The organism is Sphingobium sp. (genome assembly GCF_041987595.1).
Lineage (GTDB): Bacteria > Pseudomonadota > Alphaproteobacteria > Sphingomonadales > Sphingomonadaceae > Sphingobium.
In genome coordinates this window covers 1-43,560 of record NZ_JBHIWJ010000033.1, presented here as the reverse complement: position 1 = coordinate 43,560, position 43,560 = coordinate 1, and the positions used below count along the sequence as shown (strand labels likewise).

Below are 43,560 nucleotides of genomic sequence, written 5' to 3'. Positions count from 1 at the left end.
CAGGTCTCCATCGTTCAGACGGGTGAAGGCGCCGGGATAGGGATGACCCACCGCCCGGATCAGGCGCAACACATCCTCCGCCGGTTGGCGCCAGTCGATCAGCCCGTCGCCGGGCGTCCGCCGGGCCGCCCATGTGGCGCAGCTTTCATCCTGCGCCGATCGCGGCATGTCTCCGGCCGCGAGCCGGTCGAGCGTGCGATCCAGCATCACGGCCAGCGCATGCATATGTTTGGCGTAGAGGGAGGCCGCCGTCTCCGTGGGCGCGACATGGAAATATTGCTGGTCGACGATGTCGCCAGTGTCCGTGCCCGCATCGATCCAGAACAACGATCCGGCGGTGATCGGCTCGCCTTGAAGGATGGTCCAGGGAATGGCGGCCCGTCCGCGCAGGCGGGGGAGGGCGGCTGGGTGATAGCCGATGACCCGGTCGGAGAAGAGGTCGCGAAAGGCGGCCCCGCAAATCTGCGACCAGCCCATGACGAACGCCATGTCGGCTGCTGCCTGCGCCATGGCGGTCAGGGCTTCGTCCCGGTTGATGTTGTCGACATGGATGACCGGACAGCCCTGCGCCCGCGCGGCCGGTTCCAGATCGACAAAGTCGGAATGACGTCCCGCAAAGGCGGGGTCGAGCGTGACGACCGCCGCCAACTCCCAGCCCGGATGCCGCATGATCGCGTCGAAGGCGACCCCGGCGGTTTCAACGGCCCCAATGAGGAGGGCGCGCTTCGTCGACATGCCAGTTGATCCTTTTTTCGCCCGCTATCACCACCAGCAGCGTGCGGGCCATGATCTGCGCGTCGAGCCATGCCGAGCGGTTGCGCACATACCAGAGGTCGAAGCGCAGCTTTTCCTCGACGGTCAGCAGCGTATTGCCGCTGACCTGGGCGAGGCCGGTTAGGCCGGGCCGAACCCGTCCGCGCTCCGCGCCATCTTCGCGCATGGCGGCAATGGTCTGCGGCAGCAGGGGGCGTGGGCCAACAAAATCCATGTCCCCCCGCGCAATGTTCACCAGTTCGGGCAATTCATCCAGCCGCGAGCGGCGCAGGAACTGGCCGAGAGCCGTCACCCGCAACGCGTCCGGAAGGGGCATGCCCTTTGCGTCGTGCAGGTCCCGCATGCTGCGGAACTTGATCATGGGAAAGACGTGCCCGCCCTGTCCGCTGCGCTGCTGACGGAACAGCACCGGCCGTCCCATGCTCAACAGGACGAGGCCCGACAGCAGGAGCAACAGGGGCGCCAGCAGGATAAGGAGCGCCAACGCTGCCAGCGCCGCCGGTCGAAGGCGCGCCTTCATATGCGCTCCGGCCTCAATGGCGAGGGTTGGGGCGCCGGGACCGGCGCCGTCGCGAGGCTGTTCCTGTGCAACTGCATGACGTCGAGCAGCAGCCTGTTCACCTTATCCACATCATAGATATCGGTTGCCGTCCGCCGCGCAGCCTGCGCCATCGTCCCGAGCTGCACGGGATCGGCTATCATCCGCTCCATCGCGGCGGCCAGCGCCGGGGCATTGCGGGGCGGCACCAACAGGCCGTTCACGCCTTCCCGGATCGGCTCGCGGCAGCCGGGCATATCGGTGGTGATTACAGGCCGCCCGGTCGCCAGCGCTTCCAATATCGTGCGCGGCAGCCCCTCGCGATAGAAGGAGGGAAGCACGAAGACATGCGCCGATGCCAGGAACGACCGAACATCGCGCGTTTCTGGCAGGAACTCGATCGGCCCGGCCGTCCGCCATTGCTCCAGGTCGGCGTTGCTGTAGCCGGTCGGGTTTTCGTTTTCCGGCCGGGTCAGCAGCAGGAAGCGCACATCCTTGCGCGTTTCCCGGATGATCCGCGCCGCCTCCACATATTCGCCGACGCCCTTGTCGCGCATCAGGCGGCCGATCATCAGAAAGGTGAAGGGACCTTCAGGCAGGGGGCGTTCGGCAAAATACCGGATGTCGATGCCGGACCCCGGCACCTGCAGGACCGGCTGGTCCGGCGCTACGATGCCGCTTTCCAGCATCACGCGGTGATCGTCGCCGTTGAAGACGAAGATGCAACCCGCCTTGCGGACCGCCGCGCGGTAGAGCCGTGAAACGGTTGCCCGCAGCCAGCGGCGCCCGTCAGCTTCCTCGCTGAACACATAGCCGAGGCCGCTCATGATAGCGAACAGGCGCATGCCGCCAAGCAGTCGCGTCGCCAGCCCGCCATAGATAATCGGCTTTTGCGTATAGGCGATCACGACATCGGGCCGTTCCGCCCGCAGCAACCGGATATAATGGAACAGCGTGCGGGCATCTTGCAGCGGGTTGGTGCCGGTGCGCGCCATCGGCGTCCGGCGGAAACCCACGCCCATTGCGGCGAGCCGGGCCAGTATTTCGGGTTCTTCATCGGGCGCGGCTGCGATGACTTCATGCCCCTCCGCAACCATCCGGGCAATCAGCGCGCCGCGGAAATTGATCAAGGACCATGCGAGACTGGAGAGGATCACGACTTTCACTGGCCCATTATCCTCCCGTTTGCATTGCATGGCAGGGGGTATCACAGCCTGGGCCGCGCCCGCCGGGTGCATCGGTAGATTACCCCTTTGAGGCAGAAGCGGCCCTTCCGCTCCCGCCTGTCACCAGTGTCCGCCTCTCCCGGAACGGCGATATAGCCCTAATGGGATGTCACCGGCTTCGCTGGGGTGCGGCATGGGATAAAGGATGATAGCTGATCGACCGATTACGGCGAACCACCTGTTTCTATAGCTTTATGACCACCGGCGATTGTGTGGTCGGGCTGTAGACGGTTGGTCACGGCCGTTTCCCCCCAATCCGATTCATGCAGTCGCCGGACCATGTATCGGAGACATCGGAATGCCGAACATCGCGCCGGCCAGGCAGGACGCAACAATATTGGACGGGGCAACGCCGCCCGTGACCATGTGGCCGCGTCTGGAGGCTGCGATCCGCGCCTTCGCCGCGCAAAATCCGACCCGCTTCTGGGCGTTGCGTCTGGCGACCATCCTGATGCTCGACGCGCTGATCATGCTCGGCAGCTTTTCGCTGTCGCGTCTGATCCTGTCCGACCTGACCATGCCGCAAACGCTGCACGAACCATGGTTCACTGCGCTGTTCATCGGCGCCAATCTGGCGGCGCTGTTCGTCATCGGGACCTATCGGCATAGCTGGCGTTTCGTATCGATCGGCGATGCCCTGCCGCTGGCGATCAGCCTGCTGATCAGCAGCTGGCTCATCTGGATGATCACGGCGGGTCTGCTGGTCCCCCAGAAAATGTATCGCGGGCCGATGACGGTGTTCCTGACGGTCGACGTGCCGCTTACCGTCGTTGCCCTGCTGGCTGCGCGGGTTGTCCGGCGCGCCTTTTTCCGGCGGGTCCGGTCTGCCCGGCTGCGCCGTTCGGCGCAGGCGCGGCGGCGGATATTGCTGCTGGGGGAGCTGGACTGGGCGCGAGTGATGGCGGATCTTGTCCCCACCGACGCCAACAGCGGGCTGGAGATTGTCGGCGTCATCTCCTTTGACGGGCATGAGCGGCGGCTGCATGTCGGCGGGCTGCCGATCCTGGGGTCGCCCGACATGCTGCCGCAGATCGTGGCCGATCTCGATCGGGCAGGGAGGCGGCCGGTCAGCCTGGTGGTGCAGGAAAGCAGCGAACGGCTCGACCGGCAGCAGATATTGCGGATCGCGTCTCTGGCCGAGCAGGAAAATCTGGTCGTTTCGCGTTTCCGCAATCCCTGGACCAGCGCGGCCCCCCTGAACGGCGATCGCATGGCGATCGAGAAGATGCCGCTCGCCGAGCTGCTTGGGCGGCCGGAAATCACCGTGCAGCACAGCTATCTGGAGCGGGTCGTCACCGGCGCGCGAATCATGGTGACGGGGGCAGGCGGCACGATCGGCGGCGAACTGGTGCGTCAGCTTGCCCATTACGCGCCGGTGGAGATCGTACTGCTCGATCACAGCGAATATAATCTCTACGCCATAGAAATGGAGGCGCGGGAGAAATTCCCCCATGTCCGCTTCCACGCCGAGCTTTGCTCGATCCGTCAGCGTCCGGCGCTCTGGCAGGTGTTTGAGCGGCGGCGGCCCGAAATCGTCTTCCATGCCGCGGCGCTCAAACATGTGCCGATGGTGGAGGCCAATCCCTGCGCCGGGGTGCACACCAACGTGCTGGGCACGCGCAACGTTGCCGATGCGGTGTGCGAATTCGAGGCGCGGGCGATGATTCAGGTGTCGACCGACAAGGCGGTCAATCCTGTCGGCCTGATGGGCGCGACCAAGCGGCTGGGCGAACTTTATTGTCAGGCGCTTGACCTGATCGGCAGTTGCGATCCCGACAGCCCGCGTTTCCTGACCGTGCGTTTCGGCAACGTGCTGGGGTCCAGCGGATCGCTGATCCCGTTGTTCCAGCATCAGCTCGCCAGCGGCAAACCGCTGACCGTTACCCACCCGGATATCGAGCGCTTCTTCATGACGGTGCAGGAGGCCGTGCTGCTGATCCTGCAAAGCAGCGCCCGTGCACTGGAGACGGATTCGGAACGCGGCACCATCTTCGTTCTCGACATGGGCGAGCCGGTCAAGATCGTCGAGATCGCCCGGCGCGTCATCCGCATGGCGGGACTGCGGCCGGAGATCGACGTGCCGATCAAGTTCATCGGCCTGCGCCCAGGCGAAAAATTGTTCGAGGAACTGTTCGACACCAGTGAGGACAAGATCGAAAGCGCCATTCCCGGCATTTTCGAAGCGATGCCTTCGCCCATCCCGCTCGAAATGCTGGTGGAAGGTTTCGGCCAGCTCGCCCGGCTGATCGCGGCAGGGGATGCGGAAGAGCTGGTCAGGCTGACCCATGAGATGGTCGCGGCTTCCGCCAGTTCGCGCTGGGCGGAGATTTTGCGGCGGCTGGCGGCGGAAAGCAGCGACACGCTGTTCATGATGCCGCGCCCGGCGGAACCGTCCGCCGCGCTGCCTTCCTCGCCGCCCCACTTCCCTCGCGATGTCGCCTGATCCCGCTGGAGTGACCTCATGATGCAAGCCGCCCCTGCCCAAGCCCCGATCCAGCTTCGTCTCAGTCCGCTCGATCATCCCCAACTGCGCTGGCCGCAGCATGAGCCGGATGAAGTCGCCGCGGTCGCCCACATTCTGGAAAGCGGCCGGGTCAATTCCATGGTCCATGGCGAACAGACCCGTGCATTCGAACAGGAATTTGCTGCCTTTTGCGGGGTGCCCCACGCCATCGCGGTCAGCAACGGCACGGTTGCGCTGGAACTCGCGCTGCGGGCGCTGGGCGTGGGACCGGGCGACGAGGTGATCCTGCCATCGCGAAGTTTTTTCGCCAGCGCCGCCTGCATCGTCGCTGTCGGTGCAACGCCTGTCTTCGCCGATATCGATCCGGTCAGCAACGCCATCGATCCAGCCTCGGTCCGCCGCATGCTCAGTCCGCGCAGCCGGGCGATCCTGTGCGTCCATCTGGCGGGCTGGCCATGCGACATGGCCGTGCTGCGGGCGCTGGCCGACGAAAAGGGGTTGTGGCTGGTGGAGGATTGCGCACAGGCGCATGGCGCGACGCTGCATGGCCGTCCGGTCGGCAGCTTCGGGGATGCCGCTGCCTTCTCCTTCTGCACCGACAAGATCATGTCGACCGGCGGGGAAGGGGGGATGGTCCTGTTGCGCGACGACGCTCATTGGAAGCGCGCCTGGGCCTATAAGGACCATGGCAAGAATCCGGACAAATTCTTTGCCGTCGCGACGGGCAACGGCTTTCGCTATCTGCATGACAGTTTCGGCAGCAACTGGCGCATGACTGAAATGCAGGCGGCCATCGGCCGTCTGCAACTTGCGAAATTGCCAGCCTGGCTCGACCGGCGGCGGCGCAATGCGCAGGTGCTGATGCGGCTGCTCGGCGACGATCCCGCGGTGGAGGTGCCGCATGTTCCGGCGCCGGTGGGTCATGCCTTTTACCGGCTTTACGTGACCATCGCCGCCGACCGGCTGGGTGAAACGGGGACGGCGCCAATCGTCGACCGGATGGCGCGCATGGGCATGCCGGTGGGCAGCGGTTCGTGCGCCGACATGACGCGCGAAGCCGCCTTTGCCGGGATGGACGTGCGCCGCGACGGGGGGCTGCCGGTCGCGCAGGATCTGGGGCGCCGCAGCATCGCTTTCCCGGTCGATCATCTGCTGGACGAAAATGACATGCATCGCCTCGCCAATTGCCTCGAAATCGCAATGGCCGAGCTGCAAGGCTGACTGAAAAGGGAAATCATGACGATGACCAACGACCGGCTGCCGCATTTCATCATCATCGGCGCCGTCAAGGGCGCGACCACCTGGCTTCACGACCAGTTGCGGGACAATCCGGCGGTCTATCTGCCCGCGCCCGAACCGCATTTTTTCAGTCAGGACCATCATCTGGGCCTTGACCATTATCGCCGCTTTTTCGATGGCGCGCGGCCGGAGCAGATACTGGGGGAAAAATCCGCCGATTATCTCGCCCATCCCGAAGCGGCCGCCCGTCTGGCCGCCGCCTTGCCCAAGGCGCGGCTCGTGGTGCAGCTGCGCAATCCGGTTGATCGCGCCTATTCGGATTACAAGATGCTGTTCCGGCGGGGCACCGTGACGCAGGGGCCGGAGGCCTATCTGGATGGCCGCCCCAGCGATCAGCCCCGCTTTCTGGAGGACGGGCTTTACGCCAGGCATCTGCGCCGTTGGCTGGAGCATTTCGACTCCGGGCAGATCAAAGTGATCCTGTTCGAGGATGTGAAGGCCGCACCTGAAGCCACAGTGGCTATCGTCAACGACCATATCGGCGTGCCCTGCCATTATTCGCAGGCGGTCGGCTCCGATCCGCGCAACGACAGCAGCGAGCGTTTTCTGCCCCTGCCGGTGCGCACGGCGCTGGCGCCGCTCAAGGAAGCCGCCCGCCCGCTGCGCGGCCATCCGATGTTCGAAAAGGTTCGCGGCCTGTTTGCGCGCCAGATCGCTTATCCACCGCTCTCCCCGGCGCTCCGCCAGCGCATGGCAGACTATTATGCGCGCGATATCGAAGAGCTGGAAAATCTCATCGGCCGCGATCTCAGCCACTGGAAGCAGGACCGGCGACTGGCTGCCTGAAGGGCGGCCGCTCTCCTTTGAATCATCCCGAAAGCGGTGTCGCCTCGCTCCTTTTTGCCCGGCTCCGACCCGTTATTGCCCGCCCCGGAATCGGCCAAAGGGCTTAAACTTTCGTCAGTAATTCAAGAGGGGAAGCAGATGCGCAACCGTCTTTATCATGGTGTTTGCCTTGGCCTTTTCGCCTTGTCGACGGCCTGTTCGAGCGGTCTTTCGGGCCTTTCCAGCCTGCCCGCAGCGCCGACCGTCGCCTATCGGCTGGGGGCAGGAGACGAGGTCAGGGTAACGATCCCCGGTCTCAATGCCGCTGAACCGGGCAACGACAGCTATGTCATCAACGATCGGGGGCAGATTTCGCTGCCCGTGCTGGGCGATGTCGATGCGGGCGGCAAGACGGTGCCCGAATTGCAGGCCAGCATCGCCCAGCAACTGGTGCAGCGGCAGTTGCTGAACGCGCCGACCGTCAGCGTCCAGCCGGTCAAGCTGCGCCCCTTCTATGTGCTGGGTGAGGTGAAAAGTCCGGGTGAATATCAATATCGCGCAGGCATGTCGGTGCTGGCGGCGGTTTCGGTGGCGGGCGGCTACACCTTCCGGGCCGAGCAGGGCAGCGTTGCCATCACCCGCATGGTGGATGGCAGGCAGGTGGTCGGGCGCGCTGGCGAGCGTGACATGATCCAGCCGGGCGACACCGTCCGCATCTACGAAAAGTGGTTCTGATGCCCAGGACCGCTTCGGGCAGCGCGGCTGCAGCTCTGATGCTCGGTCTGGGCGTCCTGCCAGCCTCTCTGGCGCGCGCGCAGGATCTGCAATCGCCTACGACCGCGCTCGACGCGCCGGAGGCACTGTTCGTGCCGACCCCACTGACGCTGGGCAGCGCAACCGTCGAGATTGGCGGGGCGGCGCGCCTTGAATATGACAGCAATATTTACGCGCAGGCCTTTGGCGAGAAGGACGACTTCCGGATGCTCTTCCGCCCCTATGTCGAATTGAACCGCAAGGGCAGCGCGGTCGCGATCAACGCGCGGGCCGAGGGGGATTTCCGCAAATATTTCAAATATGACAGCGAAGACGCCATCGGCGGCAAGGTCGCTGCCGGGCTGAACTGGACCCCGTCGGAATCCGACAGGCTGGCGGCAGCGGCGAGCTGGCAACATATCATCGAGGATCGCGGCGAGCCGGAAGGCAATACGCTGCCCTCCATAGGGCCGCGTGAACTGAACGCGCTGGATGGGGACATTGCCTATACCCATCAGGGCGCGAAAATCGGCTTCATGCTGCGCGGGTCGGCATCGCATTTCCGCTACAGCAAGGCGATCGACTCCAATCGCGACCTCGACAATGTGGGCGCGCTGGCCCGCGTGATGCTGCGCGTTTCTCCGCTGATGAGCGGTTTTGTGGAAGGGTTCGCATCCAAACGGGATTTTCGCGTGACGCCGCTGTCCGGCGATTTCAACCGGGATTCGCGCACCTATGGCGGGCGGGCGGGCATCGCCATCGATCCGGGCGGAACCCTGCGCGGCGAAGCGGCGGTCGGCGTCTATCGTTTCGACCCGAAGGACAGCCGCATCGCGCCGCGAACCCGCATGTCGGCGCAGATCGGCCTGACCTACGCCCCCCAGCCCCGCACGGCGATCACATTGGACGGCTTTGTCGGCAACGTCGCGACCTATCGGGTGGGCGTGCAATCGCGCGAGGACATGCGCTTCCGGCTGGGCGTCCAACAGGAAATCCGTCACAATCTGCGCGGTGAGGTGGGACTGGTCTATCGCCGCAGCAAATATTTCGGGACCAGCCTGACCGAGAAAATCTATGGCATCACCGGCGAGCTGGAATATGCGCTTAACCGCCGCGTCGCCCTGGCGGCCAATGCGCGCTGGTCGAAGCGCAACAGCACCGGTTCGCTGGACGATTATGACCGCACCCGCGTCGGGGTGGAACTGCGGGTGCATTATTGATGCCCTGCGGCCTGCCCCAAACTGAAACGGCACTGCCCAAAGAGGCAGATCCTACCCCCTTCGCGCAATGGACTTGGACCTGAGCGGCGGGGACACTGAATGCCGTAACTGCGTGTTTATACAGGACCCTGCCGCCATGCTGGTAAGAGCATCCAGGCCCCCATCCATCGCGTTCGTCCTGCCGGGGCTGGGCGCGGGCGGGTCGGAACATATCGTCAGCCTGCTGTGCAACCATTTCGCGGTGCAGGGCTGGTCGGTTGCGCTGATCGCGTTCGAAGACCCGTCGGTCCCACCCTATTATCCCCATCATCCCGATGTGCGGATCATCCGGCTGGGCATGAAATCGCGGCGCCGGGCCGCTGCGTCGGGCGCCTTCGCCATGCTGCGGCGGCACAGTCTGCTCAAAGGCGTGCTGAAGCGACTGCGGCCCGAACTGGTCGTCAGCTTCCTTACGCGTACAAACGTGCTGGCGGTCTTGGCTTGCCGGTCGCTTCACATTCCGGTCATCGTCTCGGAACGCAACAATCCCGCCCTGCAAAGCGTGGGGCCGGTGTGGAGCCGGCTGCGGCGGATGACCTATCCCCGCGCCGTCGGGCTGATCACCATGACGCAGGGGGCGATGGACTGGTTCGCCGCCACCATGAAGGTGAGGGGGTGGGTGATCCCCAATCCCGTGCCACCCGCCATCTCTGCGGCAGAGCGACGGCCTGAGGGGCGGACCATCGGCGCCGTCGGGCGGCTGGTGCCGCAAAAGGGCTTCGACCTGCTGCTGGCCGCCTTCGCCCGCGTGGCGCCGCTGATTCCCGACTGGAAGCTGGTGATCTGGGGCGAGGGACCGGAGCGCGAAGCGCTGGAGCGCCAGCGCGACCGGCTGCACCTGACCGATCGGGTCAGCCTGCCCGGCGTCACGGAAAAGCCGGGGGAGTGGATCGCGCAATCCGACCTGTTCGTGCTGTCGTCCCGCTTCGAAGGCTGGGGGATCGTCGTGGGCGAGGCGATGGGCGCGGGGCTGCCGGTGATTTCCTTCGACTGCCAATGGGGGCCGGCGGAAATGATCGAGCAGGATCGCAGCGGCCTGTTGGTGCCCAACGGCGATGTCGATGCTCTGGGGCAGGCGATCGCCGCCCTCTGCGCCGACGACCCGCGCCGGGCGATGCTGGGAGCTGAGGCACGGGAACGCATGGCGCAATTCGGTCATGACCAAGTGCTGGCCCGCTGGCAGTCGGTCATCACCAACGTTCTGGACCATCATCGGGTGAAGGCAGGATCATGAACATGATGTCGCTGAAGGGCTTTGCGCGGGCGATGCGCCGCCGTTTGCGGGACGAACCGCATCTGCGCCTGGCGGCTGCGCGGGCCGACGCCTTTCTGGTCTCCTATCCCAAGAGCGGGCGGACATGGCTGCGCTATCTGCTCTCCTGCTATTTCGCGGAAAGCGCGGGGCTGGGCTTCGAGCCGGACCTTACCAGCACCTTCAGCATCCTGCCCAATTTCGACCGTGACCCCGTGCGCGGCATCGATGCCTTTGTAGGACGCGATAAAGCCGATCTGCCGCTGATCCTGGTCAGCCATCTGCCCTATCGCGACCGGCTGTTCCTTGATCGGCCGGCGCTGTTCCTGGTTCGCGATCCACGCGATGTGATCGTATCCGCCTTTTTTCATGCGACCCGCCACAAGAAGAGTTTTGCAGGCGACATGGCGGCCTTTCTCGATGAACCGAAATATGGGCTGGCGGCGCTGACCCGCTATCTGAACGGCTGGGCAGAGGGACTGGCCGGGCGGCCGCATCATCTGATCAGCTATGAACATATGCTGGCGGAGCCGGGCATTACCGTGGCGGGCATCCTCTGCTTCCTTGGCGTGCAGCCGCAGCCGGACATTCTTGTCCGTGCCATCGCTGCCGCGCAATTCGACCGGATGCAGAACGGGACGGCGGCATTCCGGGTCATGACTATGACCGCAATGACGATCAGAGCATGCGGATGCGCAGCGGCAGGGCGGGTGGCTTCGCTGACTGGTTGAGCGCCGATCAGGCCGATCTGGTGCTGACCCGGTGCCGTGCCGAATTGTCGCCCCGCGCGCTCAGGCTGCTGGCCGCGACCGGCGTTGATCTATAGCCGTGCGCATCTGTTCGATCATCACCAGCTTCACCTCGGGCGGGGCGGAAATGCTGGCGTGCAATCTGGCGGAGGCCTTCGCCGCTGACGGCCATGATGCGGCGATCCTAACATTGAGCGATGCGGTGCAGGTCGGCAACGCGGCCGATACGGAAAGAAAGATGATGGAGCGCGTCGGGCGAAGTGGCGCAACGGCGCTGTCTCTGGCTCTGGCCAATCGCAATAACTGGCTGGGGGGGGCGCTGGCGCTGCGCCGGGCGCTGCGTTCGATACGGCCGGACGTGATCCACACGCACACGGCCCGCGCCTTGCCGCTGATCGCGCTTGCCATGCCTGGGGTGCCGGTGGTGCTGACCCATCATAACAGCCGCCTGTCCTTCCCGCCCGCCGCCTTTCGCTTCTTCAACCGGGTCGTCGACGCCTATGTGGCGATCAGCGACCAGTGCGAGGCGATTCTGAAGATCCATGGCCGCAAGCCTGTCCGCATGATCCTGAACGCGGCCAATCCGCGCTTTCGGGCGGATAGGCCGCGTTTGAAGCCCGCCCATGACCCGATGATCCTCGCGGTCGGCACGGTGTCGGACCAGAAGGATTATCCTACCCTGATTCAGGCCGCACGGCCTCTGGCGGATGCGCTCGCGGCGCAGGGCCGGAAGGCGCGCCTCTGCATCGCGGGCGGCGGCCCTGATTTCGCGCCGCTTCAGGCCCTCGCGGCGGGGGAGCCGGTCGAATTGCTGGGCGCCCGAAGCGATGTCGATTCGCTGATGCGGCAGGCTGACCTGTTCGTGAACTGTTCGTTATGGGAGGGATTTCCCATTTCGCTGATCGAAGCCTCGATGAGCGGCCTGCCCATCGTCGCGACGCAGGTGGCGGGCAATCGGGAAATGATCGTCCCCGGCCTAAACGGTCAGCTCGTCCCGCCGTCCGATTCCACCGCGCTCGCTCAGGTCATCGTCGGCATTCTGAGCGACGAGACGCGCTATGCCGCCCTGTCGCGGGGTGCGCTGGAAACGGCCCGGCGCTTTTCGATCGAAAGCTGCGCTGCCGCCCATCTCGCCCTTTACGATGAGTTGCGCTCCCGGCGCTTTCGCCATGGCCTGCCCCGCGGAATGGCGCCAGCCGAATGATCCCCCGCGGCGATTAGGGATATATCCGCCTTGCACCCGCGCTCCGGTGGATCTTCATGATAATATTGGACGCGGACCCGGATTGGAAACATGCCATGCGCATAGCGGCCCTGACGGATATTCATGCGGCAAGCGACCCGCTGCAACTGGCGCTCACCGCGGCTCGGCGGGAAGGCTTCGACGCAATGCTGATCATGGGTGACCTGCTGACCTATGGGGTGCAGCCGCTGGAGACGCTGGAACTGGTGCAGGGTGCGGCGGCCCGCGACGGAGCGATCCTGATCAAGGGCAATCATGATCTGCTCTACCAATCTTCGCCCATGGCTTCGGCCTATCGCGCCGACCTGCCCGACTGGCTGCGCGAGAGCGTGGACTGGACCGCGGCGCATATTCCGGCTGGAAGCATGAGCACGTTCGACTGGCGGGAAAGCTGGTCGACCGGCACGCTGTTCGCGGCTCATGCCAATCCCTTCGCCTTCGGCGACTGGCGCTACATCCGTTCAGCCCCAGAGGCGGAAGAGGCGGCTGAAACTCTGGCGGCGCGAGGGTTTCTCTACGGCCTGTTCGGTCATGTCCACCGGCAGCGCCGCTATGATTGTGCCGCTGCCACCATTTTCACCCTCGCCTCGCTTGGTCAGCCTCGCGATGATCAGGACCGGACGCCAAAGTGGGCGATGATTGAAATCAGGGGAGATTTTGTGAACGTCGAGACCCGCGATATCGATTTCGATCCGGAGGATCAGATGCACGCCATCCGCGCCACCACCCTTTCCGCCACCACGCAGGAGCGGCTCTGCCGGTTTTTCGCATGAAGATATTCGTCACCGGCGCCGGCGCCCTGCTGGGGCAGGGCATCATCAAATCCTTGAGACAATCGACGCTGGAATGCACCCTGATCGCGGCGGACCCCAATCCGCTCTCAGCCGGTCTTTACTGGGCGGACAGGGCCTACCGTCTGCCTCTTGCCGATGACCCCGGCTTTGGCGACCGCATCCATCAACTGCTGGACGGCGAGCGGCCCGATCTCGTGCTGGTCGGAACGGATGTCGAACTGCCCTGGTTCGCCGCACAGCGCCTGCGGTTGGAGGCGCTGTTCCACACCCATATCCTCGTCAGCGACCCGCGCGTGGTCGCCATCGCCGACGACAAGCTGGAAACAGCGCGTTTCTTTGAGAGCGTGGGCCTGCCGCATCCAGCCTCGGCCGCGTCGGAAGACGCTGCGGCGGTCGCGGCGCTGGTAGAAGCGGTCGGCTTCCCGCTGATCGTGAAGCCGCGCATCGGTGCGCGGTCGGTAGGCGTGTCGCTGGTGCGTGACACCCGCCAACTGGCGCAGGCGCTGGAGGGGCGGCAAGGACTCGTCGTCCAGCAATGCGCGGGTGAGGCCGATCAGGAATATACCGCCAGCGTCCTCTATTTCGACGGCGCTGTGCGGGCGTCCATCGTGATGCGCCGGGACCTGCGCGACGGCAATACCTACCGCGCCTATACCGGAGACTATCCGGAACTGAACGCGCAGGTCCGCCTGCTGGGCGAGGCGCTCAAGCCCCACGGTCCAGCCAATTTCCAGTTCCGAACCGCTGCCGATGGCACGCCCCGCGTCTTCGAGATCAATGCCCGCTTTTCCGGCACTACGCCGCTGCGCGCCATGGCCGGATTCAACGAGGTCGAGATGTGCGTGCGCAAACTGCTCGACGGCACACCCATCTTCCAGCCGCCGATCCGATCCGGAGTCATTCTGCGCCATCTCGACGAGATGTTCGTGTCGCAGGACCGGATCGATGCCGTGCAATGATCGCCGGATCGTCGTTGCTGGCCCTGACGGGCGGGTCCGGCTTCATCGGCCGCCACTTTGCCGATGCCCTGCGGCGTCGGGGCCATCGCATCCGCCATCTCGCCCGGAGCCGTCCCCCGGCAAGCGAGCCGCAGGACGAGTGGCGGCCCTTTGACCTGGGCGCGCCCGATGATGCGCGCCTGAGTCTGTCGGGCTGCGCCGCGTTGATCCATGTGGCGGCCCACATCCCCGCCAGCCATGATGATCCCGAAGAGGCCGCCCATTGCCTGCGCGTGAACGCGCTGGGTACACTGCATCTGGTCGATGCGGCGGTGCGCGCTGGCGTGGGCCGGATCGTCCAGACCTGCAGCGCCAATGCCTATGCCCCTTCAACGGACCCGCCGGACGAGGAAGCCGCCCTGTTTCCGCGCAGCAGGGGCTATTATCTCGGCTCAAAGATCGCGCAGGAAATCTATGCCGTGGAACGCTGCCGGGGCAGCGGCGTGACGCTCCAGACCATGCGGATCGCCTCGTCCTACGGACCGGGCCAGCGGGCAGGGGCGCTGGCCGCCATGGCAGGAGCGGCGATGCAGGTCGAGCCGATCCGGATCAGCGGTCAGGGTCTGTTCGGGGCCGACTTCGTCCATGTCGAAGATGTCGTGCAGGCGCTGCTCCTGCTGCTGGAGAGCGGGCGACAGGGCGCCTTCAATGTGGGCAGCGGCGTCCGGACCACGATTGCCCAACTGGCGCAGCGGCTCTCCGCCCTCACCGGCGCGCCGGTCATCCATGAACCCTCGGACGGACAGGATCGGGGCTTTTCGGCGCTTGATATCACCCGTTTGGGAACTTTGGGCTATCGACCAATATCCCTGGAAGACGGTCTGCGATCGCTGCTGGCCTAGCTGCCGTTGGGACCGCCACCGGTGTTGCTGCCGCCACCGCCGCCGCCCATGCCGCCAGCGCCGACCGCGCCGATGTTGCCGAAAATCTCCTGGAACAGGCTGCGATGGCGGCCCAGCGTCGGCGTCTTGTCGCCCGTAGGCGAGATGCGCGCAACCTGCTCCAGCCCCATGCGGTCGACGGCGACGACGTTGCCCGCCGCATCGAATTTCACGTGCAGGATCGTCTGCGATACCGGCTTGGGATTGGAAAAGGCGAGCGAGCGCATGTCGCGCGAGACATAATACCAGTCCTGATCGCCGAACTGCGCCACGAAGCTCGGGCGGCCCAGCGTGCCTTCCACCGATGCGCGGTTGTCGATGCCCGGCTGGACCGAATCGACCAGAAGCTTGTCGACCTGATAGCCCTGATGGGTGCGGATGCGGGTGCAGCCCGACGCACCCAGAAGCAGTGCGCACAGGCCTGCCGCAAGCAAGATCCGCCCGCTGCGGGATTGGCGGCTGAACTGGCGCATGAACTTCTCCTGCGGGGCGACCCCGGACCTTGGCCGAAAAACAAAGCCGCCATTGCATCGGGCGGCTGGGCGATCAATATGGAAATGCGGGGGTCTCGGCAAGGGGCCGCCGCTCGGTTCAGCCAGGAAACAGTCTCATCATGCCCAGCATCTTCCAGCGTCTGTTCGCGCATAGCGATCCGAAGGACGCGATGCGTGCCCTTTACAACGCCATCGTAGCGGAGGGACGACAGCCCCACTGGTATGTGGAAGGTCAGGTGCCCGACACGATCGACGGCCGGTTCGACATGATCGTCGCGATACTCGCGCAGGCGCTGATTCGGCTGGAGGCGCTGGGCTCGGCGCAGGAAAGCGTCTGGCTGACCGAGTTGTTCGTCGACGACATGGATGGACAGCTGCGGCAGGAAGGCATTGGCGACGTTGTCGTGGGCAAGCATATCGGCCGCATGGTGAGCGCGCTGGGCGGCCGGCTCACCGCCTATCGTGCGGCCCTGGCCGGCGAAACGGATCTGGCCGAAGCGTTGACCCGCAATCTTTATCGTGGAGAGATGCCCTCCGCCGGGGCGCTGGCCCATGTCGAATCACATTTGCGCGGGCGCTGGGTGCGACTTGGCTGTCTCAGCCGCGATGCGCTGATGGCCGGAGACCTTGGATGACTGAAACACCTGAATTTTCCCGCCCTGTCCGGATCGACCAGCTTGCCCGCCATGCGCAGCCGGTGACGATCACCGCTGATGCTGCGGAGCGCGAAGCATTGGCCAGGCGATTCCATCTGCTTGGTCTGGACCGACTGGAAGCGGATTATGCGCTGAGCGAAGACAATGGCGTGATTTTCGCCCGCGGGCGGGTGCGGGCCGAACTTGCTCAGCCTTGCGTTGCCACCGGCGTCGCGGTGCCGGAAAAGGTGGACACGGATTTCGTTCTGCGCTTCGTCAGGGAAGGCGCCGACCAGCCGGAAAGCGAAGAACTGGAGCTGGATGCGGAGGATTGCGATACCATCGGCTTTGACGGCCAGATACTCGATATGGGCGAGGCCGTGGCCGAAACCGTTGCGCTCGCGATGACGCCCTATCCCCGCTCGCCGGAGGCGGACAGCGTCCTGCGTGACGCGGGCGTGCTGAGCGAGGAACAGGCCAGTCCCTTTGCCGCCTTGCTGTCGCTCAAGGACAGGAAATGAGGGGATCGCGAGCCATTTCCGCCTTTGCCATTCTCTTCAGTGCCCTTCCTGCGCTTGCCGCCGAATCATCATCCCTGATCGGGGAAAGGCGTGCCCGCGCCGAATGGGCGAAGGCGGAAAATCGAAAATCCTGCGCGCCGCTGGCCCTTGCCGCCCCCGGTAATGCTGAGGGAACGCCCCGCGCGGCCACCTTCAGTGGCGGCTGGGCCGTTGCTTTCGACCTGCCGGGCCTGCGCAGCGCTTATGGCTTTGCCGGCACCGGCCTGCTGCCCGGCGACAAGGCCGACTCCAAGGCCCAGCGACGCAGGCTTGTCGGCCAGTGGCCCTATTTCCGCGACCTCGCCCATCTGCCCAGGCCCTCCTTTGCCGGTTATGGCCAGGAAGGGGCGGAAGCCTATCCTGCGGGCAATCCGGGCGGCGCGGGCCTTCATTCGCTCGCTTATCTGCGGATTGGCGGCCAGCGCTGCACCTATAATGTGTGGAGCCGGATCAGCCGGGCGCATCTGGAATGGCTGCTCGACAATTTGCGGGTTCTCCGCCGCAAATAGGCTTGCCTGTTTTCCTTTCGTTCCGCGCTATGGCATAGAACCCCCATGGAATCCCCGTCGCGCAAGATCATCCATATCGACATGGATGCCTTTTACGCGTCGGTCGAGCAGCGCGACGATCCCAGCCTTCGCGGCAAGCCGCTGGCGGTCGGCGGCGGCGGGCCACGCGGCGTCGTGGCCACGGCCAGCTATGAAGCGCGCAAGTTCGGCGTCCGCTCCGCCATGCCGGGGGCGCGCGCAAGGCGGCTGTGTCCTGACCTGCTGTTCGTGCGGCCGCGCTTCGAAGTCTATCGCGCCGTGTCGGCCCATGTGCGGGCGATATTTTCCCGCTTCACCGACATCATCCAGCCGCTTTCGCTGGACGAGGCCTATCTCGACGTCACGGTGAACAAGATGGGGCTGGCCTCCGCTACCCGCATTGCCGAAGAGATCCGCCGCATGATCCGCGAGGAAACCGGCCTCACCGCTTCGGCGGGCGTCTCCTACAACAAGCTGATCGCCAAGCTCGCCTCCGACCAGAACAAGCCCGACGGCATCTGCGTCGTGCGGCCGGAGGAAGGCGCGGCCTTCATCGCGAAAATGCCGGTGCGGCGCATCCATGGCATCGGCCCGGTCACGGCCAAAAGGATGCAGGCGCTGGGCATTGAAACCGGCGCTGACCTGCGTTCCCGCGATCTGGCCTTTCTCCAGCATCATTTCGGCAGCGCCGCCCATTATTATTATGGCGCGTCGCGGGGTCTGGACGACCGCCCTGTACATGAGCGGCAGGAACGCAAATCGGTGAGCGTGGAGGACACTTTCTTCGACGACCTCAGCAGCGAAGAAGCGCTGATTCACGAAATCGACCGGATCGCGGAAAATCTCTGGGGCCGGGTCGAACGGAGCGGCGCTTATGGCCGCACCGTCGTGCTGAAGGTCAAGTTCGCGGATTTCCGGATCATCACCCGGTCGAAAAGCTTCGGCAGCCCCGTCCGGTCCGCGGAACTGCTGGCGGAAACGGGGCGCGTCCTGCTGCGTGCCCAGTTGCCGTTAAGGATGGGCGCCCGGCTGCTGGGTCTGGGCGTTCACAATCTCGATCATGAAGAGCAGGACGGAGAGGCGGGCGAACAGCTCCGCCTCTCGCTTTGACCGCTCAGAAGGGCAGCCAGTTCCGCTTTTCGGTGAACTTCATATAGCCGGCATTGACGCCCAGCCTGTATCCGACGCCCAGCCGGATCGGGATCAGCACCACGCTGCCCCAGCGCAGATAGCTGGCGGTGAACCCCCCCACCAGATAAGCGGTGCCCTCCGCCGCGGGGAAGCGGTGATAGAGGTCCTGCGTATCATAGAGATTATAGACCAGCACAAAGGTATTGGCGGCATTGCCGCCGACATCGAAACCGATGGACGGGCCGGTCCAATAGACTTCGCGCTTCCCTTCGACCTTGTGGTTGAGTGTGCCCGATCCATAGCGCAGACCCACGACGAACGCGCCCGAAGCTTCGCGCCCGGCGATATAGGCATTGGGACGGCCCTGATCCTTCAGGATCTTCTCGATGATTCCGGCCAGCCCTTCCGCACCCTTGCCGAACACGCCTTCGGCCGCACCGATGAGGTCATCTTCCTGATAGGATTCGCCGGGGGCAAGCGCTGCGGGCGGAGAATTGGCCGTCACCGGCGCGCCCGTGGCCGTCGAGCCGGAACTGATAGGCGGCGGACTGTAGGCCGCGCCGCTGTCGGAGGGCGTGCCGGGGGCTGACGACACGCTGCTGTCCACGCCCGGCTCGGTCGGCGCACTGTTCTGCTGCGGCGCAGGCGACAGATCGGAATCGATCGCCATGTTGGGATCGACCGTGCGCACCTGTGCCTGCGCCGCGACCGGCGCGAGCGCCATTCCGGCCAGAGCAGCCGCCAGCGCACCGGCCCGCGCCATGCGGCTGGATATCCGCCCCACTATCCCGATCATTGCCCGATACTCCCGAAAAGGCCCGCCTTAGATGATCCGTCAGATTATCGGCTATCAAGCTGAAACGACAATGAACGAACGGCGACCCGAGTCGATTCCGCGCCAGTCCGAATCCGATATTCGAAATTCGCGCCATTTTTCCTGATCAAGGACCGTTGCCATGGACGAAAGCCGTCGCTATAGGCCGAGACCTAGCCACTGCTCATCTTTCCGGTGGGCAAATTCGTGCGGAGACGTGGGTGAGTGGCTGAAACCAGCGGTTTGCTAAACCGTCGTAGCCTTAAGGGGCTACCGAGGGTTCGAATCCCTCCGTCTCCGCCACCTTTCCCTTTAAGTCATTGATTTACTTAGGGGAATTGGCGTGGGTTGCTTTCCGACCCACATTCGGCCCAACATATGCAAATGGCTTTGCTAGCGGCACGCCGTTGACTCACGGACGGCTTTACGCTGCATTCCTCCCATGCACCTTCTATTCGTTGATGAAAGCGGCACGCCGTCCAAGCCGAACAATCATAGGCGGCGTGGACAAATTCTGGCTTGATGTTGGTTCCCTTCAGCCGCCGACGCATCTAGGGTCTGCGCGGCAATGGAGGGCTTGATCTTGGCAGATTCGATTGCGATTCAGCGCATTATTCGCCGCGCTGAAGGCGAAGGGAACGCCATCATGAGCGTTAGCTCCGGATGGAGCCGTCTCCGTGAAGTGACGCACATTTGCTGATGTCAGCGAGGACCTCTGGATCGCTTTGCAACGCGATGAGCCGCAACTTCGGAGTTGGAACAGCGACGCCACGCCGCATAATCGCGCGGGACGCGGTTTTACAGACGAGGGTGCCAGCGAGGCCGTTTCTTTCCCTCGCTAGCTGCATGAGGGTCATTGGCGGTTCGCGAGCGGGTTGATTCAAGGCTGTCTTTTGGAGGCAGGCTTGAGCAGGGGCGATCTCACCGAAGCAGAATGGCGCGTTCTGAAGGACCTGTTGCCGATCGAGTCCGAAAACCGTGGTCGAGGTTGGCGTCCCGAACAGAACCGCTCGATCGTCAACGGCATACTCTGGCGGCTTCGCTGTGGAGCGCCCTGGCGCGATGTGCCGCCCAAATACGGCAGTTGGAACACCATCTACCGACGGTTCCGGCGGTGGAACGAAGCCGGGGTCTGGGAGACTGTCGCCGTGACGCTGGCTGAGATCATGGCGGACAGCGGCCACTACAGCATCGACAGCACCACCGTTCGCGCCCACGTTCGGCAGCGGGCGGAAAAGGGGGACTCATCGACGCGCTCTTGGCCGCTCGCGGGGCGGGTTCACCAGTAAGCTTCACTGCCTGGCTGATGCCCTCGGACGACCGCTCGCCTTCCATCTGACGGTCGGCGAGGCGGCAGATTGCAAGGCTTATGACACCCTGATCGGTCTGCCAGAACGCACACCAGATGCTTTGCTTGCCGATAAAGGTTATGACGCCGACGCCATCCGCGCCGACCTTGCCGAACGGAAAATCGAAGCCGTCATTCCTGGTCGATCAAACCGCCGCGTGAAGATCGAGCATGACCGGACCCTCTACAAGCAGCGTAACCGCATCGAGCGAATGTTTGGCCACCTCAAGGTCAACCGCTCCATCGCCACCCGATACGACCAACTGGCCAATAGCTTCCTCGGCATGGTTCATATCGCTACCGCCAGATACTGGCTCAAATTTGTCCACGCCGCCTAATACATTCAAATTCGTGTATTAAATCCATAAATCTCGGTGGAGCCGGTGATAATTGTGACGAGTGGAGCCGGTGGAGCGCGTGGAGCGGTGATCCCGGAAATCCTATCCCCCAAGATCAGCGATGATGGAGGCAATACCGCTTAACGGTTGCCTCCGACAAACCAAACTGCCGAGCGGTGCCTTTGATGCTGGCTCGATTATCCTTACGCCATTGGACCACATGAGCGGCATCAGCAGCCAAGGGACGTGGCTGCGGTCGTGCTATGCACAACAGAAAAGCCCGCAAGATTCAGCGCGGAACGACCGACATAATAAAAGGGACCAACCATAGCCGGCAGATCCCTTTTGGCGTCTCAGCGCTGAAAGCGGACGCTCGAACTATGACCGACTCTGGGACATTTCTGCCGGTCGCGCTTATAGCGGTGAAGGACGCATTCTGGTCGAGAGCATCCGTCGCGAGGCTCGATATCGCCAAAAAACTTCCGCTCACGCTATGACTCTAATGTAAGCAAATGTTGCCATGCAGCATTGACGTCTTGTCGAAATTGGCAGGGGTTCGTTATTAGACCGACCGCAGAAATTCTAGGGGTGCAAATTGGCTGGCGAGCAGTTCGGTCTGCGGCATGCTGCCGCGTGGGTGGGCGAGATTGTTGGCCCTGACAAGGGCTACGTCAACGTTGGCATCGTCTATACGCTTGCCATAACGCTTCTGTCGTTGGCGACGCCGATTTCCGTTCAGTTGCTGATAAACTCCGTGGCGCGCACGGCACTCGTCGCGCCGCTCTGGATATTGTCAGGGGTCATGCTGGTGCTGCTCCTGATGGTCGCGTGCTTGAGCGCATTGCGTCTCTACCTGCTTACCATGTTCGAGCGCCGCCTGTTCGCGCGAGTGGTGGCGGAAGTCACGGTGAGGGCGGTTCACGCCCAGAACCCCTTCTTCGCCGATGAAAGTCGCGGCAGCCTGTTCAACCGCTATTTCGACATGGTCGTCGTTCAGAAGTCTGTCCCCAGCCTCGTCATCGGCGCATTCACCATCATTCTTCAAGGTGCGGTGGGGCTGGTCGTCACAAGCTTTTATCACCCCTTCTTTCTCGCCTTCAACATCATTCTCGTGGTGACCTGCCTACTGATCTGGATGCTCTGGCGCCATGGCGCGATTACCGGCGCGGTCGGAGTGTCCCATGCCAAGCATGAAGCCGCTCAGTGGCTCGAGAGCGTGGGCGCATCCAACGGATTCTATAAATCAGCAAGGCATCTGAACTTCGCGATGGACCGTTCGGAGGCCGTGACCGCGAACTACATCCGCGCGCACCGCCGTTACTTCCGATATAGTTTCGCGCAGGCGCTGGCCTATTTCCTGGTCTATGCCTTTGCCGCGTCAGCCCTGTTGGCTCTGGGCGGGAATCTCATTCTCGCAGGGCAACTCTCGATTGGGCAGCTTGTCGCCGCAGAGCTCATCTTGTCGGGCGTATTCTACGGCATCGCGCAGTTGGGCTGGTATCTCGACACGTTCTACGATTTGGTGGCGAGTTCGGAGGAACTGTCGCAGATTTTCGCGATCCCTCAGGAGACGTTGGGTCTGAGCGGTCAGGCGCCCTCGAATGGATCTGTCCGGTTCCGCAATGTCGAGCTGGCTGGATCGCGCTTCGATTTCTCGATCGAAAGCGGGGAGCAGACCGTCATCGTGGCGGAACCCGGCGTCGAAAATCAGATCGCGCTACTGCTCAAGCGGCACGTCAATCCCGATCGCGGGCTGCTGACGATCGGCGGCAGTGACCTTGGCAGCCTTGATATATATCTACTGCGCTCCGAGGTCGTGGTACTTAACCGGCCGACAATCGTCGATGTCACCATCCGCGAATATCTAAACATGGCGGCGGGCGGTAACGCGGACAGCGCCATCACCATGAACGTGCTCGATGTGGTCGGCCTCGCGACACGCATCTCCAGTTTACGGAATGGCCTTGATACGCAGCTGGCAAGTTCAGGCTCGCCGCTTTCCATCGTGGAAGTCATGCAACTCAAGGCGGCAGCCTCGCTGATAAGCCGACCCAAGGTGCTGCTGCTGGCCCAACTCTACGACATGATGCCCGCCGATGCTCTCCACGCAACGCTCAAGATGCTGCGAGAACAGGGAACGACGATATTGCTATTCACCGGGCGACCCGAGGCGCTGGATTTGGACTGTTGCCTATTGCTGGGCGCGCAATCGCAACATCGCTTCGCCGACAAGGCGGCCTTGTCACAGTTCCTCGCTGCGAGGGAGGTTCAGTCGTGACGATCAGCGCAAGTCAGTTGGCGCATTTCCGTTCCCTTGCCGCGCTGAACCCGCCGCGCATCGTCATCGTGATTGCCTGGCTGATCTTCATCGGGCTTTGCGTCGCCGTCGCCATTCTGTTCGTGCCCTGGCGGCAAACCGCGCAGGGGGGCGGCCAGGTTACCTCGCTCGACGCAGGCGATCGGCCGCAACAGGTGTCATCGCTGGTGGACGGTCGGGTGGACCGCTTCTTCGTCCAGGACGGCCAGCTTGTGAAAGCAGGCGATCCGATCGCAAAAGTCGTCGATGTTGACCCGCACTTTCTCGAACGGCTCGCTGCTGAAAAGGCGGAAGTGGAGGCGCAGATCGCCGCAATCGGACAAGCGCGTGCTGTCGCTTCGATCGATGTGGGTCGCACCTCGCAGCTCTTTGCAGAGGGGTTGGCCGCGCGGCGCGACTATGAGCAGACCCAGATCAAGGTCGCCGATGCCAATGCAAAACTGGCGGAGGCGCGCGCCAAACTAAAGCAGATCGAGGTCAAGCAGATCCGGCAGTCGGCGCAGGTCGTCACGGCGCCGCGGGAGGGCCGCATCCAGAACCTCAACGCGGCTGCGGGTGGAGCTCTTATTTCCGCAGGCACCGTGTTGGCGACCGTCACGCCCGAGCAAATCGAACGCGCCGTAGAATTGTTCGTTGACGGGCGGGATATCCCCTTGGTCTATCGCGGACGGCCGGTTCGGCTTGAGTTTGAGGGCTTCCCCGCATTCCAGTTCAGTGGCTGGCCGGCATTCGCCATCGGCATATACGATGGCCAGGTTCGCTCCGTGGACCCAGCCCCGCGCGCGGACGGCCTGTTCCGAGTTCTCGTGGAGCCGGTGCCCGGCAAGCCTGCATGGCCCGCCCACCGCTTCGTGCGCCAGGGCGGCAAGGTGCTGGGCTGGATACAGGGCGACAATGTCACCGTCGGCTATGAATTGTGGCGGCAGCTCAACGACTTCCCTTTGAACTTCGGACAGGATCAGGCGGCTCAGAAGGCGCAGGGGAAAGCCGACCAAAGCTCGATCGAAAAGAAAAAGAAATGAAGGCGCAGCCCATGATCGGCATCGCTTTCCTGATGACCGGTGCCCTGGCCTCGACGGCGCAGGCGCAGGGTGCTTTCCCGAGCGCCTCTGCTGCGAGAGGCACCGGCCCACTAACGTTGCAGGAGGTGCTGCAATCGTCCGCGCGGTTCGCCCCCGATATCATCGCCGCATTGGCTCGCAACCGGCAGGCGGACGCGCGCGCCCTGACTGCACAAGGGGCGTTCGACACCGTTTTCGCCGTCGAGGGGCGCAGCCGCTTGCAAGGCTATTACGACGGCACGGAAATTGCCAGCAAGGCCGAGCAGCCGCTTAGCAACAATGGCGGCTATCTCTATGGGCAGTATCGAGCGTCGATGGGCAGTTTTCCCGTCTATGAAGACAAATCCTACACGAACCGTCTGGGTGAATTGAAGGTCGGGGCGCTTTATTCACTGTTGCGCGATCGCCTAATCGACGCCCGGCGGTCCGAGTTTCGACTGGCGAGCAACGATATCGACATTGCCCGGTTCGAGACCAAGGCCACGAGCATCGGCGTTCAGGCGCGCGCGGTGGAGGCTTATCAGAAATGGGTGGCTGCCGGGCTGAAGCTCAAAGCCTATGAGGCGCTGCTCGCACTGGCCGGAGGGCGCACCGACGGCATACAGCGTCAGGTGCAGCTTGGAGCCAAGCCCGATATCCTGCTGACCGAGAACGACGTCAATCTGGTGAGGCGACAGGCCTATGTCGTAGAGGCGCGGCAGGACTTTCGCGCCGCAGCCGTCAAGCTGTCGCTTTACTATCGCGATGTTGACGGCGCGCCGATCATTGTCGCTGAAACGCGTCTGCCCGCCGATGCGGCGGCTCTCGATGGGATCAGGACAGAAACCGCCTTCAACCTGGAAGGCCGCCCCGATTTCGCCATCATGCTCGAGGAGATTGACAAGGCCACGGTCAAGCTCGCGCTTGCCCGCAACGACCTATTGCCGCGGCTCGAGATTGGCGGAGAGGTGGCCAAGGACATCGGCCCGACGGGTCTGGGCGGAAGCAGCCGCACACCTCTTGAGATGATCGTCGGCGTTACCTTTAAGGTGCCGCTGCAAAATCGCAAGGCCAAGGGCAAGCTGGCCGAAACGCAGGCGAAGATCGATGAACTGACGGTCAAGCAGCGGTTTCTGGCGGAGAAAATCCGGGCCGAAGTCACCGCGATCGGTCTGGAGGTCGAAACTGCAAAGCAGTTGGTTGCGACGACGGAGAAGGAGCGTGCACTGGCGCAGCGCCTGGCTGCAGCCGAACGTCGCCGTTTTGAGCTGGGATCGAGCGACTTCTTCCTTGTGAACCAGCGCGAGGAAAGTGCGACCAATGCCGAGGTGAAGCTCATCGAAGCGCGGGCTCGCATTGCAGCGGCGAGGGCGGAATTAGCTGCCGCGACGGCCGACGACGATGCGCTTGGACTAACCTCTGTTCCAGGACCAGATTGATCACGCGCCGCGATCCGGTGCCTCAATACAACATGCAAAAGGCAGGTTTCTTCCAAAGCGGCCGCCAGCATTCTTCTCACGAATGACCGACTTTGGGTCGAGTGAGGCCACAACCTGGCGTCGCTAAGTACTGCCGATCTAGGTTCAAGCCAGCGCATCGGCATGGACGGCTTATGCTGGCGACAGCGCGCGCGACGCGCTACGAAAGTTGGCATGAGCGCAATAGAGAGTGCGCGGCGTAATGCGAAAGGCCACTCCCAATTGACTTCCGAACGAACATCTTTCCAGTTCGGTGATTTTGAGTTGATACCGGATCGTCAAGCACTGCTGCATCGTGGCGACGCTGTTGCGCTAGGGGGACGGGCTTTCGACATCCTGACGCTATTGGTGCGCCGTGCAGGTGAAACGGTCAGCAAGGCCGAGCTGTTCGCGCACGTCTGGCCCGGCTATGTCGTTCACGAGCACAATCTGAAGGTCAACGTCGGCAATCTGCGGCGGATATTAGCGGCCTGCGATCCGGATAATGACTATGTGGCGACGATAGCGGGCCGGGGCTACAAGTTCGTGGCGGCACTAGACCCGACCGCCGAAGCACGCTCGCCGTCTCAGGCGGGATCCAGCAGGCGGCATTTCGCGCCGCCACCCAATGCGCCTTATCTGTACGGCCGCGAAGAAGCGCTACTCCACATCGCTGAGCGCCTCCGGGAGAACGGCTATGTCACGGTCGTAGGTCCGGGGGGTGCCGGCAAAACATCGATCGCTGTAGCCGCCGCACAGCACTGCCGCTCCGCTGGTCAGGCTATCGCGTTCGTCGATCTTTCGACCTTGAACGATGCTCAGTTCGTTATCCCGGCGATGGCGGCGGCCTTGGGTATTTCGCTAGCTATTGATGACCCGATTGCCGGTGTCGCAGCCTTGCTGCGTGCTGAGCGTCCGATCCTGATCATCGACAACTGTGAGCATGTGATCGCCACCATGGCGGTTTTGCTCGAGCGCATTTCCAGCGAGGTGCCTGACGTACAGATTATCGCCACAAGTCGCGAGCCGCTGCGCACCCGCAGCGAACACATGTTCCACTTGACCAAACTGAGTTTCCCCGAAACCGGCACGATCACCAGTCTTGCTGACGTTTTGCAGTATCCGGCCGTCCGCCTGTTTCTTGCCAAGGCAGGTCACAGCGACGACCCGGATCTGGAACCTGCCTATGTGCAAGCCGTGGCTCAAATCTGTGCTCGGCTCGACGGACTTCCGCTGGCGATCGAGCTCGCGGCAGGAACTGCCGGCAGCTTCGCCACGCACGCTCTGGCTGATTTGTTCAGGGATGGTTTCGGCGCGATGCACCGCGGCCCGCGCGACGCGCCGTTGCGGCATCAGACACTCGAGGCCGCGTTGGACTGGAGCTACCGCTTGCTGCCAGAGCAGGAAGCCGTGCTCCTGGCACTGTTGTCGGTGTTTGCGGGCCGGTTCAGCGCCGACGACGCGGAAAGCATCTACGCTGCGGGCGGGCTTGATCCGATGATTGGCCGCGATGCGCTTGGCCAGCTCGTCGCAAAGTCGCTGGTGTCAGCCGACGTCATTGCAGGGGTGCTGCGCTATCGTCTCGTCGAAAGCACATGGGTTTACGCCTCGCAGCGCCTGCTTGGATCCCACCATGTAGACCTGGCCAAGCGGCTGTTTGCGACCCGCGTCCTAGCGCGCATGCAGCAGGCCGAGCGGGAGTGGTCGTATCTGACCTCTCGCGAGTGGTTGGGCCGGTACAGCGAGCAATTAGACGACCTGCGCGCTGCGATCCGCTGGGCGTTCGGTCATGGCGGCGACGCGCGCGTGGGGATCGACCTAGTGGTTGCGGCGCTGCCGCTGTGGCAGGAGCTGTCAGCCTTTCAGGAGATGCTGGCCGCGATCGAGCGGGCCCTAGCGTCGGGCGGAGGCGACGAGCTGCCGCCGCTGAGTCTGGCCAGAATGCGCATGGCTCAGGCCTGGGCAATGACGCTGGCCCGTCGGGTTCATCCCCAGACCAGCGAAGCCTGGCGCGAAAGCATTCAATTTGCCGGCGTCGCGCGAGACGGCGATCTCACTTTGCAGGCCGTCTGCGGTCAGGCTGTCTACCTTGCTTATTCGGGACGGCCGCTGACGGCGCTTCGCAGCATGCTGGACTTCGCCAAGTCTGCGGATGTCGATTGGCATCGGGCGCCCGGCGGCATGCGGTTTCTCGCACATGACGAGATCTACGCGGGGCGCCTGGCCTCGGCGGACGCTCGCCTGCAATTCCTACGGAAAACCTGGGCAGGAGCCAAAGACGAACAGGGTCTCTCGCGCTTCCAGGTCGATCTGCCCGTAGCGATCAATCTGTCTTCGTCGCTTCTGGCTTGGCTGAAAGGGTGCAGAGAGGTTTCGGCTGAGCTGGCCGATCGCGCAATCGCGCGGGCCGAAAGCCTCGACCACATGATTTCGCTCGGCAACGCCATCTGCTTGGCGGGGCTGCCGGCGGCCTTCCTCGATGGAGACCTGGCGCGAGCCGAAGACTTGCAGTGCAGGCTGGCTGATGTGGCACGGCGCGAAAGCGTCGGCATCTATGAGGGAACCGCCGACTTTTTCGCCGGTGCCGTTGCTGCCGCGCGAGGTGATCATGATGGGCTTGAGAGGATGGCAGCGAGCATCGAGGCGCTTTGGGCAAACGGTTGGCGGTTGCGGACGGGGCTCTATCGCGGCCTTCTCGCCGAAGCTTGGCTGCGCGCCGGCGACCAGGATCGCGCGGCGCGGTCTTTGTCGCCCGTGCTGGATTGGCGGGATGTTCGCGAGGAACGCTGGTCACACCCCGAGCTGTGGCGCGTCGCGGCGCTCATCGCAGGCCAGTCGGGACAGATGGATCGTGCCGAGCGATACTTTCGCCGTGGGCTGAACCGGTCCGAGGCTATGGGGGCTGTAGCTTTTACCAGGCGGATCAAAGCATCGATGGCGAAACTGGAGCTCGGTGCGGGTTAGTCCCGCGCAGCCCCTCAGACGGCCCAGCATCCGCAACCAAGCGCGCCCCAAAAAGACTGCACGTCGGCGGCAGGAGGGGCGGCGCCCAGCGCCGCGGCATGATCGTGGCCGTGGACGTTGCAAGAGGATGCGCAGCCGCAAGCCGAGGCCAGCTTCTTCGCGTCCTGGCCCCGGCGATAGTGACCGCCGAAGGCCGCGACCGGCGACCAGTCGGGCATGGCCTTGGGCGCTTGTGGCGCCAGCGGGCCGAACTCGCTCTCGCCATAGACCACCTTGCCGCCGAGCATGGTCAGCACCGAGCGCAGATGCGCGATCTCGCTCTCGGGGACCAGGAAGTAATCGTCCGAAAGCAGAGCTAGGTCGGCAAGCTGACCCGTCTTGATCTGGCCCTTCTTACCCACTTCGTTCGAGAACCAGGTGTTCTTCTCGGTCCAGAGCCGGAGCGCGGTCTCGCGATCGAGCCGGTTGCGCGCGGGATAGAGCGTCAGCCCGCCGACGGTCTTGGACGTGACAAGCCAGGACAGCGAGACCCAGGGATTGTAGCTGGCGACGCGGGTGGCGTCGGTACCTGCACCTACAGGGAGGCCCGCCTCCAACATCCGCTTGATCGGCGGGGTCGCCTCGGCTGCCTTGGCGCCGTAACGCTGGACGAAATATTCGCCCTGGAAGGCCATGCGGTGCTGTACGGCGATGCCGCCGCCCAGCGCGGCGATCCGGTCTATATTGCGCTCGCTGATCGTCTCGGCATGGTCGAAGAACCAGTTGAGACCCTGCAGCGGCATGTCGCGGTTGACCTTCTCGAACACGTCGAGCGCCCGGGAGATAGTCTGATCGTAGGTGGCGTGGAGCCGCCAGGGCCAGCGGCGTTCCGCGAGCAGGCGAATCACCGGCTCGAGATCGCCTTCCATCTCCGGGGGCATGTCTGGCCGGGCGACGCGGAAGTCCTCGAAGTCGGCGGCCGAATAGACCAGCATCTCGCCCGCGCCGTTATGGCGATACGTGTCGTCGCCCATGCCCGGCTTCACCTGGGTCGACCAGTTCGCGAAGTCCCTGAGCTCTTCCTTGGGCTTCTGGGTGAAAAGGTTATAGGCGATGCGCAGGGTCAGTTCGTTGTCCTGATGCAGCTTCTCAATGATCCGGTAGTCGTCCGGATAGTTCTGAAAACCACCGCCCGCGTCGATCACGCTGGTGACGCCGAGTGCATTGAGTTCACGCATGAAGTGACGGGTCGAATTGAGCTGATAATCCTCACGCAGCTTCGGACCCTTGGCAAGTGTCGCATAGAGAATGGCCGCATTGGGCTGTGCCAGCAGTAGCCCGGTGGGATTGCCTTGGGCATCGCGCATGATCTCACCACCCGGCGGGTTAGGCGTGTCCTTGGTATAACCCACCGCGCGCAGGGCCGCGGCGTTGAGCAGTGCGCGGTCGTAGAGGTGCAGGATGAAGACCGGGGTCTCGGGCGCGGCCGCATTGATCTCGTCGAGCGTGGGCAGGCGCTTCTCGGCAAACTGGTGTTCGGTAAAGCCGCCGACAACGCGGACCCATTGCGGCGGCGGGGTATTCTCGGCCTGCTTCCTGAGCATGGCCATGGCATCAGCCAGGGTCGGCACGCCTTCCCAGCGCAGCTCCATATTGTAGTTCAGCCCGCCGCGGATGACGTGGATGTGGCTGTCGATCAGGCCAGGGATCAAGCGGCGCCCCCTCGCGTCGATCACTTTGGCGTCCGGCGCGGCTGCGGCGCGGACCTCGGACTCGGAACCGACGGCCAGGAAGGCGCCATTGCGGATAGAGACCGCCGTGGCCACGGGATTCTCGCGATCGAGCGTGGTCACCTTGGCATTGACGATGATGGTGTCGGAAGCGGTCATGGCGAAGCTTTCTGCAATGGGAAGAAGCGCAGTGCCGGCAGCGCTAGAGAGCGCCTGGCGGCGGGTCAGGTTCATGCGTCGCGCTCCCCTTTAGCGGGCAGCTTGCCCAGCACATGATTGGCGCAATCGATGCGAATGTAGCGGGCGAGTTCGACGCGGTCGGCCAGCCGACGAACGATCGGCGTCAACTGCTCGCCGAGCAGGATCCCTGCCAGCCCGACCAAGGCGATGATCGGCGGCGCGGGCGAACGCACGCCCAGCAGGCTATAGACCACGCCCACCAGAAGACCGGCACCGAGCGAAAGAAGATAGGGTTTCATGGGTCAGCTTTCTTCGCCAAGGGGCCTCATGCCCCGTCCGGCGAGGCGCGCGCGCAGAACCGCATTTTGGGTCTCGAGCGCGAGGAGCCGCTCGCGCAAGGTTTGCGTCCCGGCCAGAACCTCCGCTTCGGTGAACCGCGGCACGATGTGCTGAGGACAGTTCCAGTCGAACGCTTTGAGATGGATGCGGAACATTCGCTCGACCTTGGCACCGTAGCCTTGGTCCGTAACGGCTTTGGACAGGCCGGGATCCGCATCGAGCGCCACCGTCTCGGCCGTTGCATAGATCTTCAGCCGCATCCGGTGCGGATAGTCCATCAGGAACAGGCAGACCCGATCATCCGCGGCGACATTGCCGGTGCTGATATACTGACGGTTCCCCCGGTAGTCAGCGAAGGCAAGCGTCTTGTCGTCGATGATCTTGAGGAAGCCGGCAGGGCCGCCGCGATGCTGTATATAAGGCCACCCTGTTTCCGAGACCGTGGCCATGTAGAAGCTGTCGCGCACAGCAATAAACCCTCGTTCCCGCAGACCAAAGCGGTCGAATTCGCGGTGGCCCTTGAAATCGGACCAGAGATGGTCGGCGCCCATTTCGCCTTGCGCCCGGCGAACGCTGGGAGTGATTGCGATATCCATGAAACCATAAGGCATGTGCGTTCTCTCTTGCTGTCTGTTCGCGTTCACCGGGCGATAGGGGCCGATCTCCAATCAGTTCGACGATCGGGCGGCCTGCTGCGCGCGGGCGTAGCTTTCCGCCACGGCGGCATAGTTGGGCGCGACCAGGCCGTAGAGTATGCCGAGCTCGGCCGCTTCGGGGCGAGCCCAGGTACGGTGCAGTTCGGACAGCAGAGCGTTGGTGGTGGTCGGGATGACGTCGCCCTGGACGAATCGAGAGAGGGAGGTGCGCGACGCAATCTCGCTTGGATCACCCGAAGCATCGATCACGGCGTAGACGTCATAGCCGGCGGCGCGGGCGTCGAGCGCTGGGAACATCACGCACACGCTGGTCCACACGCCGGCCATGATCAGGGTCTTGCGTCCCGTGGCGGCGACGGTGTTGACGAAGTCGTCATTGTCCCATGCGTTCACCTCGCCCTTGCGCGGCACATAGACCGCGTGCGGGGCGTACTGCTCGATCTCGGGCATAAGCGGGCCATTGGTGCCGTTCGGCTCTGAGGCAGTGGTGATCACCGGGATATGGAGGAGGGTCGCAAGTTTTGCGATCATCTCGACGTTGCGGCGCAGGTCGGCGACCGGGATGTCCTGGACGGTTTGGAACAGCCCCGACTGGTGATCGAGCAACAGGATCACCGCGTCGGACGGATCGAGCAAGGCTACGCCGCCGCCAGAGGGCAAGATGCTGGTCTTGGGAGGCTTGGTGGTCATGGTCATTCTCCTTGGTTGGATTGGGTGGTGTGCGAGAGGGTTCGCGCGAGAAAGTCGCGCATCACCGGGATCACTTCGTCTGCTCTCTCCTCGAGAGCGAAATGACCGGTGTCGAAAAAGTGCAGCTGCGCGGCGGGTAGATCGCGCAGGTATGCCCGCGCGCCGGCTGTCAGGAAAATCGGGTCGTTGGCCCCCCACAGGATCAGGGTCGGAGGCTGGTGCTGTCTGAAGTAGGCGTGGATCGCCGGATAGAGAGCTACGTTGGCCCGATAATCGTAGATGAGGTCCAACTGGATCTCGGCAGCGCCCGGCCGGTCGAGAAACAGCTGGTCGTGCAGCCAGGCAGCCGGGTCGATCTTGGCCGGATCGCGCGCGCCGGTCAGGTACTGGAACTGCGTGCCTTCCAGCGAGAGAAAAGGCCGCATGCCATCGCGATTGGCGGCACCGTTGTCGGCCCAATAGGCACGCGTCTGATTCCAGAACGCGCCCATTCCGTCTTCATAGGCATTGCCGTTCTGGATGATGAGCGCGGAAACGCGGTCAGGGTGAGCCAGCGCCAGCCGGAAACCGGTCGGCGCGCCATAGTCCATTACGTAAAGCGCATAACGCGTGACTTCGATTTGTTCGAGGAAGGCGGCGGCGACTTCGGCAAGATTCGCGAAAGTATAGGCAAATTGGTCGGCCGGGGGCATGGCCGATAGGCCGAACCCCGGCAGGTCGGGCGCAATGACGTGGTATTGATCGGCTAGTTCCGGGATGACGTTGCGGAACATGTGCGATGAGCTGGGAAAGCCATGCAGCAGGACGATGACCGGCGCCCCTTTCTCACCGGCTTCGCGATAGAAAATCTCGGTCCCGGCGACGGTGACCTTGCGGTGGAAAGTAGCTGACCGGATCATCGGATTTCTCCTGTCAGTTGGTCACTGCGGCGACGGCGATGAAGTCTGCGACCTTCGCCGGTTGGGAGAGCATGACCGCGTGGCTTGCCTCGACCTCGGTGATCGGCGCGCCGGCGCGCTGGGCCATCTGGCGCTGTGCACGCGGGGGGATCATCCGGTCTGCGGCGGCGACAAGGTAGGTCGAGGGCTTCGACCTCCAGGCCGGTTCGGCCATGGGCATCCCCACGGCTTCGAGGCCCCAGGGTAGCTGGGCGGCCGCCATGAAACGGGACGTCTGCGCATCGACATCGGCGGCGAAAGCTTGCGGAAACCCGGCCGGATCGACGATCAGGAACCCGTCCGGCCCAGGGATGACCGGCGCCGGGATCTCGCCATCTTCCAGCGGCGCTGCCGTCAATGTGCCGATTGACTCACCCGCATCGGGCGCAAAGGCAGCGACATAGGCGAGCGCAGCCACCTTGGGATCGGCTCCGGCGGCTGTGATGATCGCCCCCCCGTAGCTGTGGCCGACCAGCAAGACCGGCCCGCCGGCAGCGGCAATGGCTCGCTTGACTACGGCGACGTCGCCGTCGAGTGACAGGGTCGGGTGCTGGGTGACCAGAACCTCGAAGCCCCGGGAGGTAAGATCGGTATAGACCTGTTGCCAGCCCGAGGCGTCGACGAACGCGCCATGGACGAGGACGATCGAAAGGGGCGGCGAGCCAGGGACCTGGCCGCCCGTCGCCGAGCTATTCATGGAATGTTCCTTCGGGATTTGTCCGGAGCCCGAAGGCTCCGGACGCGGAGGGTCACTTGCAGACCTTGCGGTCCAGGAAGTCGTGGATCAGCGGCGCCATCACATCGAGCTTGTCCTCGAGCGCAAAATGCCCGCTATCGAGGATGTGCATCTCGGCCTTGGGCAAGTCGCGCAGATAGGGTGGCGCACCGGCTTCGGGAAAGATCTTGTCATTCTTGCCCCAGACGATCAGCGTCGGCGGCTGATACTTGCGAAAAAACGCCTGGAATTGTGGGTAGAGTGGCACGTTCGAACCGTAATCGCCGAGCATGTCGAGCTGGATGTCGCGATTGCCTGGACGATCAAGCAGCGCCTGATCCTGTATCCAATTGTCGGGGCTTATACGCGCGACATCGCCCATGCCGTCGGTGTATTGGAATTTCGTGATGTCGAGCGTGACCAGGCCGTTCAATGCGTCCCGGTTGCCCTGCGAACGATCGCGCCAGTAGACTTTGATGGGATCCCAGAACGGGGACTGCAGACCCTCTTCGTAGGCATTGCCATTTTGTACGATCAGGCCGCTGACGCGTTCGGGGTGTTTGATCGCAAGCCGGTAGCCGATAGGGGCGCCGTAATCCATGACGTACATTGCGTAACGCTGGGCGCCCAACTTCGTCACAAGCTTGTCGACAATGTCGGCCTGGTTGGCGAAGGTGTATGAGAACGACTTATGGTCCGGTGCGTCGCTCTGGCCGTAGCCCGGATAGTCGGGGGCGATGACGCGGTAGCGATCCGCAAGCAGCGGCATCAGGTTGCGAAACATGTGCGACGACGTGGGAAAGCCATGCAGCAGGAGGATTACCGGGCCATCTGCCGGTCCGGCTTCACGGTAGAACACTTTCACGCCGTCGATCGTGGTGCTCTTGTAATGAATGACAGGCACCGATGCCGCGATTTGGGCCGGAGCGATCGGAGCGCATTGCGCATGGACGGCAACCGGGGCCGTGGCTGCGAGAAGGGCCAGCGCGCTGACGAGGTGTCGTTTGTTCATGATCCTTGCCTTTTGAACATGGTGCCGAGGGACTTCAGCGCCGTGACCAAAGGGCTATCACCGTCCCGATAAAGGGCAGGGATAAATAAGGGTAAATAGAGGGAAATCTGAGGCTATCTATTTGAACAACAAGCAAATAAGTTCCGGTCCCAGGACGCGTTTGGTCACTCAGGATCGCGACGAGCCACTGATCTGCTGCAACTGTGCGGTGCTTTCTTCATCGGTACATTCGCGACAAATCCGTTGAAAGGCTGGCTTGGCAGCTTTCAGCAAAACCTGTCGTTTAGGTTCATCTTTGGAACGGCGGGAGTTGGTCGGTCTTCCGCCTCCCACATGCTCGAGCCGAGCGCCTTCGCCGTGCCCCGAAGACGGCAATTCGCCTCTAAATAAAAGGGCTTAATCGACTATGTTCCGGCGTGGCATCGGCCACGCATCGTCGTTTCGGAACAGTGCTGCGTTGCCGTTGATCGCAAGGGTGTGGAAGTGATGAGCAGCCATCTCGGCGTAGGCCGTGCCCACTTTGCCGCGGGCTGAACAAATATGGGAGCCGGCCAATAGGGGCTGGATCCTGCGCCTCCCCTCAGGAACAGGATCAGTTGCTGCTAGGCCGGGTCGATGCCCCACAGCCGCGCGGAGGCACGGGAAGCATTTTCCGTGAGTGCCGCGCGCGGGGCGGCGCGCATCGCCTCCACTACCTCGTCGCCGGCCGCGTACCAGATCGGTCCTGTGCCCAGATGCTGCAGCGCGCCCGATGCGACAGCCTCGGCACTCATGGCGGGAAAGCCGCTGTCCGGCACCATGCCTGATCGCTGCATCGCGGGCGTGTCGGTCAGCGTCGCAACCGCGCACAGCACATCGACGCCCTGACGCGCCAGTTCCCAGTTCAACCCTTCCGCCAGCACCATCTCGAACGACTTGGTGGCGGCATAGGCAGCCACATAGCCGCTGCCGACCAGCCCCGACATAGAGGAGACAAGAATCATGCCACCACGGCCGCGCTCCCGCATTGCCGACAGGGCGAGGTGCGAAAATATGGCAGGTCCATCGCAGTTGAGACGGATGAGGTTGCGGGCAAGGTCCAGCGGATTGTCCAGGAACAGGCCCACGCCATGGGTTGCCCCTGCATTGTAGATGACAAGGCCATATTCATGCTCGGACAGCAGGTCGGCTGCGCGTTCCGCGAGATCGGGACGGGTAAGGTCCATGGGTCGGCAATCCACCGCCACGCCATAGCGCGCAGCTATGTCCGCACCCGTCGCCTCTAAAGTGCCGGCCGACCGGGCGACCAGAGTCAGGTCGAAGCCGGTCCTGGCAAGCTGCTCGGCAAAGGCTGCGCCTATGCCCTCCGACCCCCCCAGGATGAGCGCTCTTGGGCCGTAGCGGTTCAGAAAACCGGCATCCGGTAAGGGAGCCGTCATCCCAGCCCTCCGACGTTTGCGGCAAGGACGGCAGGGTCGCCGGAATGGAGAAACCAGATGGCGTCCCGGCGGACGATACGCCAGCTTTCTTCGCGCCGCTGCCATCGATCGACATATTCGCCGGTCGAATCGAAGATGCCGCCGACCGGATCGGCACGCCTTTGGTGGCGGGCCTGCACATAGGAACGGCTGACCGCCTCATGCCCGTTCACATCGACCATGATGCTGCCGAGCAGATGCTGGGTAGGTCCGCAGACGTCGAGATACTGACGCATCTGATCCTCCAGTGCGGCGATCCCCGCGCGTTCCCCCTGACCATAATCGAAACTGAGGTCATGGGCGAAGACATCGGGCAGGCCGGTCCATTCCTTATTGTCGAGAATGCGGGCGAAGCGTCCAAGTTTCCGCACGATCTCCCTTTCGTCGAGGAGCGTTTGCAAATCGCTCATGTCAGCTTCTCCGCCTTGGCCTTGAGAGCGTCGTCCATATAGCTGGAGATGCCATGCGCTTCTGTGCGAGCACCATATTCTTTGTCCTCCGGCGCGCCGGATAGCATGCTGTTGTAGAAGCCCGCCATCCATCCGCCGTCCACGGCCAGTTCGGCCCCCATGACATAGGATGCTTCGTCGCTGGCGAGGAACAGGCTGGCCGCCGCTACTTCGGAAGCCAGGCCGATGCGCTGCGCGGGGACCATGGTAAAGCCCTTGTCGATATCCTCTTTCGCGCTGTCGACGGGGTTCCCCATATCGGTGTAGACTCCGCCTGGATGAACCGAATTGACCCGGACTCCGCGCGGCCCGAATTCGAGCGCGGCGACCTTGGTCAGGCCGCGCACTCCCCATTTGCTTGATGAATAGGCGGCGTAGCCGTTGGCGCCGCGCATGCCGTCAACCGAAGAAATGTTGACGATGGCGCCGCGGCGCTTCGCGACCATCGCTCCTCCGATGATCTTGAGCCCCAGGAATGTGCCGACAAGGTTAACGTCCAGCACCTGCCGGAAATCATCGACATCGCATTCAAGGATCGACCGAAATCGCTGGATCGCGGCGTTGTTGATCAGAATATCGGGTGGTCCGAACGCCTGTCCTGTTGCCTCTAGCAGGCTTTGCCAATCCTGCTGGCTGGCTACATTGATTTTTTGAAAGATCGCATTGGCCCCGATTTCAGCCGCCAGCGGCTCCCCGTCGATGACATCCGCGATCACTACCCGCGCGCCCTCGGCTGCAAAGAGGCGAGCAGTCGCCGCACCCATGCCGCGGGCACCGCCGGTGATGATGGCAACCTTTCCCTCGAGTCTCGCCAAGCTGTCTCTCCTCTTTCGCCACCATCAAAGCGGGCAGGCCCGTCGCACGGCACGGGATAGGTCTCAGCGTTCCTCAAAACAATTGCGCCGATGTGCGGACTTGCTTCCATGTTGCGCCAAATTGGCTCCGCCATGCTTTTTCGCGCTATTTTTGGGCAATGCCTTTCGTGCTACGGAGGAAATTGAGGTGAGGGAATGGCTGTTTCGTCAGATTTGTGGACTGTACAGGCTTCCAGTTCGTCCCAGCTGGCGAATGTCCAGTTGCGACGTTATCATTATCCGACACCCAATGAGGTGATCGAAGAGGAAGCGCGGCCCATTCTTTCGCTGACCTATCCGCAGCGGCAGGCCAACGACGGACGCGGGCGTTTCCTGAAGGAATGCGGTGACTGGCTGGACTTGGGCAGGGTCATCCTGCGACCACCCAACATACCCATGCATGCTTATGGAGCAGGTGGCATATTCACCTGTCTTATCTGCGAATACGACGCCGACGCCTTCGAACGGCTGACCAAGCTTTCGGATTGGGACATGAAGCGCCTGCGGAAATGTACTGATATCCGGACAGCGCCGATCGGCCGCATGCTTCGGCGTATCGGACAGGAAGTAGAGCATCCCGGCATGGGAACCGAGCTCATCGTGGACTTGCTTCTCCAGGCTCTTCTGGTTGATCTCGGCCGGCTTTTCGCCTCGACAGAGGTCGAGGAAGGCGCCGCGAAAAGGGGAGGGCTTGCCGGCTGGCAGCTTCGCCGGATCCGCGATCTCCTTCACGATTCCGTGGGCGTATGGCCCTCTATCCAGATGCTGGCCGACGCATGCCAGCTAAGCCGTAGTCATCTGTCGCGCAGCTTTCGGGAGGCGACAGGTACGACCCTCGTGGAATATTCGACTGCGATCCGCATGATACGCGCGAAGGCACTGTTGGCCGCGAAGGACATGTCAATCGGTGACGTAGCGATGCAGATCGGCTTTGGGTCCCTCAGTAGCTTTTCGAACGCCTTCCGGCGGGAGACAGGTTACAATCCCACAGAGTTCGCAGCTTTGGAAAATCCCGACAAGGTCGCAAGCTCAGTCGGCTGATTTCGTGCAGAAATGAGCGTCATCGTCGCCTACTCTTGGGTCAATTTCCTATTTCTAATGTTTTGCCTAACGAACTCTGTTGCACCGGACAGCAGCCGGCCCAACTACGGTCACGATTTACCAGATATAGATCGTCCCATGCGCCCCCACACTCTTGAAAAAGACCTTCTCTGCTTTCACGCCCCATGTGATGCAGGTGGCCTCAGCCGATCGCTTTGTGCCCAGCTGCAGCGTTCGCACGATGAAGTGTCCGACATGGACAGGGTTTGTCTTTCAATCACGGTCGACCGCCGTGGCCTGTTCGTTTCAGGGAAGCCGCGACGGCTTTGTCAACCGGCAAGATCGGGCGCAGCCCATTCCGCCGCTCAACTGAGTAATGCCGATGTCCCACGTTGATGATTACACCAATGCCGGTGCATAATATCATACGGTTCTGACCGTACCGCCATCGATGACGAATTCGGCGCCGTGAATCGCAGCAGCACGATCCGAGGCCAGATAGGCGATGAGGTCCGCGACTTCGTAAGGCTCGGCCCCGCGCCCGATCGGAATGCCGCCAAGGGCATCGAGGACCGACTGCCTGGCGTCCTCGATCGTGCCGCCATTCACTTCCCGAAGGCGTTCGAGGAACTGGACCGTCGAGCCGGTCATGATCCAGCCGGGGGATACGACATTGACCCTCACACCCTTCGGCCCCAGTTCCTTGGAGAGCGACTTGCTGTAGGTCCTGAGCGCGGCTTTGGCCGCGGCATAGGCCGTGGTCGACTCCGGCAAAGGCAGGACGGACTGGATGGAGGTGACATGCACCACGGCGCCAGCACCCTGTGCGATCATATGCGGGACCAGCAGGCGATCGAGGCGAACGGTCGCCAGAAGGTTGAGGTTCAATTCCGAAAGCCAATGTTCATCGGTCAGGACAGCAAAGCCGCCTCCCGGAGAGGACGAGCCGCCGATGACGTGGGCGAGAATGTCGATGCCGCCCAGCCGTTCGAGCGCAGCGTCCGCCAGCGCTTTACTGCCTTCTGCGGTCGTGAGGTCGGCCTGGACGAACTCGACGCCGTCGATCGGCTCCGGCGTTCCGCGCGCGGCGGTGATGACCCGGGCGCCTCCGGCCAGGAACCGGTCCACCGTAGCGCGGCCCGCACCCTTGGTGCCACCGCTGACGAGCACGCGCTTCCCGGCGAACTCGGTCGGATCAGCCTTGATCGTCATGCCGTGACCTCCAATGCTTTGACCGCGTCGGCCTCAAGCGTGAAGCGATAAGTGAAACGGAGAGGGCTGCCGGGGAAATCGCCATGGGCAGGCCCTTCGACGACGACGACTTTATCGTCCTCGCGGCGGATCGCTTCCGGCGTGAAGATGGCCTTTGCGGCGATGACCTCTTCTTCGAACAGTTTGCGGATCTGGTCGTGGCCTTCAAAGCGCTTGTCGTTGTCCAGGAAAACCGCGTCGACGGCGAACGGCTTGAGCATCGCGTCGGCATCCAATCGTGCGTTGGCCGCGACATAGTCGGCGATGGGCTTGGGTAGTTCGATCGACATTGCATGGCTCCTTGCGGTGACAAGGGGAATGTAGCGTCGAGCGATGCTTGTGATAATCGGGCTAAACCGCCATGTAACGTTGCGAAAGGCAGGACAATGTCGAAGCGGGGTTTGATCGAATTTGACGCTGTTCTCGCCATAGCGCGGCGGGGATCGTTTCGCGCCGCGGCGCTGGAACTGGGGCTTTCGACCACCGCGCTGAGCAATGCCATCGCCAAGCTGGAAGGGAATCTGGGCGTCCGGCTGTTCAATCGCACGACCCGCAGCGTGTCCCTCACCGATGCCGGCCGAAATTTCGTCGAGCAGGTGGGACCCGCCGTGAGCACTCTTCACGAAGCGATGGGAGCCGCTCGGTCGCAGCAGGAAACGCCCTCGGGAACTTTGCGGATCAATGCTTTCGCCACAGGCGCACGGGAGATCCTCGGCCCATTGCTGTTGAAGTTCCTGCGACGCTATCCCCAGGTTCACATCGACCTGGTCACCGAAGGCCGCATCGTAGACATCGTCGCCGAGGGCTTTGATCTTGGCTTGCGGGCCGCAAATCTTGTGCCGACCGACATGATTGCCATTCCCGTCGGGCATCCACGCAGCTTTGCCGTGGTTGCATCGCCTTCATACTTCGAAGCCAATGACAGGCCGCGCTCCCCTCCAGACCTGCTTCGCCACCCGTGCATTCGCATCCGCTTGCCCAACGGGGCGCTGCATCGCTGGCATTTTGAGAAGAATGGCCAGTCCGTCCAGATCGACGTTCAAGGTCCGCTCACGCTGGACGAGGCCAGCCTTTCGCGCATCGCTGTCCTCGGCCACGTCGGCATCGGCTATTTCATGGAAGCCGATGTCCGGGACGACATCCAGGTGGGCCGCCTCGTCCGGGTTCTGGAAGACTGGACGCCCCCACTCGCGCCCTTGTGCCTCTATTATCCCACCCGCCGAAACCCGTCGGCCGCTTTCAGGGCTTTGATCGACATGGCGCGGCAATCGGCCGGATAGGCAACGCGGAAGCGGCGGGCGGAAAAGGCGGAGGGATTGCATCGGCTTCCGTCAGCGCGAACATCGCGGGGCTGATGATGGTAGAGCGCGAATCTCTGTCGAGTGCTGAAACGATCACCGCCGCGGCGATCGAGGGATCCGTTCCCGAACTCGTCGAGGCACGGGACATTGCCGACATCTTCCATGTCATGCTGCGCAAGCATGCGGTCTCCTCTCTCCATGTCTCGCTAGAAAGGGCATGTCAGAGTTTGGTGAACTCCTTCGCCCACGGCATGATCAAAGACATTGATGCCGTTCCGGCCGCGACCGCCTCGAACTGGTCAAACGGGCAGACCGAAGGCCAGATCGCCAAGCTCAAGCTCGTCAAGCGGCAGATGTACGGCCGAGCCAAGCCTGAATTCCTGGAGGCCAGACTGATCGCGGCGGCGACATGACCTCCGTCATCAAAATCGCGTCAGAGTCCCGTTCGCACGCCGGTTGACAGTTTGTGGGGCCGTCGAAGCACATTTCGGGGAAAATCCCGTGGCAGCTTGTCGTAGCAAAGCCTCTCTGGGGACCGTCTTTGGGACGATCCCCCAGCATTTACAACGCTTGAGAGTAGCTGGTGCCAGAAGAGGACTCGATCGTGTCCCACAGCGTGGTGTAGGTTCGCTGGGATAGCCACAGCGACCTCCGGCTAAGCCGGATTGATCATGCTGCCATGGCAGGCAACGTGATGATGGGGTTATCGCTTAAACCTGAGACGCTCTCAAGTGTCATGTAGCGGCAGCGTTGGACGGCCCATTCGTCATTCTGTTCCAGAAGGATAGCGCCGACGAGACGGGTAATCGCCTCTTCGTTGGGGAAGATGCCGACAACATCAGTACGCCGCTTGATCTCGCCATTGAGCCGCTCGATCGGATTGTTGCTGTGCAACTTCGTGCGGTGTTGGGCTGGGAAGGTCATGTAGGCCAGCACATCCTCCTCGGCGCTGTCCATCAGGGCAGCGAGTTTTGGCACGGTAGGGCGCAATTGATCGGCGACGCTACGCCATTGGGCCTTTGCGGCCTTTGGAGTTTCCTGGGCGAAAGCGGTGGCGATGAATGCCGACACGACCCGGCGTCCGCTCTTGCCGGCATGGGCCAGCGCATTGCGCATAAAATGAACCCGGCATCGCTGCCAGGTGGCGCTGAACACTTTGGCGACGGAAGCTTTTATGCCTTCATGGGAATCGGAGATCACCAGCTTCACGCCGCGCAGACCGCGACGGGCAAGGCTGCGTAGAAAGTCGGTCCAGAAGACCTCAGCTTCGGAATGACCGATCGCCATGCCGAGCACTTCGCGCCGGCCATCGCTGTTAACGCCAACGGCAATGATGACCGCGACAGAGACAATGCGACCGGCTCGCCGCACTTTGATGTAGGTCGCGTCCATCCAGAGATAGGGCCAGTCGCCTTCGATCGGACGATCGAGAAAGGCCTTCACCCGCTCGTCGATCTCCACGCACAGTCGGCTGACCTGGCTCTTTGAGATCCCACTCATGCCCATGGCTTTGACCAGATCGTCCACAGAGCGGGTCGAGATCCCCTGGATATAAGCTTCCTGGATGACGGCCGTCAGTGCCTTCTCTGCCATACGGCGGGGCTCCAGAAACCCTGGAAAATATGTTCCCTTGCGCAGCTTGGGGATCCGCAGCTCGACCGTGCCTGCCCGCGTCTCCCAGTCCCGATCCCGATAGCCGTTGCGCTGCGCGAGGCGCTCGGGATCCTTATCGCCATAGGCCGCGCCCGTAAGGTCGCCCACTTCCAGCTCCATCAGCCGCTGCGCGGCAAAGCCGATCATATCGCGTAGAAAATCGCCGTCGGCTGTCTTCCCAACCAGGGCATGCAGGTCCATCTTGTCATTGGTCATCGGTGGTCTCCGTAAGTTGAGTCTCGCAACCCAAACTTATCCGAAGTTCGCCGGTGACCACCCGCGAAACTGACCGGCCGCTACAGCGCTTTATCGATGAGCGCGCGTCCGGTCAGCTTCGCTACCCTCAAAACCTACACCACGCGCCGGGACACGACCGAGGACTCAAAAACGGCAAAGTTGTTATTATAATTCAATAGAATACTGCGTCTGTCGTCGGTAGATACCATAATCGATACCCTGGGACTTTTTGCTTCAGAGGTTCGAGTCCTTCGACGGAAAATTCCGACCTGAAAGCAGGTCAATCAGGCGGGTGATTCGGATAACCCGGTTCCGATCGTTCCAAACAGGAAAACCTAATTTTCGCGCGGAACGATAACCTGAAATCTGTGCATCCCGAAGCGCTTGACCCGGCGTGAGGAGCCGCCGCTGTCCGAAATACGACTGCAAATTTCGGACAGATCATAGGCCGCCAGACC

The 43,560-nt window shown here is 62.9% G+C and carries 40 protein-coding genes, 1 tRNA gene and 1 pseudogene; 24 read left to right on the top strand and 18 right to left on the bottom strand.

Features of this window, described 5'->3' with window-relative positions:
* The 3 genes from ACFC3J_RS10740 to ACFC3J_RS10730 all read right to left on the bottom strand — a co-directional run.
* The coding region (locus tag ACFC3J_RS10740; protein ID WP_375196159.1) for a formyltransferase family protein at nucleotides 1-735 on the bottom strand (735 nt) is incomplete at its 3' end.
* Nucleotides 698-1,294 (bottom strand): sugar transferase, encoded by a 597-nt coding sequence (locus tag ACFC3J_RS10735; protein ID WP_375196158.1) that lies wholly within the window; start codon nucleotides 1,292-1,294, stop codon nucleotides 698-700. The genes ACFC3J_RS10740 and ACFC3J_RS10735, both read right to left, overlap by 38 nt.
* Nucleotides 1,291-2,478, bottom strand: coding sequence for a glycosyltransferase family 4 protein (locus ACFC3J_RS10730; RefSeq protein WP_375196157.1), 1,188 nt, complete (start codon nucleotides 2,476-2,478; stop codon nucleotides 1,291-1,293). The genes ACFC3J_RS10735 and ACFC3J_RS10730 overlap by 4 nt, the downstream gene beginning before the upstream one ends.
* 358 nt (nucleotides 2,479-2,836) lie before the next feature.
* On the opposite strand from ACFC3J_RS10730, the gene ACFC3J_RS10725 reads away from it, so the two are divergent.
* From ACFC3J_RS10725 to ACFC3J_RS10675, 11 genes are all read left to right on the top strand, one after another.
* Nucleotides 2,837-4,981, top strand: a complete 2,145-nt coding sequence (locus tag ACFC3J_RS10725; RefSeq protein WP_375196156.1) for a polysaccharide biosynthesis protein — start codon at nucleotides 2,837-2,839, stop codon at nucleotides 4,979-4,981.
* An 18-nt stretch (nucleotides 4,982-4,999) separates the two neighbouring features.
* Nucleotides 5,000-6,223 carry a DegT/DnrJ/EryC1/StrS family aminotransferase gene (locus tag ACFC3J_RS10720; protein WP_375196155.1) on the top strand — a complete coding sequence of 408 codons (1,224 nt, stop codon included), beginning with the start codon at nucleotides 5,000-5,002 and terminating at the stop codon, nucleotides 6,221-6,223.
* A 21-nt stretch (nucleotides 6,224-6,244) separates the two neighbouring features.
* Nucleotides 6,245-7,087, top strand: coding sequence for a sulfotransferase (locus ACFC3J_RS10715; protein ID WP_375196161.1), 843 nt, complete (start codon nucleotides 6,245-6,247; stop codon nucleotides 7,085-7,087).
* A gap of 138 nt (nucleotides 7,088-7,225) precedes the next feature.
* Nucleotides 7,226-7,801, top strand: a complete 576-nt coding sequence (locus ACFC3J_RS10710) for a polysaccharide biosynthesis/export family protein (protein WP_375196154.1) — start codon at nucleotides 7,226-7,228, stop codon at nucleotides 7,799-7,801.
* On the top strand, nucleotides 7,801-9,039 hold the full coding sequence (locus tag ACFC3J_RS10705; RefSeq protein ID WP_375196153.1) for an outer membrane beta-barrel protein: 1,239 nt from the start codon (nucleotides 7,801-7,803) through the stop codon (nucleotides 9,037-9,039). The genes ACFC3J_RS10710 and ACFC3J_RS10705 overlap by 1 nt, the downstream gene beginning before the upstream one ends.
* Nucleotides 9,040-9,175: 136 nt before the next feature.
* Nucleotides 9,176-10,312 (top strand): glycosyltransferase family 4 protein, encoded by a 1,137-nt coding sequence (locus tag ACFC3J_RS10700; RefSeq protein WP_375196152.1) that lies wholly within the window; start codon nucleotides 9,176-9,178, stop codon nucleotides 10,310-10,312.
* Nucleotides 10,309-11,061, top strand: coding sequence for a sulfotransferase domain-containing protein (locus ACFC3J_RS10695; RefSeq protein WP_375196151.1), 753 nt, complete (start codon nucleotides 10,309-10,311; stop codon nucleotides 11,059-11,061). Before ACFC3J_RS10700 ends, ACFC3J_RS10695 begins: the two co-directional genes overlap by 4 nt.
* 97 nt (nucleotides 11,062-11,158) lie before the next feature.
* Complete coding sequence (locus ACFC3J_RS10690) at nucleotides 11,159-12,283, top strand: glycosyltransferase (protein ID WP_375196150.1); 1,125 nt, start codon at nucleotides 11,159-11,161, stop codon at nucleotides 12,281-12,283.
* 95 nt (nucleotides 12,284-12,378) lie between these two features.
* Nucleotides 12,379-13,095, top strand: coding sequence for a metallophosphoesterase family protein (locus ACFC3J_RS10685; RefSeq protein WP_375196149.1), 717 nt, complete (start codon nucleotides 12,379-12,381; stop codon nucleotides 13,093-13,095).
* Nucleotides 13,092-14,075 carry an ATP-grasp domain-containing protein gene (locus tag ACFC3J_RS10680; protein ID WP_375196148.1) on the top strand — a complete coding sequence of 328 codons (984 nt, stop codon included), beginning with the start codon at nucleotides 13,092-13,094 and terminating at the stop codon, nucleotides 14,073-14,075. The genes ACFC3J_RS10685 and ACFC3J_RS10680 overlap by 4 nt, the downstream gene beginning before the upstream one ends.
* On the top strand, nucleotides 14,072-14,956 hold the full coding sequence (locus ACFC3J_RS10675) for an NAD-dependent epimerase/dehydratase family protein (protein WP_375196147.1): 885 nt from the start codon (nucleotides 14,072-14,074) through the stop codon (nucleotides 14,954-14,956). The genes ACFC3J_RS10680 and ACFC3J_RS10675 overlap by 4 nt, the downstream gene beginning before the upstream one ends.
* Here the strand turns inward: ACFC3J_RS10675 and ACFC3J_RS10670 are convergent.
* On the bottom strand, nucleotides 14,953-15,468 hold the full coding sequence (locus ACFC3J_RS10670) for an outer membrane protein assembly factor BamE (protein ID WP_375196146.1): 516 nt from the start codon (nucleotides 15,466-15,468) through the stop codon (nucleotides 14,953-14,955). The genes ACFC3J_RS10675 and ACFC3J_RS10670 overlap by 4 nt on opposite strands.
* Before the next feature lie 140 nt (nucleotides 15,469-15,608).
* Between ACFC3J_RS10670 and ACFC3J_RS10665 the strand changes: the two genes are divergently transcribed.
* From ACFC3J_RS10665 to dinB, 4 genes are read left to right on the top strand one after another with little or no spacing between them, the layout of a single operon-like run.
* Nucleotides 15,609-16,124, top strand: a complete 516-nt coding sequence (locus ACFC3J_RS10665) for a ubiquinol-cytochrome C chaperone family protein (protein WP_375196145.1) — start codon at nucleotides 15,609-15,611, stop codon at nucleotides 16,122-16,124.
* On the top strand, nucleotides 16,121-16,645 hold the full coding sequence (locus ACFC3J_RS10660) for a DUF177 domain-containing protein (protein ID WP_375196144.1): 525 nt from the start codon (nucleotides 16,121-16,123) through the stop codon (nucleotides 16,643-16,645). Before ACFC3J_RS10665 ends, ACFC3J_RS10660 begins: the two co-directional genes overlap by 4 nt.
* A complete protein-coding gene (locus ACFC3J_RS10655) occupies nucleotides 16,642-17,193 on the top strand; it encodes a hypothetical protein (protein ID WP_375196143.1) in 552 nt (183 codons plus the stop codon). Before ACFC3J_RS10660 ends, ACFC3J_RS10655 begins: the two co-directional genes overlap by 4 nt.
* 45 nt (nucleotides 17,194-17,238) lie before the next feature.
* Nucleotides 17,239-18,321 (top strand): DNA polymerase IV, encoded by a 1,083-nt coding sequence (gene dinB, locus ACFC3J_RS10650; RefSeq protein WP_375196142.1) that lies wholly within the window; start codon nucleotides 17,239-17,241, stop codon nucleotides 18,319-18,321.
* Between the two features lie 4 nt (nucleotides 18,322-18,325).
* Here dinB and ACFC3J_RS10645 read toward each other — a convergent pair whose 3' ends face one another.
* Nucleotides 18,326-19,138 carry an EipA family protein gene (locus tag ACFC3J_RS10645; RefSeq protein ID WP_375196141.1) on the bottom strand — a complete coding sequence of 271 codons (813 nt, stop codon included), beginning with the start codon at nucleotides 19,136-19,138 and terminating at the stop codon, nucleotides 18,326-18,328.
* Between the two features lie 229 nt (nucleotides 19,139-19,367).
* Between ACFC3J_RS10645 and ACFC3J_RS10640 the strand changes: the two genes are divergently transcribed.
* The 6 genes and pseudogenes from ACFC3J_RS10640 (at nucleotide 19,368) to ACFC3J_RS10615 (ending at nucleotide 28,620) form a co-directional block, all read left to right on the top strand.
* Nucleotides 19,368-19,459 (top strand) — tRNA-Ser (locus tag ACFC3J_RS10640).
* 572 nt (nucleotides 19,460-20,031) lie between these two features.
* A pseudogene (locus tag ACFC3J_RS10635) lies at nucleotides 20,032-20,842 on the top strand (IS5 family transposase).
* Nucleotides 20,843-21,437: 595 nt separating this feature from the next.
* Nucleotides 21,438-23,120, top strand: a complete 1,683-nt coding sequence (locus ACFC3J_RS10630; protein WP_375196140.1) for an ABC transporter ATP-binding protein — start codon at nucleotides 21,438-21,440, stop codon at nucleotides 23,118-23,120.
* Nucleotides 23,117-24,181, top strand: coding sequence for an efflux RND transporter periplasmic adaptor subunit (locus ACFC3J_RS10625; protein WP_375196139.1), 1,065 nt, complete (start codon nucleotides 23,117-23,119; stop codon nucleotides 24,179-24,181). The genes ACFC3J_RS10630 and ACFC3J_RS10625 overlap by 4 nt, the downstream gene beginning before the upstream one ends.
* On the top strand, nucleotides 24,178-25,638 hold the full coding sequence (locus ACFC3J_RS10620; RefSeq protein ID WP_375196138.1) for a TolC family protein: 1,461 nt from the start codon (nucleotides 24,178-24,180) through the stop codon (nucleotides 25,636-25,638). Before ACFC3J_RS10625 ends, ACFC3J_RS10620 begins: the two co-directional genes overlap by 4 nt.
* Nucleotides 25,639-25,851: 213 nt before the next feature.
* Nucleotides 25,852-28,620 carry a winged helix-turn-helix domain-containing protein gene (locus ACFC3J_RS10615; protein ID WP_375196137.1) on the top strand — a complete coding sequence of 923 codons (2,769 nt, stop codon included), beginning with the start codon at nucleotides 25,852-25,854 and terminating at the stop codon, nucleotides 28,618-28,620.
* Between the two features lie 14 nt (nucleotides 28,621-28,634).
* Here ACFC3J_RS10615 and ACFC3J_RS10610 read toward each other — a convergent pair whose 3' ends face one another.
* The 10 genes from ACFC3J_RS10610 to ACFC3J_RS10565 form a co-directional block, all read right to left on the bottom strand.
* Nucleotides 28,635-30,488: an amidohydrolase gene (locus tag ACFC3J_RS10610; RefSeq protein WP_375196160.1), complete on the bottom strand. Its 1,854-nt coding sequence runs from the start codon at nucleotides 30,486-30,488 to the stop codon at nucleotides 28,635-28,637.
* Nucleotides 30,489-30,559: 71 nt separating this feature from the next.
* Entirely contained in the window at nucleotides 30,560-30,808 is a 249-nt protein-coding gene (locus ACFC3J_RS10605) for a XapX domain-containing protein (RefSeq protein WP_375196136.1), read from the bottom strand.
* Nucleotides 30,809-30,811: 3 nt separating this feature from the next.
* Nucleotides 30,812-31,459 (bottom strand): pyridoxamine 5'-phosphate oxidase family protein, encoded by a 648-nt coding sequence (locus ACFC3J_RS10600; protein WP_375196135.1) that lies wholly within the window; start codon nucleotides 31,457-31,459, stop codon nucleotides 30,812-30,814.
* Nucleotides 31,460-31,516: 57 nt separating this feature from the next.
* The gene (locus ACFC3J_RS10595; protein ID WP_375196134.1) at nucleotides 31,517-32,194 is read right to left on the bottom strand and encodes an isochorismatase family protein; all 678 of its coding nucleotides are present in this window, start codon (nucleotides 32,192-32,194) and stop codon (nucleotides 31,517-31,519) included.
* A 2-nt stretch (nucleotides 32,195-32,196) separates the two neighbouring features.
* Nucleotides 32,197-33,093 (bottom strand): alpha/beta fold hydrolase, encoded by an 897-nt coding sequence (locus ACFC3J_RS10590; RefSeq protein WP_375196133.1) that lies wholly within the window; start codon nucleotides 33,091-33,093, stop codon nucleotides 32,197-32,199.
* Between the two features lie 13 nt (nucleotides 33,094-33,106).
* Nucleotides 33,107-33,829, bottom strand: a complete 723-nt coding sequence (locus ACFC3J_RS10585) for an alpha/beta hydrolase (protein WP_375196132.1) — start codon at nucleotides 33,827-33,829, stop codon at nucleotides 33,107-33,109.
* A 52-nt stretch (nucleotides 33,830-33,881) separates the two neighbouring features.
* The gene (locus tag ACFC3J_RS10580; RefSeq protein WP_375196131.1) at nucleotides 33,882-34,859 is read right to left on the bottom strand and encodes an alpha/beta fold hydrolase; all 978 of its coding nucleotides are present in this window, start codon (nucleotides 34,857-34,859) and stop codon (nucleotides 33,882-33,884) included.
* Between the two features lie 602 nt (nucleotides 34,860-35,461).
* Nucleotides 35,462-36,277: an SDR family NAD(P)-dependent oxidoreductase gene (locus ACFC3J_RS10575; RefSeq protein WP_375196130.1), complete on the bottom strand. Its 816-nt coding sequence runs from the start codon at nucleotides 36,275-36,277 to the stop codon at nucleotides 35,462-35,464.
* Nucleotides 36,274-36,726, bottom strand: coding sequence for a nuclear transport factor 2 family protein (locus tag ACFC3J_RS10570; protein ID WP_375196129.1), 453 nt, complete (start codon nucleotides 36,724-36,726; stop codon nucleotides 36,274-36,276). Before ACFC3J_RS10570 ends, ACFC3J_RS10575 begins: the two co-directional genes overlap by 4 nt.
* Nucleotides 36,723-37,580: an SDR family NAD(P)-dependent oxidoreductase gene (locus ACFC3J_RS10565; RefSeq protein ID WP_375196128.1), complete on the bottom strand. Its 858-nt coding sequence runs from the start codon at nucleotides 37,578-37,580 to the stop codon at nucleotides 36,723-36,725. Before ACFC3J_RS10565 ends, ACFC3J_RS10570 begins: the two co-directional genes overlap by 4 nt.
* Before the next feature lie 195 nt (nucleotides 37,581-37,775).
* On the opposite strand from ACFC3J_RS10565, the gene ACFC3J_RS10560 reads away from it, so the two are divergent.
* Complete coding sequence (locus tag ACFC3J_RS10560; RefSeq protein ID WP_375196127.1) at nucleotides 37,776-38,660, top strand: helix-turn-helix transcriptional regulator; 885 nt, start codon at nucleotides 37,776-37,778, stop codon at nucleotides 38,658-38,660.
* A gap of 423 nt (nucleotides 38,661-39,083) precedes the next feature.
* Here ACFC3J_RS10560 and ACFC3J_RS10555 read toward each other — a convergent pair whose 3' ends face one another.
* Nucleotides 39,084-39,872: an SDR family oxidoreductase gene (locus tag ACFC3J_RS10555; protein ID WP_375196126.1), complete on the bottom strand. Its 789-nt coding sequence runs from the start codon at nucleotides 39,870-39,872 to the stop codon at nucleotides 39,084-39,086.
* Nucleotides 39,869-40,201 carry a nuclear transport factor 2 family protein gene (locus ACFC3J_RS10550; protein ID WP_375196125.1) on the bottom strand — a complete coding sequence of 111 codons (333 nt, stop codon included), beginning with the start codon at nucleotides 40,199-40,201 and terminating at the stop codon, nucleotides 39,869-39,871. The genes ACFC3J_RS10555 and ACFC3J_RS10550 overlap by 4 nt, the downstream gene beginning before the upstream one ends.
* Nucleotides 40,202-40,297: 96 nt before the next feature.
* Between ACFC3J_RS10550 and ACFC3J_RS10545 the strand changes: the two genes are divergently transcribed.
* Nucleotides 40,298-41,191, top strand: coding sequence for a LysR family transcriptional regulator (locus ACFC3J_RS10545; protein ID WP_375196124.1), 894 nt, complete (start codon nucleotides 40,298-40,300; stop codon nucleotides 41,189-41,191).
* 74 nt (nucleotides 41,192-41,265) lie between these two features.
* Nucleotides 41,266-41,625 carry a hypothetical protein gene (locus tag ACFC3J_RS10540; RefSeq protein WP_375196123.1) on the top strand — a complete coding sequence of 120 codons (360 nt, stop codon included), beginning with the start codon at nucleotides 41,266-41,268 and terminating at the stop codon, nucleotides 41,623-41,625.
* 256 nt (nucleotides 41,626-41,881) lie between these two features.
* On the opposite strand, the gene ACFC3J_RS10535 is transcribed toward ACFC3J_RS10540, so the two are convergent.
* Complete coding sequence (locus ACFC3J_RS10535; RefSeq protein WP_048939695.1) at nucleotides 41,882-43,081, bottom strand: IS256 family transposase; 1,200 nt, start codon at nucleotides 43,079-43,081, stop codon at nucleotides 41,882-41,884.
* Nucleotides 43,082-43,560 lie beyond the last annotated feature (479 nt).

What these genes read in the sequence shown, in the direction of transcription:
- ACFC3J_RS10660 (WP_375196144.1), top strand. Translation starts at nt 16,121, where the DNA reads ATGACTGAAACACCTGAATTTTCCCGCCCTGTCCGGATCGACCAGCTT.
- ACFC3J_RS10715 (WP_375196161.1), top strand. Translation starts at nt 6,245, where the DNA reads ATGACCAACGACCGGCTGCCGCATTTCATCATCATCGGCGCCGTCAAG.
- ACFC3J_RS10680 (WP_375196148.1), top strand. Translation starts at nt 13,092, where the DNA reads ATGAAGATATTCGTCACCGGCGCCGGCGCCCTGCTGGGGCAGGGCATC.
- ACFC3J_RS10570 (WP_375196129.1), bottom strand. Translation starts at nt 36,726, where the DNA reads ATGAGCGATTTGCAAACGCTCCTCGACGAAAGGGAGATCGTGCGGAAA.
- ACFC3J_RS10575 (WP_375196130.1), bottom strand. Translation starts at nt 36,277, where the DNA reads ATGACGGCTCCCTTACCGGATGCCGGTTTTCTGAACCGCTACGGCCCA.
- ACFC3J_RS10610 (WP_375196160.1), bottom strand. Translation starts at nt 30,488, where the DNA reads ATGACCGCTTCCGACACCATCATCGTCAATGCCAAGGTGACCACGCTC.
- ACFC3J_RS10600 (WP_375196135.1), bottom strand. Translation starts at nt 31,459, where the DNA reads ATGCCTTATGGTTTCATGGATATCGCAATCACTCCCAGCGTTCGCCGG.
- ACFC3J_RS10670 (WP_375196146.1), bottom strand. Translation starts at nt 15,468, where the DNA reads ATGCGCCAGTTCAGCCGCCAATCCCGCAGCGGGCGGATCTTGCTTGCG.
- ACFC3J_RS10560 (WP_375196127.1), top strand. Translation starts at nt 37,776, where the DNA reads ATGGCTGTTTCGTCAGATTTGTGGACTGTACAGGCTTCCAGTTCGTCC.
- ACFC3J_RS10735 (WP_375196158.1), bottom strand. Translation starts at nt 1,294, where the DNA reads ATGAAGGCGCGCCTTCGACCGGCGGCGCTGGCAGCGTTGGCGCTCCTT.
- ACFC3J_RS10720 (WP_375196155.1), top strand. Translation starts at nt 5,000, where the DNA reads ATGATGCAAGCCGCCCCTGCCCAAGCCCCGATCCAGCTTCGTCTCAGT.
- ACFC3J_RS10590 (WP_375196133.1), bottom strand. Translation starts at nt 33,093, where the DNA reads ATGATCCGGTCAGCTACTTTCCACCGCAAGGTCACCGTCGCCGGGACC.
- ACFC3J_RS10545 (WP_375196124.1), top strand. Translation starts at nt 40,298, where the DNA reads ATGTCGAAGCGGGGTTTGATCGAATTTGACGCTGTTCTCGCCATAGCG.
- ACFC3J_RS10645 (WP_375196141.1), bottom strand. Translation starts at nt 19,138, where the DNA reads ATGATCGGGATAGTGGGGCGGATATCCAGCCGCATGGCGCGGGCCGGT.
- ACFC3J_RS10705 (WP_375196153.1), top strand. Translation starts at nt 7,801, where the DNA reads ATGCCCAGGACCGCTTCGGGCAGCGCGGCTGCAGCTCTGATGCTCGGT.
- ACFC3J_RS10700 (WP_375196152.1), top strand. Translation starts at nt 9,176, where the DNA reads ATGCTGGTAAGAGCATCCAGGCCCCCATCCATCGCGTTCGTCCTGCCG.
- ACFC3J_RS10595 (WP_375196134.1), bottom strand. Translation starts at nt 32,194, where the DNA reads ATGACCACCAAGCCTCCCAAGACCAGCATCTTGCCCTCTGGCGGCGGC.
- ACFC3J_RS10585 (WP_375196132.1), bottom strand. Translation starts at nt 33,829, where the DNA reads ATGAATAGCTCGGCGACGGGCGGCCAGGTCCCTGGCTCGCCGCCCCTT.
- ACFC3J_RS10535 (WP_048939695.1), bottom strand. Translation starts at nt 43,081, where the DNA reads ATGACCAATGACAAGATGGACCTGCATGCCCTGGTTGGGAAGACAGCC.
- ACFC3J_RS10725 (WP_375196156.1), top strand. Translation starts at nt 2,837, where the DNA reads ATGCCGAACATCGCGCCGGCCAGGCAGGACGCAACAATATTGGACGGG.
- ACFC3J_RS10620 (WP_375196138.1), top strand. Translation starts at nt 24,178, where the DNA reads ATGAAGGCGCAGCCCATGATCGGCATCGCTTTCCTGATGACCGGTGCC.
- ACFC3J_RS10685 (WP_375196149.1), top strand. Translation starts at nt 12,379, where the DNA reads ATGCGCATAGCGGCCCTGACGGATATTCATGCGGCAAGCGACCCGCTG.
- ACFC3J_RS10710 (WP_375196154.1), top strand. Translation starts at nt 7,226, where the DNA reads ATGCGCAACCGTCTTTATCATGGTGTTTGCCTTGGCCTTTTCGCCTTG.
- ACFC3J_RS10675 (WP_375196147.1), top strand. Translation starts at nt 14,072, where the DNA reads ATGATCGCCGGATCGTCGTTGCTGGCCCTGACGGGCGGGTCCGGCTTC.
- ACFC3J_RS10580 (WP_375196131.1), bottom strand. Translation starts at nt 34,859, where the DNA reads ATGAACAAACGACACCTCGTCAGCGCGCTGGCCCTTCTCGCAGCCACG.
- ACFC3J_RS10655 (WP_375196143.1), top strand. Translation starts at nt 16,642, where the DNA reads ATGAGGGGATCGCGAGCCATTTCCGCCTTTGCCATTCTCTTCAGTGCC.
- ACFC3J_RS10540 (WP_375196123.1), top strand. Translation starts at nt 41,266, where the DNA reads ATGATGGTAGAGCGCGAATCTCTGTCGAGTGCTGAAACGATCACCGCC.
- ACFC3J_RS10695 (WP_375196151.1), top strand. Translation starts at nt 10,309, where the DNA reads ATGAACATGATGTCGCTGAAGGGCTTTGCGCGGGCGATGCGCCGCCGT.
- dinB (WP_375196142.1), top strand. Translation starts at nt 17,239, where the DNA reads ATGGAATCCCCGTCGCGCAAGATCATCCATATCGACATGGATGCCTTT.
- ACFC3J_RS10665 (WP_375196145.1), top strand. Translation starts at nt 15,609, where the DNA reads ATGCCCAGCATCTTCCAGCGTCTGTTCGCGCATAGCGATCCGAAGGAC.
- ACFC3J_RS10550 (WP_375196125.1), bottom strand. Translation starts at nt 40,201, where the DNA reads ATGTCGATCGAACTACCCAAGCCCATCGCCGACTATGTCGCGGCCAAC.
- ACFC3J_RS10555 (WP_375196126.1), bottom strand. Translation starts at nt 39,872, where the DNA reads ATGACGATCAAGGCTGATCCGACCGAGTTCGCCGGGAAGCGCGTGCTC.
- ACFC3J_RS10615 (WP_375196137.1), top strand. Translation starts at nt 25,852, where the DNA reads ATGAGCGCAATAGAGAGTGCGCGGCGTAATGCGAAAGGCCACTCCCAA.
- ACFC3J_RS10605 (WP_375196136.1), bottom strand. Translation starts at nt 30,808, where the DNA reads ATGAAACCCTATCTTCTTTCGCTCGGTGCCGGTCTTCTGGTGGGCGTG.